Below are 56,310 nucleotides of genomic sequence, written 5' to 3'. Positions count from 1 at the left end.
AGCCATTGAGAGGGAGCTGAAGCTCGGAATCACGGACGACAATGAGCTGAAAGCGGGTCTTGCGCTCCACATCAAGCCGGCGATTAACCGAAACCGGTACGGAATGAACCTGAGAAACCCGATGCTCTCCGCCATAAAGGAAAATTATCCGCTCGCATTTGAAGCGGGAGTGATTGCGGGAATCGTGATCAAGGAGCAAACCGGCATTGATATTCATGAGAATGAGATCGGATATTTGGCGCTTCATTTCGGAGCCGCCATCGAAAGGAGAAAGACGGAACGGCCGCCTAAACGCTGCTTGATTGTCTGTGCGTCCGGCGCCGGCAGCGCACAGCTTTTAAGAGAAAAGCTCCGTTCCCGGTTCGCAAAGCGTCTTGAAATCGTCGGAACGGCTGATTACTGCAGCCTTGACCAGCTTTCCTTTGAGTCGATTGATTTTGTGGTCAGCACAGTGCCGATCAAAAAAGACCTGCCCGTTCCCGTATTAAAGGTTCATACGCTGTTGGGCGGCGGGGATTTTACAAAAATCGACGCCATGCTGGAAGAAAAGCGGGAACAATTGAACTTTCTGAAACCGGAGCTGGTATTTTTGCAGCAGGATCTGGAGACGAAGGAGGACGTCATCCGTTTTCTCGGACAGCAGGTTGCAGAAGCCGGCCTCGCTTCTGATTCTCTGACCGATTCTATTTTTGAAAGGGAAGCGATTTCTCCTACGAGTTTCGGCAATCTTACGGCGATTCCGCACCCGCTCGTTCCGCAGACAGACACGACGTTTTGGGCGGTATGCACGCTGAAGAAGCCGATTGACTGGGCGGATAAGCGTGTCCAATTTGTCTGCCTGCTCTGCGTCGAGAAAGAAAGCAAAGCCGACCTCCAGCATATGTACAAATGGCTCGGCGGCATGTTAGATGATCCGGCCGCGGTAAGCCGTCTCTTAAAATGCACAACCTATCAGGAGGTTTTACGAGTATTCAGAGACAAACGATCAGAGAAAGACCGGGATACACCTTTTTTCCGTTAACAGCGGAAAAAGCCTGAGTAGTTATGAAAGCGATTTCATAATATGATGGTACTAACATCGAGACATACAAAATATCAAACTTTCAGGAGGTCTTTTACATGAATATATTACTCGTTTGTGCAGCAGGGATGTCAACAAGCTTACTCGTCACCAAGATGGAAAAAAGCGCGCAGGAACAAGGAAAAGAATATAAAATCTGGGCGGTGTCAGGCGATTCAGTCAACCAGCATATTGATAAAGCGGACGTATTGCTGCTTGGGCCTCAAGTCCGTTATTTGCTTCCGCAGCTGAAAAAATTGGGTGAATCAAAAGGAGTGCCGGTTGAAGTCATCAATACTGTCCATTACGGCACATGCAACGGAGCGGAGGTTCTGAAATCAGCGGAACAGCTCGGAAACGCATCGTAGAAAGGGGCGGGCCGTGTGAATAAGGTGAACCAGTTTTTAGAAGAGAAAGTCATGCCCATTGCCGGAAAAATTGCCTCCCAGCGGCATCTGCAAGCATTGCGTGACGGGATCATCCTCACCATGCCGCTTATTATCATCGGTTCATTTTTTCTGATCATCGGCAACCTGCCGATTCCGGGATATGCGGATTTCATGGCAAAGACGTTCGGAAGCGCCTGGTCTCAAAAACTGCAATATCCGGTTGATGCGACCTTTGAAATCATGGGTCTTGTCGCCGCTTTCGGAATCGCCTACCGCCTGGCCGAAAAATACGGGGTGGATGCATTATCGGCCGGTGCGATATCTTTGGCGGCGTTTCTCTTGGCAACGCCGTACAAAGTTCCGTTTCTGCCTTCCGGCGCCAAAGAGGAAATCATGGTCGGCGGCGGCATCCCGCTGTCTCTCATGGGAAGCAAAGGGCTGTTTGTCGCGATGATCATCGCCATGCTGTCGACGGAAATTTACCGCCTGATCATCCAGCGGAATTTCGTCTTCAAAATGCCGGACGGCGTGCCTCCTGCGGTCAGCAAATCGTTTATCGCTTTAATTCCCGGTTTTGCCGTCATCTTTCTGATCTGGGGCGCGCGTTTAATTGTCGAAGCGACGCCGTTTGAAAGTCTTCATAACATTGTAAGCGTTGTACTGGGGACACCGCTCTCGATTCTTGGGGGAAGTCTCGGCGGAAGCCTGATAGCCGAAGCGGTTCAAATGCTCTTGTGGGCGTGCGGATTACACGGGGCGAACATAGTCGGCGGCGTCATGGCGCCGATCTGGTTCGGAGCGATGGATGCCAACCGGATTGCGTTTCAGGCGGGCGATGCGCTTCCGAATATTTTCACCCAGCAGTTTTTTGAAATCTGGATCAACATCGGCGGAAGCGGCGCGACACTGGCGCTCGTGGTCACCATGTTTCTCCGTTCGCGAAGCAAGCAGATGAAGCAGCTTGGGAAACTCGCCATCGGGCCGGCCGTCTTTAATATTAATGAGCCGATTATTTTCGGAATGCCGATCGTCATGAACCCGATGCTTCTCATTCCGTTCATTATCACACCGCTTGTCACACTGGTCTTTACCTATATCGGCATGAGCACTGGCCTCGTCGCCAAACCTGCCGGCATTGCCGTCCCATGGACGATGCCGCCGATTTTCTCCGGCTATCTTGCCACGGGCGGAAAAATATCAGGGGCTGTCATGCAGGCGATTAACATCATCACAGCCTTTATCGTGTACTATCCGTTCTTCAGAATGTGGGATTCGCAAAAGCTGAAAGAAGAAAACGAACTTGAACAATCGCAGGCGCCAGCCGTACAGGGAGACGAAAAAGCCGTGCTGTAGAGAAAGGGAGTGAAACACATGAATGAAAAAATGGAACAGACCATTTTTCAGATCATCCTGCATGGCGGCAACGGCAGAAGTGCATCAATGGAAGCCATTGCCGCCGCAAAGCGGGGGGACAGAGCCATGGCGGAAGAAAAGCTTCAGGAAGCCGCAAAGGAACTGACGGAAGCCCATCATTATCAGACAGAACTGATCCAAAATGAAGCCGGCGGAGAAAAAACAGACATGACGCTTTTGATGGTGCATGCGCAAGATCATTTAATGAATGCCATGACCGTGAAAGACTTGGCCGCTGAGTTAGTCGAGATTTACGAAAAAGTGAGTCTGCAAGGGGGAGCAAAAATATGACAAAAGGAATTAAAATTGTAACGATCGGCGGAGGTTCAAGCTATACACCGGAGCTTGTGGAAGGCATCATTAAACGCTATGAGGAACTGCCTGTCAGAGAATTATGGCTCGTCGACATTCCCGAAGGCGAGAAAAAACTCAATATCGTCGGCACGCTTGCAAAACGCATGGTCGAAAAAGCGGGTGTTCCGATAGAGATTCACCTGACGCTTGACCGGAGAGAAGCTTTGAAGGATGCGGATTTCGTAACGACTCAATTCCGCGTCGGCCTTCTTGAGGCCCGCGCCAAAGACGAACGGATTCCGCTAAAATACGGTGTAATCGGCCAGGAGACAAACGGTCCGGGCGGTTTATTCAAAGGGCTGCGCACCATCCCGATTATTCTGGAAATCGCGAAAGACATCGAAGAGCTTTGTCCGAATGCATGGCTCGTGAATTTCACAAACCCTGCCGGCATGGTTACCGAGGCCTTGCTCCGCTACTCGAATCTCACAAAAGTCGTCGGCCTCTGCAATGTGCCGATCGGCATTAAAATGGGCGTCGCAAAAGCATTGGACGTGGATGTCAGCCGGATCGAAGTGCAATTTGCCGGGCTGAATCACATGGTCTTCGGATTAGATGTTTTCTTAGACGGCGTCAGCGTGAAAGATCAAGTCATTGAAGCCATGGGAGACCCGAAAAACGCCATGACGATGAAAAATATTTCAGGGGCGGAATGGGAGCCTGAATTCCTGAAGGCGCTCGATCTGATTCCTTGCGGCTACCACCGCTATTATTTCAAAACGAAAGAAATGCTCGAGCATGAAATAGAAGCGTCACAGACGGAGGGCACACGCGCCGAGGTCGTACAGAAGGTTGAGAAAGAACTGTTCGAACTGTACAAAGATCCGAATCTCGCCATTAAACCGCCGCAGCTTGAAAAACGGGGCGGAGCGTACTACAGTGACGCGGCCTGCAACCTGATCAGCTCCATCTATAACGACAAACATGATATCCAGCCCGTCAATACGATCAACAACGGCGCGATCGCCAGCATTCCGAATGACTCAGCGGTCGAAGTGAACTGTGTCATGACGAAAGACGGCCCGAAACCGATCGCCGTCGGTGATCTGCCGGTGTCTGTCCGCGGACTCGTCCAGCAAATCAAATCATTTGAGCGTGTCGCCGCTGAAGCAGCCGTCACGGGAGATTATCAAACGGCGCTACTTGCGATGACGATCAATCCTCTCGTCCCGTCAGACTCCGTGGCAAAGGCCATTCTGGATGAAATGCTTGAGGCCCACAAAGAACATCTGCCTCATTTCTTTAAGTCGATTGAAGCATAAGAGCAGTAAAAAAACCCGGATTCGCTTCCGGGTTTTTTGCTTATTTTGTTTCGCTTAGTGAGGCGACTTCCGTCGTCCAGCCGAACACGTCGGCTTCCGCGCCTTTTTGAATGCCTGTAATGGTATCGTACAATTTCTTCGAGATCTCTCCGGTTTCACCGCTGCCGATGACAAGACTTTCATCATTCCAGATCAGTTCGCCGACCGGAGAAATGACCGCCGCCGTACCGGTTCCGAATGTTTCTTCCAATCGGCCGTCACGATGCGCCTGAATGATTTCATCGATCGAAATCTTCCGCTCAGACACAGTCAGTCCCCAATGTTTGAGAAGGGTGATGACGGAATTTCTCGTAATTCCTTCAAGAATGCTTCCGTTCAGCTCCGGCGTCACGATTTCGCCGCTGATTTTGAAGAAGATGTTCATGCTGCCGACTTCTTCGATGTATTTTTTCTCAATGCCGTCAAGCCATAAAACCTGGGAAAATCCCTTCTCCTCCGCAACCTGCTGCGCTTTCAGGCTTGATGCGTAGTTGCCGGCGGTTTTCGCGTTTCCGGTGCCGCCTTTGACGGCGCGCACGAATTCGTTTTCCACGGCGATTTTTACCGGTTTAATGCCTTCTTTGTAATAAGAGCCGACCGGGGAAAGAATGATAAACAGCTTGTACGTATGGGATGCCGCTACACCGAGGAAAGGCTCAGTCGCAATGATAAACGGACGGATATAAAGGGAAGTGCCTTCCGCTTTCGGAATCCAGTCTTTGTCGATGGCTACGAGCTGTTTCAGGCCTTCAAGAACAAGCTCTTCATCAATGAGCGGGATGCAAAGGCGGTCATTTGACTGGTTCAGGCGCTCCATATTTTTCTCCGGTCTGAACAGAAGCACTTCCTGATCCTTCGTTACATACGCTTTAAGCCCTTCAAAAACGGTTTGGCCGTAATGATAAACCATGGCCGCAGGATCCATTGAGATGGACTGATAGGGAATAATTCTCGGATCATACCAGCCTTGATCGGCGTCGTAATCCATAACAAACATATGGTCGGTGAAAATTCTGCCGAACGCAAGGTCATGGGGGTCCGGTTTCGGTTTTTTGGCTGAAGTGAATTCAACACGAATGTCTTGTTTCATAATGTTCTGTCTCCCTATTGGTGTTATTGTCAAACTTATTTGAAAATAATTTATATTCTATTGTATACCTTCAACAAATATTCGCAATAGTTTTCCTCAAATTTGTGAAAAAATCAAATCACATAAAAAGCAGGGGAGAGAATGCCCCCTGCGTGTTCGTTTTTACGTATTCTGTCATCACCGTGCTCAGTGAACCGTCACCTTGCCGGTTTTGTAAAACTGCTCCATTGCTTTATCGACGTACACCCAGCCCTTCCAGGCGATATGGATGGTGTCTTTCATAAAGTACGGATCATATTCGTGCCCGGATAAGTCGGCAACCTGAAAGCCCTTCGCTTTAATTTGCTTAGTGACTTTTTTGTAGTAATCAGTCCGGCCTTTTTTCGGGAAGCCGGTGTAGTCATACCATTTTCCGTTGACCGGAATAACCACGAACATCGGTTCAGCGCCGGCATCTTTCAGAATGTCCAGCATATCCTCAAAGTCGTGATATTCGACTGATTTGGCGTATGTTCTTCCTTTGTTGATTCCTTTCACTCTCTTTACTTTCTTCTTAATCTTTTTATAAGAAGCGTCATCGATATAGAAAGGATTGGACTTGGAGCTCCGTTCTCCTAATTGAGCCGCGGCTGTTTTTAACTCTGACCACGATTTCCCTTTCAGGTTTTCAGAGATCGTCCGTTCAGGGCCCTTGTTTTCTCCCATTGAATAATAAAGATCTTTTTTCTCAAGCAGAGAATAATAAGCTTTGGCAGCCGGCATGACCGCTTTCACTTTCCATGATTGTCCGTTGACCATTCCCTTGTACAATTCAGAAAGGACGGCATCATGCTGAACGACTTTAAAACGGAGCATGCGCTTCATCATGTTCTTTTTGACCGCGGGATCAATCTGGTTATTAAATGCTAAATCCAATGCCTGAAGTGATGAAAAATTCGGCGCAAAGTGCTGTTCATCAGAACCTTTTTTGATAAACCATTGCGGAGAAACAATGAATACCAGCTTTTTGCCTTTCAGCTGCTGATAATGCGCCGCAAAGTTCACGGCGTGTATCAAGGATTGGTCCCCGCCTTTTCCGACAAGATAAGGCGTAAAGCCTTGGTTGTTCACTTGGAAATAGTTGGACGGGTGAAACTCATCCAGTCTTGAAAGCTCGGAAGAACCGAAAATCGGCAGATACTTCGAGTCTTCGAACATTTTGTTTTGAAGATAGAGTCCCTGGAACATATTCGGATTTAAGGCTGCCGCCGACTCTTCGACACGTTTTTCAGGAATGAAGCGCGTAAGCCATGAAGCCGGAACTGCGATAGCTCCGACAAACAGGACGAACGCTAAAATAATTGGTCCAAAGAAACGCTTTTTCATTTACTTCAACTCAGTCAGTTTGTTTACAATGTTGTTTGGCGTATTCCACTCGTCACGGTCAAATTCAGTGATCGGCACTGTAATGCCGAAGCGGTTTTCGATGGCGACCAGCAGCTCTACAGTTCCGAAAGAATCAAGCAGTCCTTCTTCAAAGATTTCAATATCAGGATTTTCTTTCACAGCGTCCTCCTGACAAACTTCAGCTAATACGTCTAATACTTCCTGTTTAAATTCCATGTGTTTTCAATCTCCTTTAGTGATGAAATGGTTTTCCTGAGAAAATATAAAATCCGAAACATACGAAATGGAATGTGATGACGATGGCTAAAAAGGCCGTAAAACGATTGGCGGGCAGCCACTTGTATTTCTTATTCCATTTCTCAAAAAAGTTATACCCGGTCATTAATACGGCGTGGTACAGGCCGTATACAATATATTGCAGGGCGAGTCCGTGCCAGACGCCCATCAGCATGAACAGCAGGAAATACCCGATGTTCGAGACGGCCATCCGGTTCTTTATCCATTTTTTCTTTGTCATCCAGAAAACAAAGCGCATAAATACGTAGTCTCTGAACCAGAAGGATAAGGACATGTGCCAGCGGTTCCAGAAGTCTTTAATGTTTTTGCTGATAAACGGCTTATTAAAGTTTTCCGGAGATTTGATACCCATGATATAGCTTACACCGACGGCAAACATCGTGTAACCCGCAAAATCAAAAAACAGGTACAAGCTGTATCCGTACATGTACAGCACATTACCCCACAGTTTGCTGTGGGTGATATGAGACAGATTCATAATGAAATACGTGTTAATCGCATATCCGATAATGAATTTGTATAAGAAACCGATAAAAATTTTATGAATGCCGGTATACAGTAAATCAGCGTATTCTCCCTTTGTCCATACTTTCTGTTCGTCCTTGGCAAATCTGCGGTATCTGTCGATCGGACCGGAAGAAATGGTCGGGAAAAACATAATAAAGTACAAAAGGCGGTGAAGCGGCATTTTTTCTTTAATCAGCCCGTCTCTCGTTTCCATGATCAGCTGGACGCCTTTAAATGTCAAATAAGAAATTCCTAAGAAACTGATCAGGTTATGAACCGGGTGATGAGGCGCCGGCGGAAAGAAAAACGGCCATAATTTAGATAAAAACAGGGGTAAAATGGACGCGATCACGGCCATACTGAAGACAAAGCCGCTGTTGGCTTTCAGTCTGTAAGCGAGATAACCCCTGATTAAAAGCACCTGCCACAGCGTAAAGATACATAGTGCGATCACGCCGTGCAGATCATGCGCGAAAATCAAAGCCAATACGATGATGGATATAAACATGTTGTATCCTTGGAATCTCTTGCCGTTCAGCCCTAAAATAATCGTCGGCAAAAGAAGGATTCCAAGTAAGATAAAGAAGAAAAACGAGCTGTAAGGCGTCATACAAGAACCTCTTCGCCAATGCGTTTACGGTCGATTTTTCCGTTCGCAGTCATTTGAATGTGATCCTGATAAATGAATTTTCTCGGAATCATGTAGGCCGGAAGCGAAGCGGCCAGTTCTTTCTTAATGGCGCTTGTCAGCTGGAATTCTTTTTCAAAATCATGTTTTTCAGGCACGATGGCGGCAATTAAATATTCGACAGGTCCGTTAGGCTGATACGGGATGACAACCGCCGTGCGCACATATTGAGACTGCCTTACATGTACTTCGATTTCCTCCAGCTCCATGCGGTAGCCGTGAAGCTTAATCTGGAAATCAAGGCGTCCTTGGCAGAAAATCTGACCATCCTGAACATAACCGGCATCACCCGTGTGATATGCCCACTGGCCGTCGATCGGGAAAAACGCTTTTTCCGTCAGAGAAGGTTCTCCGAGATAGCCTTTGCTCACGCTCGGGCCCGCGATGATGATTTCCCCTTTTTCTCCGTCCGGAAGCTTATTCCCGTTTTCATCCATGATGAAGATATCCATATCGGGTTTTGCAAAACCGACAGGCAGAGATTCATTTTCATCGATGATCTGCTGCGTAATTTCAACGGAGGTGACGGCAACCGTTGTTTCAGTCGGACCGTATGTATTGAATACGCGGGCCTTCGGAAAACGGTTTAACAGCTCCTGTGCCACGGCAGCCGGAAGCGCTTCTCCGCAAAACATAAATACTTCTGCCTCAGGCAGGAGCTCCTGCGTAAAGCCGGGGTCCATCAGACACATTTGGACGAAAGACGGCGTCGATGTCCAGACGTTCAGTTTGGATTTCTCCAGCTCTTCAAATAGTACTTTCGGTTTATTGATTTTGTCTTTCGTTACGCAGTGCAGCGTACCTCCCGTTTGAAGCGACGGGAAAATGTCCATGACAGATAAATCAAAAGAAAACGGAGCTTGGTTTAAGAATGTCTTACCCTCGCCCACAGGAAAATCCCTGCAGATCCAGTCAGTAAAGCTTTGCAGGTTATCAGCCGATATCTGCACGCCCTTCGGATTTCCCGTGCTGCCGGACGTGTAAATAATGTAAAACGTGTCCAGCTCTTTTACCCAGTTCTCACGGCTGAGGTCTGCATCTCCGTCAGCTGCAAGCTCTTCGGGCGTAACGGTTTTAATCAGATTGCTTCCCGTATCGACTGCATCGCCCGATACGCTGATAAGCAGCTCTGCGCCTGAGCTTTCAATGATTTTGACGATCCGCTCCGCCGGAATGGAAACATCGACAGGGATGTAAGGGCGGCCCGCTTTGACGCTTCCTAAGAAAGAAACGATCATATTCGGCTCCATATGTCCGTAAACCAGGACAGGCGCTTTCGAACCGTCAGCTGTATGTTTTTGAATGCCGGACGCAACCCGCTCCGACAAATCCCATAATTCCCCGTAAGTGAGGGAATGATCTAAGGAACGAAACGCTTCGGCCTGCGGCTTGGCGTCTGCGTATGTTTTTATAGCATCAAGTAGTTTCATAGTTATCCTCCCCGATTAGAAATCGTTGTAAATATAAGTGCCGGTATTCGCTGTATGAAATCCATACATCCAAAAGAGCAATACTAATATCAGAAAATAAAAGCCCGTATGAAACGTCCATTTGATCAATGTATTTTCATAAGCACGTTTTAATTTTTGCATCATATTCAAAATTCCTTCCCCGCGTATTCAATAATTACACCAGTATATGACGATTAGATTAACAAAAAGTTTCAAAATATGTCTAATATCCTAAGCTTAAAATTTCCTTAAAAATGAATGAGAAACAAAAGGATGGAAAACACGCATGTATAAATTGGCAAATGATCATACTAAAAAGGCGCTGTTCAGGCGGGATTTTTAACTTATCGTAAATATAAACGAGGTAAAAAAATTTTGGCGGTTTTTTCTTAAGCAGGCTTGTGCCGAACCCTAATGGAGAAGGGCGAAAAGCCGTTTCCGGCAGGATAGCCGATAAAGCGCCGCATCTTGTGAAATGAGGAAGAAATTATTATGATAGATAAGGTAGCAGAAAACGTGAAAACCCCAATTCAACACTACTGTTATCGGCTGACTGTGAAAGCCTTTTAATAGAAAGGAAGAGGAAAATGAATCAAAACAATATGGGGGGCAGCCAAAAGACGCCCGAGAAAGAAAGCATGGGCCGCATTTTGTGGCAGCTAACCCGCCCTCATACATTGACGGCATCGTTTGTGCCCGTACTTCTCGGCACCGTATTGGCGATGTTTTACGTAAAGGTTGATTTCCTGCTGTTTTTGGCCATGCTGTTTTCCTGCCTTTGGATCCAGATCGCCACGAACTTATTCAATGAATATTACGATTTTAAACGCGGTTTAGATACGGAGGATTCCGTCGGTATCGGCGGAGCGATCGTCCGGCACGGCATGAAGCCGAAAACAATTCTGCAGCTGGCGCTCGGCTCTTATGCGATTGCCCTCGTGCTCGGTGTTTATATCTGCATGAGCAGCAGCTGGTGGCTTGCGGCTATCGGCCTTGCCGGCATGCTGATCGGCTATCTGTATACGGGCGGCCCGCTGCCGATTGCGTATACACCGTTCGGGGAACTGTTCTCCGGCATTTGCATGGGCTCTGTATTTGTCCTTATTTCTTTCTTCATTCAGACAGGCAGAATTAATGAACAGAGCATTTTGATTTCCATCCCGATCGCCATCTTGGTCGGAGCCATTAATCTGTCCAACAATATCCGTGATATTGAGGAAGATAAAAAGGGCGGACGTAAAACCCTGGCCATTTTGATGGGGCATAGAGGGGCCGTCATGATACTGGCCGCATCTTTTGCCATCGCTTACATCTGGATCGTCGGTCTTGTCATCATGGGTTACACAAGCCCGTGGCTGTTCCTGGTCTTCCTGAGCGTGCCGAAACCCGTTCAGGCCGTGAAAGGCTTTGTGAAAAACGAAATGCCGATGAACATGATTATTGCGATGAAATCAACGGCGCAAACCAATACATTTTTCGGATTCCTGCTTTCCATCGGACTCCTGATCAGTTATTTCCGCTGATCAAATGAAAGGGCAAATGCCATAACCGGCATTTGCTTTTTTTTATGACATAATCTTCACGATTTTGTAAAGAACCTGACCGCGGACTGACCCGTCTTATATACGGACAGCAAAGCAAGGAGATGAAAAAAATGGACTTGTCAACAGCCCATATGGATGATTTGAAAACGGTCATGGAAGATTGGAAAAATGAATTATTAGTTTATAAATTCGCTTTAGATGAGCTGGATACGAAGTTTTCTATTATCAGCCAGGAATATAATCTGATTCACGGGCATAACCCGATCGAGCATACAAAATCACGCGTAAAAAGTTTCGAGAGTATCGTCAATAAACTGATGCGCAAAGGCTGCGATGTGACGACGCAGGAAATGAAAGAGCATATTCATGATATTGCGGGTGTCAGGATTATCTGTTCCTTTATTTCCGATATTTATAATGTCGCTGAGGTTTTGAAGCAGCATAAGGACCTGAAGATCGTAAAGGTGAAGGATTATATCAAACATCCGAAGCCGAACGGCTACCGCAGCCTGCATTTGATTATTGAAATTCCCGTTTATTTGACGAATCGTGTGGAATATGTGAAGGCGGAAATTCAAATCCGCACCATTGCCATGGATTTTTGGGCGAGTCTTGAACATAAAATTTATTACAAATTAAATAACGAGGTCCCAAAGCATCTGACCGACGAGCTGAAGGAAGCGGCGGACATTGCCCATTATTTAGACGAAAAGATGCTTGGGATTAAGAAAGAAGTCGATTAAACAATTGACGCATCACAACCAGCCGGACCGCTTTTATGTGCAGTCCGGCTGGTTGTTTTTATGTTTACGTGTTTTCGCTTTCCTGCGCGATATATTCTGACGATGATTCAGGCTGAAATCCTGATTGAATTTGAACAGGGAATGCAAAAGATATCAAATCGCAAACAGCACATTCCCGCAGAAAAAATGTGTAAGATCGAGGTTTACTTTTTTAAAAAAGGGAAAGACATTTGTACAACAAAAAGGGAGATGAATATCAGTGGGAAAGAATGAAACAATGCATATCGTATCATGTGCCGATGATCATTATGCTCGTCATTTGGGTGGGATGTTCGCTTCTTTATTGATGAATATGGATAAAACAAGGGATGCGAAATTATATGTGATCGACGGCGGAATTACTGCCGAAAACAAGGACAAGCTTGAACAGACCGCGATGTCATTCGGGACGCCGCTTGAATTTTTAGAAGTAGACGCTGATCAATACAAGCATGCAGTCGAAAGCAGCCACATTACAAAAGCGGCTTATTACCGCATTTCCATCCCTGATTTAATTAAGGATGAGTCCGTAAAGCGGATGATTTACATTGATTGCGATGCAATTGTGATGGAAGATATTTCGGTTTTATGGGACTTGGATATTTCCCCGGCAATAGTTGCGGCGGTAGAAGACGCCGGACAGCATGAAAGGCTGAAAAAAATGAATATCAGCGACACTGCCAAGTATTTTAATTCCGGCATTATGATTATAGATTTCGAACCTTGGAGAAAACAAAATATTTCCGAAAAGGTGATTGATTTTATTAACGAAAACAGCTCGGAGGATTTTCTCGTGTTTCATGATCAGGACGCGCTTAACGCGATCTTATATGATCAATGGCATGAACTGCATCCGCGCTGGAACGCGCAGACGCATATTATCATGAATGAGAAAACGCCTCCTGAACTGATCGACCGTATACGTTACAGAGAAACACGTGCCGAACCGGCCATCGTCCATTTCTGCGGCAGCGACAAGCCTTGGAATACAGGCACCTCGCACCCGTATCGTGATCATTATTTCCGATATATGTCCTATACGAAATGGAACACGATCGACCGCCCGGCCATGAACCAATAGGCAGGTGTGATGAAACGCTTGTGAAGCCGTTATCCGGCTCATAAGCGTTTTTTTTGCTATTTCACCCGAATCGCACGCACGCGTTTTTGCAGGCTGGTCTTTTCGGCAGACGGCTTCAATCGGCTGACTGCCGTTTGCGCCGCTGATTTTGCTTTTTTCGTCTTGGTTTTTTCAGCCGTTTTTACTTTGTCTCTAGCCTGCTGCCGGTTGAGTTTATCTTTTATCCGGTCAAGCCGTTTTTCCAGAGCGTTTTTTTCTTTTCCCGGCTGGATTTCGCTGACTGCTTTTTGGGCTTTTGCGGTGCTGGCCTCAGAGGTCTTTTTTTCCGCCTGCTTGACGCTGGCCTCAGCTGTTTTCAAAAGGCTTGAGTTGACAGCGTTAAGCCGCTTTTGCAGCCCTTTTTTCTCTGAACCGGCCGGTAATTTGCGAATGGCGCTTTGTGCGGCATTGACGGCGGTTTTTTTCTTTTGTTTTTCGGCAGTCCGGACTTTGTCTCTTGCGTCCGTCACATTTCTTGCCGTCTGAACTTTATTGATCCGGGACTCGAGAGCGGTTTTTCCCTTTGACTTGGACAGCTTGCTGACGGCCGTTTTTGCTTGATTGATATCTGCCTGTTTTTTCGTCTTTTCCGCTTTTATTACGGCCCGTTCAGCAAAGCTCTTTTGCTTTACGTGATATTGCACCAGGCCGTACCCGAATCGGCTGTCACGTCCGGGAGCGCCCAGATCTTTGACGTTTTGCTGCATCTGCTGCCGGAGCTGTGTATTTGTTTCCTCGGGATATTTCTGCCTGAGCAGCGCGAACATGCCGGTGACGTGGGGCGCGGCTTGAGATGTGCCGTCAGCCGTGGCGTACATTTGATTCAGATACGTGCTCGTAATATTGGTGCCGGGTGCGGTAAACTCAATTTGTTTTCCGGTCGTGGAAAAAGCCGCGAGCCCGTTTTTTTCAGTTGACGCTGAGACTGCCGTTACGCTGCTGTAGGCACCCGGATAATTGACGGGTTTTTTGTTGCCGTCGTTTCCTGCGGCGGCTACGATCACGATTCCTTTTTTGTATGCTTTGTCTACGGCGTCGTGAAGAATTTTGCTGTCTGCGTTAGTTCCGAGGCTCATATTGATGATGTCCATTTTATTGGCGATCGACCAGTCGATCGCTTTAAGAAGGCTTTTAAGATCCCCTGCACCCTTTCTGTCTAATGCTTTAACCGCATATAACCGGACATCCGGCGCGATGCCGTCAATGCCGTATCCGTCATGTTTTGCCGCAATGATTCCGGCGACATGCGTCCCGTGTCCGTTGTCATCTTTGTATGAGGAAGTATAGCTGACTGCGGAATAGCCTCCGGCAATGGAAAGGTCATCATGAGGGTAAATGCCGCTGTCAATGACAGCCACTTTCACCTTTTTTCCCGTCAAGCCTTCTTTCCACGCCTGCTTGACCTGAGTCGGTTCTATATCCCATTGCGGCAGTGCGTAACTGCTGCTTTGGGCCGCTGATAACGGGCGGATATCAGAACCGTCTGCTGCCTGAAAGGATACATTGTCTTCTACATATAAGATGTCAGGGTCCTGTTTCAGGTCTTTCACCGTTTGTGAATCGGCTGACACGGCGACTGCCGGGAGATGCTGATAGGTCTGTTCCACATCCGCTCCGCTGTCTATGGCGGATTCCTTGCCGTTTTGATTTTTGTACACCACGATAACGTCCCGGTCGTGCGTCTCGGCGTGCGCGGGCGCCGCGGCGGAGAACAGGCCGACGCACAAGGCTGCGGCCATTATCGGTTTCAGGGTGTGATACATTGTGATTCCCCCTTTTTCTTTATATATCGGCAGTGAGGAATTCTTTTTTTCCTGAGGGATAAGGAAAATTTCTGTATGCAAATGTAAGCGTTTCCAAAATATGATGGAGAAAATGCTTTAAGACATCTGCGCAATGAACTCAAAAAGGGGGTTTTTGATAAATGAGTACGTTCAATCGGGTCATGGAAGAAAAAATCATGCCTGTCGCCGGAAAAGTCGCCGGCCAAAGGCACTTAAGAGCTTTACGGGACGGCATTATTTTGACTATGCCGCTTATCATCATCGGATCGGTTTTTCTGATTCTGACGAGTCTTCCGATTCCCGGTTATGCCGATTTTATGGCTGGTCTTTTCGGTGAAAATTGGGTTGAAAAGCTCGGGTATCCCGTGAATGCGTCCTTTGATATTATGGCGCTTGTCGCCGCCTTTGGGATTGCCTACCGGCTTGCGGAAAGCTATGAGGTGGATGCCCTGTCGTCGGGAGCCATTGCCCTTGCCGCCTTTTTATTGGCGACGCCGTATCAGATTCCGTTTATTCCTGACGGCTCGGCAACAGAGATTATGGTGGGAGGCGGCATTCCGATTTCGCTGCTCGGAAGCAAAGGTCTGTTTGTCGCGATGATCATTGCAATGCTGTCTACGGAAGTGTACCGGTTTATCATACAAAGAAATATCGTCATTAAAATGCCTGACGGAGTGCCGCCTGCGGTCAGCAAATCGTTCGTTGCGCTCATCCCCGGTTTCATTATTATTACGCTTGTATGGCTGGCCCGTCTGTTTATTGAAATAACTCCTTTTAAAAGCCTCCACAATGTCGTAGGCGATCTGCTGGGCACCCCGCTGTCTATTCTGGGCGGGAGTCTCGGCGGAAGTCTTATCGCCGAATTCGTGCAAATGCTGCTTTGGTCGTGCGGCATACACGGCGCGTCCATTATCGGCGGCGTCATGTCGCCGATCTGGTACGGGGCGATGGATGCCAACCGTTTGGCTTTTCAGGCGGGGGAAGCGCTGCCGAGCATTTTTACGACACAGTTCTTTCAAATATGGATTAATGTCGGCGGAAGCGGAGCGACGCTTGCCCTTGTGCTGACCATGCTTGTGCGCTCCAGAAGCAAACAGATGAAACAGCTCGGCCGTCTCGGAATCGGGCCCGCGATTTTTAACATTAACGAACCGATTATTTTCGGGATGCCGCTCGTCATGAATCCGCTGTTAATCGTGCCTTTTATCATTGCGCCGCTCTTGACCATTACGGCGACGTACATCGGGATGAGCACGGGGATGGTGGCAAAACCGGCGGGAATCGCCGTGCCGTGGACGATGCCGCCGCTGATTTCCGGTTATTTAGCGACGGGCGGGAAAATCTCCGGTTCGGTCATGCAGCTGATCAATCTCCTGATTACATTTATCATCTATTATCCGTTTTTCCGAATTTGGGATCTTCAAAAATGGAGAGAGGAACGGGCGGCGGAACAAAACGTCACTGAAGAAACATAAAAAAAACGGGCGCTTTCGCCCGTTTTTTTAACGCTGGAAAAATTCAATCCATTCGCCGTCAGGTCCTTCAATGTAAAAGTAGCGGTACCCGTTCGGAAGCGTCGTGATTTCTTCATCGATAAATACGGCGCCCTGACGCTTCGCATGCGTGAACTCCGCCGCGATATCTTCAGTTAATAAAGCGAAGTGGTGAACTTTTCCTTCTGCGGGAAGCTCGCTGCTGTAGCCCTGGATCAGCTCAATTTCTGTCTCCGGCCCTTCCTGAAAGCCGAGAAAGGCAAGTTCAATAATGCCGTTCGTATGAGTGATACGATCCTTTAACTGCATACCGAGAACGTCTTGATAAAAGGCGATGGATGTTTCAATATCTTTGACCATAATGCCTGTATGGTCGATTCTTTTGGCTGTCATGGTTTTCCCCCTGTTTTGAATTTTTCGGGACAATGCGGTGTTGATCATGTTTTATGGTACGATAAGAGAAAGCAAAACGAAAGAGGAATGCACAATGAAGCTACTTACAGTGAAAGATACATTTGCCGGAAAGCTGAAAAAAGGATTCCCCCTGATTGAAAAAGACGCTCTGTCCGGAAGCTCGGCTCATTTAACAGAGGGCGATCTTTTTGATGTGACATCCGAGAAGGGTGAGTTTATCGGAAAAGGCTATTACGGTTTGCAGAATAAAGGAGTCGGCTGGGTGCTGTCACGCGCGAGAGATGAACGGATCGACGGACGTTTCTTTCTGGACAAGCTGAAAAAAGCGGCTGAAGCGAGAGCCCATCTGTTTAAGGCGCCCGACACGACGGCGTTCCGGCTGTTCAACGGTGAGGGCGACGGCATCGGCGGCGTCACGATTGACTTTTATGATGGTTATCTGCTGATTCAATGGTACAGTAAAGGCATTTACGCTTATAAGGACAGCATGATTGAGGCGATTGACGGACTGGAGCTTTCTTATAAAGCGATCTACGAAAAGAAACGATTCGATACGGCCGGGCAATACGTGGAAGACGACGATTTTGTCAAAGGCGAAAGAGGAGATTTTCCGGTCATTGTTCAAGAAAACGGCATACGGTACGCGGTGGATTTAAACGACGGGGCGATGACGGGCATTTTCTTAGACCAGCGTCATGTGCGCAAAGCGATTCGGGACAAGTATGCAAACGGCAGACGGGTGCTGAATACGTTCTCTTATACGGGGGCATTTTCCGTTGCGGCGGCGCTTGGCGGAGCTGAGAAAACGACCAGCGTCGATGTCGCCAACCGCAGTCTCGCAAAAACGATTGAACAGTTCAGCGCCAACGGAATTGATTATGAGGCGCATGACATTAAAGTCATGGATGTTTTCAAATACTTCGGCTATGCGGAGAAAAAAGGGCTGGAGTTTGACCTCATCATCCTTGATCCGCCTTCTTTCGCCCGCACAAAAAAACGGACGTTCAGCGCGGCGAAAGATTATAAAAATCTGCTGAAGGAAACGATCGCCATCACCGCAAAAAACGGCATCATCGTCGCTTCGACAAACAGCAGCGCCTTCAATATGAAGAAATTTAAAGGCTTTATAGAGACCGCCTTTAAAGAAACAAATGAGCGTTACGACATTTTGGAAGAATACACGCTTCCGGAAGATTTCAAAACGATTCCCGCGTTTAAAGAAGGGAACTATTTGAAGGTTGTTTTCTTGCGGAAAAAATAGGATGATCATTTATAGCGTGGAAAGAGGGGAAAAGAAAACCCTCTTCCATCGCGTTAATACGGGATAAAATAATCTTCATATCTTAAAGAAACAACCCGCTATTACTTAGTATCTCATCTGTGCCAAGTAAAGTGGCCTCACTAATCCCCACATTGTTGGCTTTCATGAAGGATTGCACCGCTTGGTAGCCAACCGCATAACCTGCAAACGGTGATAAGCCGACAGGCTGATAACCTTGTTCGGCTGCAAAGGTGTCACCAAACATGTAACTGCTGACCTCAGCAAACCCTTTCTTATTTAACGAGTCTTTGATGATTTCTTTTGAGTATTCTAAGTCTTCTTTTTCAAAAGAAGTAACCCAAGGACCTAACAGAGCTTCTCCGTAAAGTTCTTTGGCAAACGATTCTGCCAACCCCTCTATAATTAAGTAATCACCAACCGTTACGTTCCCATAGTCCCAATTGAAATAAGAAAAACGAATATTATGATGAAATTCGTGTGCGATTACAGCAGGCAGTCTCGGTATGTTATATGAATTGGGGAATATTGAAACTTGAATAAATCCCGGAATTCCTCCGAATCCACAATACCCTCTATGTAACTCAAGCTTTTTTTGATTGGCCAAATACATCCCAAACCTTATTTCATCAGCATTTATTTTTAAGCGGTTTTGTTGGATAAATTCTACACAATGAGTTAAAGTGCCATATGCAATTTGAAGAGCTTGAATTTCTTTTAGATTCTCTAATGCTTTTCTTCCGGTTTCCGTATCAAATATGCTCAGATAGCCCAGCATATTTGCAGCCATGATTACATCATATCCGTTAGGTTGCTTTGCCTTTAAGGGAACATTCATCTTTTTCCACATATCTTCAAAAGGTTTCATCATTGAATACCGATAATAATCTTCTCTATTTTCAATCATTGAAAATAACGTTTCGTATTGCCCAATTGTATCCTCGATAATGATTTTAATGGGTACCACCCTTTTTTTGATGATCTATATAAATTGTAATGGCATCACTCATGAGCTTCGCCAACCCTTCACCATACTGATCGATGTTCTTAGTGAAGCGTTTATCTTCAATATAGAGTTGACCTAATCCGTAAAAGGCATCAAAAGAATATTCACCAAAATTTTCATTGAGAAAATCAAACCACTCTTTGATAGCTGTTTGTACGTCTGGGGACTTGGGAGATTGGTTAATAAGGAGTGCAAATTTATTGAACATTGCAGTCCACTTATCAGATAAATCTTTTTGCTCACCATCAGTCATGTTTTTCAATCTAATATTTACCTTATCGACAGGTTGATCACCCCACCGTTTGCGAGCTTCTTGTTCATAAAGATTATGATTGAAGTTCATTCCCTCAAACCGCTCTTTGTTCGTCATGCAAATCTCTCCCATCAAATGTTTGATTGATTTATCGATGGTTTCAATCATTTTATCGACTCTATTCCGTTTCTCAATCAACATTTTCTTTTGTAAAATTAATGCCTCCCTTCGGTTAAATGAAGGACTATTAATGATTTCTTTAATCTCTTTTAAGGAGAAATCGAGCTCCTTGAAAAATAGTATCTGCTGCAGCTGTTCAAGATTCTCTTCAGAATAAAGCCGATAACCGGAATCGGTCGTTTCCTGAGGAGTCAATAATCCGATTTGATCGTAATGATGGAGAGTACGTATGCTTACTCCAATCAGTTCAGCTACTTCTTTTACTTTCATACCCATCACGTTTGCCGCCTCCTTAATGGCTACTCTAAAGTATTACGCAACGTAAGAGTCAATAGTTGGTTAAAGATTTTTTGTATATAAAGGGAGAACATATGAGGATTTCATTGCTGAAATTAAAGAAAAAAAGCCGGGCGTGAAGCTCCGGCTTTTTTCTATTCAATAATGTGCTGGACCCGGCCGATTCGTCCGTCTTCAAGGCGGACCTTAATGCCGCGCGGGTGGAAGCTTGAGTTCGTCAAAATATCCTTCACGATTCCTCTTGTCAGCTTTCCTGAACGCTGATCGGCTTTCAGGACGATATCGACTTCAAGTCCTTTTCTGATGCTGCTTCGCTGCTGGCCGTTCATATGACACATCCGTTCTTCAGTCTTTTCACTTCATATCTTATCATATCGTGTTTTCGTCTTTTTATGAAGGACAGACAAATCCATCTGCGTGGCAAATAAAAAAAGACCGCTCTGTAAGGAGCAGTCTTTTATGACATAAACGAAAGCAAAATCGGGGCCGCGCACAGCGTCATAATTGCGGCGAGAATCATGGACACGCTTGAGATCGTTCCTGATACGGAGCTGAGCTCAAATGCTTTAGATGTTCCCGCTCCGTGCGCGCTAGTTCCGAGCAGCACGCCCCGGGCAATTTCGTTATCAATGCGGAAATAGCGGATGACCATCGGCCCGATGATCGTTCCCAATAAAGCCGTTAAAATGACGAAAACCGCTGTAACGGCCGGCATCCCGCCGATCATTTCTGAAACGTTCATGGCAATCGGCGTCGTCACGGATCGCGGCACGAGACTGTCGACTAAGCTGCTGCCGAGATGGAACCATTTCGCGATAAAGGCCGTTGACAGAATGGCGATACATGAACCGACCGCTACGTTCAAAATAATTTCCACGGCGTATTTCTTTAAAATCGGGAAATATTTATAAAGCGGGATGGCGAACGCCACTGTTGCCGGCTGAAGCATATCGGTCAGCAGTCCGCCGCCGAGATTGTATGTCTGATACGGGACATTGACAAGAAGCAGCAGTACGACCAAAACAGCGGGCGTAATCAGAAGCGGCGACGTATACACCCGCGGAAAACGAATGTAGAGTTTTTTCGCGCCCAAATATACTAAGACAGTTAAGAATAAACTTATGATTCCGATGAACACGTTTGTTTTTTCTCCTTTCTTTTTGCTATCAGCTGTGTAAGCGTACCTGTTGAAACCATCACGACAAATGTGCTGATGACGACGACAAGTAAAATGCTTACGCCGAATTTAGACATAATATCTCCGTATTCAATCACTCCGACGGCAGACGGGATGAAAAACAGCAGCAGCTCACCGAGGAGCCATGCTGCGCCAAGCTCAATCCATTCAAGTTTGATAATCTTGAAATGCAATAATGTGAAAAGAATCACAATCCCGATTATACTGCCGGGAATATTTATATGAAGAGCCGCCGTGACCCAATTGATCAGACGCGCAAATATAAACAGCAGAGCGATTTGAATAACGGTAAGCAGCAATTTTTTCATAATGATGCCTCCCTTATATTTATATTGTACAGAAGGTTTTGCTATAGGTAAAATACATATAAAGAATAATGTGTATTCCTTTTGTCTATAGAAAGGATGAAATGTAATGGATATCCGGCACTTAACGTATTTTTTGGAAGTGGCCCGTTTGAAAAGCTTTACGAAGGCTTCGCAGTCGCTGTATGTTTCACAGCCGACAATCTCAAAAATGATTAAAAACCTGGAGACGGAGCTCGGCATTAAGCTGTTTTACCGCAATGGCCGGCAAGTTGAACTGACTGACGCCGGGCAGAGCATGTATGTGCAGGCGCAGGAAATCACAAAGTCATTCCAAAACCTGACGTCAGAGCTGAACGATATTATGGAAGTGAAGAAAGGGCACGTCCGCATCGGTCTTCCGCCGATGATCGGGTCCGGCTTTTTCCCGAGAGTGCTCGGTGACTTCCGCGTCACATATCCCGATGTGACGTTTCAGCTTGTTGAGGACGGCTCTATTAAAGTGCAGCAAGGGGTGGAGGACGGCTCGCTTGATATCGGGGTCGTCGTGCTTCCCGCAAATGAAGAGATTTTTCATACGTTCACAATCGTCAAGGAAACCCTTATGCTCGTCGTCCATCCGTCACATCGGCTCGCTGACGAGAAAGAATGCAGTCTTCACGAATTGAAAGAAGAGCCGTTCATATTTTTCAGGGAGGATTTTGTCCTTCATAATCGAATTATGACGGAATGCGTGAAAGCCGGATTCAGGCCGCACGTCATTTATGAAACGTCACAGTGGGACTTTATCAGCGAAATGGTATCCGCCAATCTCGGTATCGGCCTCTTGCCGGAAAGAATCTGCCGCGGTCTTGATCCTGACAAAGTCAGAACCATTCCGCTCGTTCATCCGGTCATTCCGTGGCATTTAGCCATCATTTGGCGGAAAGACCGCTATATGTCCTTTGCCGCCAGAGCCTGGCTGGAGCATACGAAATCGTATTTATGGAATCCGAAAAAGAGAAAAAAGGATGATTAAGCATGGACGCACAAACCGCAGCTCAACACTTGAGTAAAGTGCGGGATCAAAACCCGCTCGTTCACAGTATCACCAATAATGTCGTCACGAACTTCACCGCTAACGGACTGCTTGCGCTCGGCGCATCGCCCGTTATGGCTTATGCAATTGAGGAGGCAGCCGACATGGCGAAAATCGCAGGAGCGCTCGTCCTGAATATAGGCACCCTCAGTTCGGCGTCGGTTGAAGCTATGATCGCAGCCGGAAAATCGGCCAATGAAAACGGTGTTCCGGTCATTTTTGATCCGGTAGGCGCAGGCGCCACGCCGTTTCGGACGGCATCAGCCAGCAAGATCATACAGGAGGTCCGCTTGTCCGCCATTCGCGGAAATGCCGCGGAAATCGCCAATATAGCCGGCGCCCCTGATTGGAAGATAAAAGGCGTGGATGCGGGGGAAGCCGGAGGAGATGTGGTTCAGCTCGCTAAGACGGCTGCAAGCGGGCTGAAGACGGTCATTGCGATTACCGGAAAAACCGACGTCATCTCCGACGGCGCCGACACATATGCCGTACATAACGGTGATAAACTGCTGACGAAGGTGACGGGGGCGGGATGCCTGCTGACGTCTGTAATCGGAGCCTTCTGCGCAGCGGGGCAGGACGTTCTGCAAGCGGCCGTTTCAGCCGTTTCTGTATACGGAAGCGCCGCTCAGCTTGCCGCTCTGGACACCTCCCATAAGGGGCCGGGCAGCTTCCAGATTGAGCTTTTAAACAAGCTGGCAAGCATCTCAGAACAAGAAGCGGCCGAGCTTGCCGCAATTGAAAGGGTGATAGAAAAATGACGCGTATTTCTCGGGAAATGATGAAGGATATGTTATCGGTTTATTTTATTATGGGATCAAACAATACAAGCGCAGACCCCGTTTCTGTGGTGGAAAAAGCCATTGAGGGCGGCGCTACGCTTTTTCAATTTCGGGAAAAGGGGAGCGGTTCTTTAACAGGGGAGGAACGTCTCCTGTTCGCGAAGCGGGTGCAGGATGTCTGCAGGCAGGCCGGGATTCCTTTCATCATTAATGATGATGTCGAATTGGCCTTGCGCCTTGAGGCGGACGGAGTGCATATCGGGCAGGATGACGCAGACGCCGAAGAAACGAGAGCGGCAATCGGCGATATGATTCTCGGTGTGTCAGCACATAACGTCTCCGAGGTGAAGCGGGCGGAAGCCGCCGGAGCCGATTACGTCGGAATGGGCCCGGTCTATCCGACCGAAACAAAAAAAGATGCTGAAGCCGTGCAGGGCGTTACATTGATTGAAGAGGTGCGGCGTCAGGGCATCACCATTCCGATTGTAGGAATCGGCGGCATTACGGCTGACAACGCGGCGCCCGTCATTGAAGCGGGTGCAGACGGCGTCAGCATGATCAGCGCCATCAGCCAAGCCGAAGATCCAAAAGCGGCGGCGCGGAAGTTTTCAGAGGAAATTCGGCGCTCCAAAGCAGGGCTGTCCCGATAGGGCGGCCCTTTTTCTGTGTGCGCAAAAAGGCAGTGACGGACTTGGAGAATATAAGCCGTATGTCAAGAACAGGGCAATCAGCTTGCAATATCGACCGAAGTGTTTGACGGCTCTATCGCTTCGCTCAAAGTGATGCCTGAACCAATCACCGCCGGCGCCGAAGGCTTAAAAGCCCTCTATGAAACAGTGAAAAGCGCGCAGTGAGAGATCATTTCGAGGTCACGGAAAAACTTGATGCGGAATTCAGCGAATTTGAAGTTTTGATGTCGAAATACAAAACGTGCGATCAATCGTATATGTCTTGTGATACATTAAGTACAGATCAAATCAGAGAGATAAGCACGAAGCTGACGGCCCTTTCTGAAACCATGTCGAAGATTGCCGATGTGCTTTAAAAGGAGTTAAGACACAGCATGAGCGATGAACAAAACAAGGAAAAACAGATCCACAGACGGGATGTCCTGAAGTGGGGCGCCGTCGCGGGCGCCGCCGTCGCTGTCGGAGCGAGCGGCCTCGGAGGACTCGCGCCGCTCTTCAAACCGGCGGCCACCGCTTCAAAGAAGAATGATGAAAAACGTGATCGTGATCAAATCGTTCCTTTTTACGGAAAGCACCAAGCGGGAATCACAACGGCACATCAGACGTATGTGTATTTTGCAGCGCTTGATGTCATGTCAAGCGACAAAGCCGATGTCATCTCCCTTTTCAAACAATGGACAAGCCTGACGCAGCTGCTGACTTCAGGCGCCGTCCCGTCGGGCGAACAGAAAAATAAATATATGCCTCCGCAGGATACCGGGGAGTCGCAAGATCTGGCCCCGGCGAATTTGACCGTTACCTTCGGCTTCGGCCCCGGGTTTTTCGAGAAAGACGGGAAGGACCGATTCGGACTGAAAGATAAAAAACCGAAGCACCTCGCCGATATTCCGCCGATGCCTAACGACAAGCTCGATAAGAATCAAGGCGGCGGTGATATCGTCATACAAGTCTGCGCGGATAATGAACAAACGGCGTTTCACGCGGTGCGCAACCTGATGAAACAGGCAGCAGGCGTGTGCGAAGTCCGTTTTCTCAATAAAGGTTTCTTAAGCGGCGGGAAAAACGGGGAAACGCCGCGCAACCTCTTCGGATTCAAAGACGGCACCGGCAACCAAAGCACAAAGGATGAAAACCTGATGAATTCGATCGTTTGGGTTCAATCAGGAGAGCCGGACTGGATGACGGGCGGCACGTACATGGCGTTTAGGAAAATTAAGATGTTTTTAGATATATGGGATCGTTCATCCTTGAAGGAACAAGAGGACACGTTCGGGCGGGTGAAAAGCTCAGGCGCGCCTTTCGGACAACAAAAGGAAACCGATCCCGTGAAGCTGAATCAAATTCCCGCCGACTCGCATGTCAGCGTGGCAAAATCAACCGGCAGACAGATTCTGCGCCGGGCTTTTTCCTATACGGACGGAATTGATCCAAAAACGGGCTATGTTGACGCAGGCCTGCTGTTTATCTGCTTTCAAAAAGACCCGGACCGCCAATTTGTCCCGATGCTGAAGGCTTTGGCGGCAAAGGATGCGTTGAATGAATACACACAAACGATCGGCTCTTCCTTATTCGCCTGTCCCGGCGGCTGTAAAAAAGGAGAATATATCGCCCAAAGGCTGCTGGAATCGTGACACCTTCCATAAGGAGGGTGTTTTTAAAAAAACACTTGTAACTATATGTGTTACAACTTAAAATGAAAAGGAAAGGAGACTTACAATGACACTGCAGATTAAAGTATATTCTGATTATGTATGTCCGTTTTGCTTTGTCGGCAAAGCGGCGTTTGAAGAAGCAATCAAGGACAAGGACGTACAGGTGGAATGGATGCCGTTTGAATTGCGTCCGAGCCCCTCGCCGAAACTTGATCCGGTGAATGATCCCGCCAAGCGGCAGATGTGGAAAAACTCCATTGAGCCGATGGCGCAGTCTTTAGGCGTTGAAATCACGTTCCCCCGCGTGTCACCGCATCCTTACACGGATTTGGCATTTGAAGGCTTTCATTTCGCAAAGGAACATGGGAAAGGAAGCGAATACCATACACGCGTTTTTCAGGCATTCTTTCAGGAAGAGCAAAATATCGGTGACGTTGGCGTGCTGACAAAGCTTGCGGAAGAAGCCGGACTTGACGGCGCTGCCTTCAAAGAGGCGCTTGAGACAAGAGCGTACAGACACGTACAGCGGGAAGCGCTCCGCCATGCTTATGAGGAAGCCGGCATTACGGCAGTGCCGACGTTTATCATCGGAGATGAGAGAATCCCTGGCGCGGCGGGAAAGGAAACCTTTGAACAAATCATTGAGCGGGAACTGAATAAACGTTAACCCGAAAAAAGCCCTCTCGATCAGCGAGAGGGCTTTGCCATATAGTGTTTGACAAATGTTTGTCTGTCCGCTTCATATGCCGCGGCGTCAAATGAGTCGCCGCAAAAATGAAGGCACCAAGGGTCTTTCTGGCAGGCGACGCCGACTTGATAGCCGTGTTTTTGAAATTCAAGCGACTGTGATGTGTCGTAAAAATGAAAGCCGCGAAACAAATCCTCCCGCCACTCCACGTCATATTGAGCCGCCATTAACAAGCCGTCAATGGCGGCAGCGGGCGTAAACAGGCCGTCTTCATCGCCGTGCTCAAAGTCCAGCGGGTGATAAGCATTCCCCCGGTATTCAATCACTTTTCCCATCCGCTCTCCGCTTTCCCACCAAATACCGTTCGGCGGCAGGGTTTTGCAGCCGGCGACACCGAGAAGGCCGAGCTCCTGATGAGATTGAAAGATATGAAGCATGTCATGAAGGAAATGCTGATGAATGATAAAGGTATCCTGATGCAGATAAATTTTATATTTGGAGGGGTGTCTCAGCGCTTTGTTGTAGGACGAGGCCATGCTTGCTGAATCGTATATCGGCATGATATCAACGGAGTATGATGGGGGGACGGTAAGCTGCATGATATGGCTCTTGCACCGGGAGTAGAGCGGCTCGTCATTCACACAGACGACAAACAGAAATGAATGTGAATCCATTACATGCTCCTCTCGGCCTCAATCACATATTGATACGCCGATGCTTCTGTCATAAAGTCATGCCTTATGCCAAGCTGTACGCATACTTCGTGCAATGCTGCGATGGCTTTGTGATAAGAGGGGTGATCAACGCGGATCGCCTCAATGCGTTTCACCTCATAACCGGCGGCTTTAAATAATGAAAGCGTCTCTTCACGGGTAAAAAAACGCAGGTGGGTCTGATCCATTAATCCGGCGTCACTGTAAGTCCATTTGCCGGCTAAAAGCTCCAGCACCACTGAGATGTGGCCGACATTCGGTATGCATGCAAGCACCGTGCCGTCTTTTTTTACATAAGGACGAAGCTTTTTCAGCACGGACCACGGATCGATCAGATGCTCAAGAACGTCTCCGAACAGCATGCAGTCGAATTGTTCTGATTCGTACGGAAGAATGGCGGATTCAATGTCGCCGCAAAGCACGTGGCTCAATTTGCTTTCCGCCTTTTTTGCGGCTTCGGGATACGCTTCAATGCCGTAAACCGTTATTCCGCGGTCTTCGATCGCCGCTCCTAAATTGCCTGTGCCGCAGCCGACATCAAGCACTGTCCGCCAGTTTTCGTCTATTTTGTTCAATAAATAAGGATTCAGGCCTTCGTAGTAGTTCTGTTGTTTTTCATCATAATAGGGATTCGTATCCATCTGTGTATCACCTCATAAATGGGCATATACACAAGATATGCAGCGGGGGGATCTCATATCACCATGTTTGGCTGTTCAATTGCGGAATACGGACGGGAATGGTTGTCCGGTATACGGTTTGTTCTCTGATTCCCCTCTTATTGCGGATGTTCCTTTGAAAACTCGGGTGCGGGCGGACTATGGCAGGTCATATAGTAAAAGGATCCGCCTGTAATCTTACCGCTGGCGGATGGTGTTTTTCATTGGTGTTTTTTTCTTCACCGCTTTTTCAGTATTTAAGAAGCGCCTCACATCGTCAATGTGCAAACCCATGATTCTAGCCTCTTGAATTAACAATTGCCAATCTTGATCTATATCTTTCATTACATGAGTTTTCATAAGAACCTCCAATTGAAAAATTGATTTGCCCAGCTACAGCAGCCAATGTATAACAAATATCACACATAGTTGGCCGGTAATCCCAAATTGAAGATGAATTCACCTACCTATTCCCTAAGAAAATGACTGAAATAACCAAAATCCTTCAAGAATTCTTACGTATAATAATAAACAAATAAATACTGACTGGATAGTATGCAAATAAAAATAAATCATATGACCTATTAACATTTACCCTCAAAGCGTCGACTAGCATATTCTTTTTGCATAAAAAATACCGCAAAAGAATGATTCGGTGTAAGATAAAGTGAATGATCAAACAGCTGGGGTAAAAAATGAAAAAAAACAAATTTCAAATTAAGAGAGAAGAAACATTTGAAAGTTTTATTGACGCAGGCCTTCATCTCCTGATTGAAAGAGCTTACGATTCAGTCTCAATCGATGACATCAGTAAAGCGGCGGGTTTCAGCAAAGGCGCGTTTTACGTTCATTTTGAAAGCAAGGAAGATTTTCTGAAGCATTTATTAGACAGGCGTCAGATTAAAAAAAGGATCATCACTGGCTATCTCGACGAATTAGAAAAGCAAACAGCGCGGCCGTTGACGCTTTGTGAAGCTGCGGCAAGCGCGGCCAGCCTGCTGATGCGGTTTGTAAACAGCAAGCCTGCCTGGAATGTTGTGTCTTTTGCCGTTCATATGCCTACTTACAAAGTCGTCAGTGAATATGAAGCTTATATCCGTCTTTATAAGTTATGGATAGAAGAAAGCACCATGTACATAAATTGGCTCAAATCGAGAAATTTAATAGAAGACCATATAGATACTGAGCATACCGCTAACATGATGTGCGCGCTCATCGACGGGATGATTAAGCAATCCAATGTGCTGGGAAGGCCGGTTACTTTCCGCAGCATGTTTGACGCGCTCTATGTTTTTGTCAGCGGCAGAAAATCAGGGTAACGTTCTTCTTGATTTGACAAAAGGTTTAGAAAAGTCTTTCAGAAAGCGAGGAACTGCCATGCGCTACAGAGAAATTATGATGTATATCATTATGGGGATATTCACGACCATCGTGAATATCGCCAGTTTTTACTTTCTGACGTCGGCCTTTGAGATGGATTACAAGGCGGCGACCGTCGCTGCTTGGATTCTGTCCGTTCTATTTGCATATGTCACGAATAAACTGTATGTATTTCAGCAAAAGACCGCGGGGATGCGGAGTCTGATGAAAGAATTGACGGCCTTTTTCAGCGTGCGGGTATTGTCTCTCACCATCGATCTCGCCATGATGATTCTTCTGGTCAGTCAATTTCATATGAACGAAACGTTGGCGAAAATCGCCGATAACGTCATTATCGTAGTCGTCAACTATGCGGCCAGCAAGTGGATTGTCTTCAGAAAAGCGAAAGAAGAGGGCGTGTCATAACGGTTTCTTTCCGCGCCCCGGGGGAAAGTGTAATGGTGAAAGGGGATGCGTATGAAGCACAAAATAAAGAAAGCGTTTGCTGATGTATTCGGGGAATCGGAGGACCTGCGCATTTTCTTTGCGCCCGGCAGAGTGAATCTCATCGGAGAGCATACGGATTATAACGGGGGCCACGTCTTTCCTTGCGCGCTGACGATCGGTACATATGCAGCCGTCCGGGAGAGAGGGGACAGGCTCGTCAGAATGTACTCTCATCATTTTAAAGATGCGGGCATAAAGGAATGCAGTCTCGATAATATCCGCTATCAAAAAGAGGACGGGTGGGCCAACTATCCGAAAGGGGTCATGGCGGAATGTCTCGGCAGCGGTTTTTCCCTTCCGCACGGCTTCGATATTGTGTTCTGGGGAAACATCCCGAACGGCGCGGGGCTGTCATCTTCGGCTTCGATTGAACTTGTTACGGCGGTCATTCTCAAGGAATGCCATGAGCTTGAGGCGGATATGCTCGACTTGGTGAAGCTCGCTCAGACGGCGGAAAATTCCTTTATCGGCGTCAGCTGCGGAATAATGGATCAATTCGCCATCGGAATGGGAAAGAAACATCATGCGATTCTGCTGAATTGCGGGACGCTCAGCTTTGAATATACAAAACTCGGACTGTCGGGGCTGTCGATCGTTATTGCAAATACCAATAAAAAACGAACGCTTGCAGACTCAGGTTATAATACGAGGCTCAAGGAGTGCGGGGAAGCGCTTTGTGATCTTCAGAAGCATCTTTCCGTTCAATCACTGGGAGAGCTGACCCCTTCCGCTTTTGACGCCCATGCGGAGCTGATTCAGAATGAAGTGAACAGACGCCGGGCGAAACACGCCGTCTATGAAAATCACCGCACAATAGAGGCCGCCGACATGTTCAGTAACAATCAGCTTCATCATATCGGTGAATTAATGAGGGATTCGCATCTCTCTTTACGCGATGACTACGAGGTGACGAGTCATGAGCTGGATACACTGGCTGAAGCGGCCTGGCGCCACGGCGGGGTGATCGGATCAAGGATGACGGGAGCCGGTTTCGGCGGCTGTACGGTCAGTATCGTTAAGGACGATGCGGTTTCGGATTTTATTGAAACGGCAGGGGCCCGCTATGAGGAAAAGACAGGGAGAAAAGCTGACTTTTACACGGCGGATGTCGGAGCCGGAGCGAGAGAACTAAAGGGGGATGACGATGGCAATTGAGCGGCACGTGGAACGTTTAATCCGGTACGGATTGCAAAAAGAGCTGATTTCCTATCTTGATATTGAATATACGAGAAACCGTTTGTATGAAGCTTTGCATATCACCCATCCGGAGGTTTCAGAACAGAAAGAAAATGTATCGGCGGCATCATTGTCGGACTTATTGGCCCCGATTTATGAATGGGCGGCAGAAACGGGCCGGATTGCAGCCGATACAGACACCTATCGCGACCTGCTGAGCGCGAAGATCATGGGCTGCTTTGCCCCGCAGCCGTCCGAGATTGTCCGTCGTTTTGAAGAAACAAAGGCGGTGCACGGACCGGAGCAGGCGACAAAGGCGTTTTACCGATTTTCAGAGGATGTGTATTATATCCGTTCGGACAGAATAAAGCGGAATGTCGGGTGGACGGCTGAGACGGCTTACGGAAAGCTGGACATCACGATCAACCTTTCAAAACCGGAAAAAGATCCGAAAGCAATTGCCGCTGCCAAAGAGCAGCCTCAATCCGATTATCCGAGATGTGTTCTTTGTAAAGAAAATGTCGGGTACGAGGGGAGACCGGATCACCCGGCGCGTCAAAACCTTCGTGTCATTCCGGTAATTCTCGGCGATGAGCAGTGGTTTCTGCAATTTTCTCCGTATGTGTATTACCGGGAGCATTGCATCGTTTTGAAAGACCGGCACGAACCGATGAAGATCAGTAAAAAAACGTTTGACCGGCTGCTGTCGTTCGTCAGCCAGTATCCTCATTATTTTCTCGGTTCCAATGCTGATCTGCCGATTGTCGGCGGCAGTATTTTAAGCCACGACCATTTTCAGGGGGGCAATTATGAATTCCCGATGGCGCGGGCGGAGACAGAAAGCCGGTACAGGCTGCCTGACTATCCGAAAACGGTGTTGGGAATTGTGAAGTGGCCGATGTCGGTCATCCGCCTGCAAAGCGAGAGTGCGTCTGAGCTTTCCGGCGCGGCGGATGCCATCCTGCGGGCATGGCGCGGTTATTCCGATGAGGCGGCTGATCTCCTCGCGTGTTCAGGAGAAACACCGCACAATACAATTACGCCGATTGCCCGGCGGAGAAACGGTTTATTCGAATTAGATCTCGTCCTCAGAAATAACCGCGCCTCTGATGAGCATCCGCTGGGAATTTTTCATCCCCATCAGGAAGTTCATCACCTGAAAAAAGAAAATATCGGACTGATTGAGGTAATGGGGCTTGCGATTCTGCCGGGCCGCCTTGAACAAGAAATGAAATACACGGCTGAAGCGCTGTGCTCACCGGACCCGGAAGCGGTCTTAACGGCAGACCTTTCTGCGTCAAAGCATAAAGATTGGGCGCTCAGTGTGCTGCATAAGCGGAAGGTAACGAAAGAAAACGCGGAACAGATTCTGAAAGAGGAAATCGGCCATGCCTTTGCGCGGATACTGGAGCATGCCGGCGTCTTTAAACAAACAGAAGAAGGCAGAGCGGCTTTCCGGCGGTTTATCCGCCATTTGGGCGCTCTACCGGAAAAAAGCCCCATCCCATAAGGGACGAGGCTTTTTTTTATCCTCTGCTTCTGGCGATCAGGCTGAATAAGAACACCACGATCGCAGCTCCGATGATTGCCGGAATGATGGCAAAGCCGGCAAGGTGAGGACCCCATGTGCCGAGCAGTCCGTGCCCGATCCATGCGCCGATCAGACCGGCGATCATTGACCCGATGATTCCCCCGGGCATACTGCCTTTTACAAATAAACTTCCGATCCAGCCGATAATAATAGCGACAATCAGAGATACGATAAAACCCATAAATATCACTTCCTATTTTTTATTATTTATGCCTATATGTTTCCTTCGTTTTGTCCATATTAAACATATGAATGTGTTTTTTATAATGAACATATCAAGGCGCGTTCCGGTCTTTTTTTTCACAATGCGTTGCGTTAAAATGGAAACCGTGTGAAAAGGTGTGAGCAAAGGAAAAAATATTTCTTTTGTAGAATGTTTAACAAAATGAAACTTTTTGTTGACCAGCGTTTTTTATTATGGTAAACCTTTATTTGGTATTATTCGTTCTCACTATCTTTTTTCTCTATATATGCTAAATGATCTAAAACTTTTTATGTTTGGTTTGCGCAAGTGGAAAAAGTTCATGCATTTTTTGACGATTTTGTGACATTAGGTCGAAAAAAAGATGAACTTTAGAAAAAAATAAAGCTAATAAGGGCAGATTTTGATAGCATAACAAGGTAGATAGAGAAAAGATTTTGAGAAAGTACATTTCAGATTCACTACATCAATAGGAAGGATGGTGATCTTCTTGTTCAGAGCATTTAAACCGTTACTTTTATTAGCGATGTTGGCTGTTGTTTTCGTACTGGGCGGATGCAGCGACATTTCCGTTTTAGATCCGAAAGGACCTGTAGCAGACCAGCAGAAAGATCTGATTCTCTTGTCAATCGGATTTATGCTGTTCATTGTCGGCGTCGTTTTCGTACTATTTACAATCATTTTAGTGAAGTACCGCGACCGCAAAGGCAAAGACAGCGGAAATTACAAGCCCGAGATGCACGGCAACACGTTCTTAGAAGTAGTCTGGACAGTGATCCCAATTTTAATTGTTATTGCACTTTCTGTGCCTACCGTACAGACGATATATTCGTTAGAAAAAGCGCCTGAAGCGACAAAGGATAAAGAGCCTCTTGTTGTTTATGCTACTTCGGTAGACTGGAAATGGGTATTCAGCTACCCAGAGCAGGATATTGAGACGGTTAACTACCTGAACATTCCTGTAGACCGTCCGGTTTTATTTAAAATTTCTTCAGCCGATTCAATGGCATCGCTATGGATTCCTCAGCTTGGGGGACAAAAATACGCGATGGCGGGAATGCTGATGGATCAATACTTACAGGCTGACAAAGTGGGAACATATGAAGGCCGCAACGCGAACTTCACCGGCGAACACTTTGCCGACCAGAAATTCAACGTAAAAGCTGTTACGCAAAAAGACTTTAACAGCTGGGTGAAAAAAGCCCAAAGCGATTCTCCAAAGCTGACGAAAGAGAAGTATGACGAACTGATGCTTCCGGAGAATGTCGGTAAATTAACGTTCTCTTCTACACACTTAAAATACGTTGACCACGGCCAAGATGCCGAATATGCGATGGAGGCGCGCAAACGCCTTGGCTACAAAGCCGTATCACCGCACTCTAAAACAGATCCGTGGGAAAATGTAAAGAAAAACGAATTTAAAGTATCCGACGATAAACAAGATTGAAATTGAACAAGAAAGGAGGAAGCCCGAATGAAATTGAGATGGGATGAATTTTTTGTAACAGGTGACCCATTAATTCTGGGCGCACAAGTTTCCATTGCGCTTTCCACTATCGCTATCATCGTTGTACTCACATACTTCAAAAAGTGGAAATGGCTCTGGTCTGAATGGCTGACGTCTGTAGACCATAAGAAACTTGGAATCATGTACATTATCTCTGCTGTTATCATGCTGTTCCGCGGCGGGGTCGACGGCTTGATGATGCGCGCCCAGTTAGCGCTTCCTAATAACAGTTTTTTAGACTCAAACCACTATAATGAGATCTTTACGACTCACGGTACGATCATGATTATCTTCATGGCGATGCCGTTTTTAATCGGTCTGATCAACGTTGTCGTACCTTTGCAGATCGGTGCGCGCGACGTAGCATTCCCTTACTTGAACAACCTGAGTTTCTGGACGTTCTTCGTAGGTGCGATGCTTTTCAATATTTCTTTCGTTATCGGAGGTTCTCCGAACGCAGGCTGGACGAGTTACATGCCGCTGGCAAGCAACGACATGAGTCCCGGGCCTGGTGAGAACTTCTACCTGCTCGGTCTTCAGATTGCCGGTATCGGTACGCTGATGACGGGTATCAACTTTATGGTGACGATCCTGAAAATGCGTACGAAAGGCATGACGCTGATGCGTATGCCGATGTTCACATGGACGACGCTGATTACAATGGTTATTATCGTATTCGCCTTCCCTGTTTTGACAGTGGCATTGGCGCTGTTATCATTTGACCGTTTGTTCGGCGCTCACTTTTTCACGCTGGAAGCCGGCGGTATGCCGATGCTTTGGGCTAACTTGTTCTGGATTTGGGGACACCCTGAAGTATATATCGTTATCTTACCGGCATTCGGTATTTTCTCTGAAATTATTTCAGCGTTTGCAAGAAAGCAGTTATTCGGTTACAAAGCGATGGTCGGCTCAATTATCGCCATTTCCGTCCTGAGTTTCCTTGTATGGACTCACCACTTCTTCACAATGGGGAACAGTGCGTCTGTTAACTCTTTCTTCTCGATAACAACGATGGCGATTTCGGTTCCGACCGGGGTTAAAATCTTTAACTGGCTCTTTACGATGTATAAAGGCCGAATCAGTTTTACAACACCGATGCTGTGGGCGCTTGCGTTCATCCCGAACTTCGTTGTCGGCGGGGTAACAGGGGTTATGCTTGCGATGGCTGCAGCCGATTATCAATACCATAATACGTACTTCCTCGTATCTCACTTCCACTATGTGCTGATCGCGGGTACAGTATTTGCATGTTTCGCAGGATTTATTTTCTGGTATCCGAAAATGTTCGGTCACAAGCTGAACGAAAGAATCGGAAAATGGTTCTTCTGGATCTTTATGATCGGATTTAATGTATGTTTCTTCCCTCAATACTTCTTGGGGCTGCAAGGTATGCCTCGCCGTATTTACACTTACGGACCGAATGACGGATGGACTGCATTAAACTTTATTTCAACTGTCGGAGCCTTCATGATGGGTGTCGGATTCTTAATCCTTTGCTACAACATCTACTACAGCTTCCGCTACTCTACTCGCGAGATCAGCGGAGATTCATGGGGCGTGGGACGTACGCTTGAGTGGGCGACTTCATCTGCGATTCCGCCGCATTACAACTTTGCGGTGCTTCCTGAAGTGAAATCTCAAGATGCGTACCTGCAATTGAAAGAAGACAAAACGGATATTCATCCGGAAAGCAAGTTCAAGAAAATCCATATGCCGCACAACTCCGGAAGACCGCTTATTATGTCAGTGGCGTTCGGTATTGCAGGCTTCGGACTTGTATTTGAATGGTTCTGGATGGGCATTGTCGGCTTGATCGGCATTCTGCTTTGCATGGTGCTTCGTTCATTTGAATATGACAATGGCTACTATATACCTGTTGAAGAAATAAAAGAGACGGAAAGAAAGATTTCCGAATAAAGGAGGCGTGATTTATGGAACATGCAGAACACGGCAATTCTAACGCGCCTATGGAATATCAATCTGAAACCGGCAGACTCAATATTCTCGGGTTTTGGATCTTTTTAGGGGCAGAGATTGTGTTGTTCTCAACACTATTTGCAACCTTCTTCGTTCTTCAAAGAAGAACAGCAGGAGGAGTCTTACCGGCTGAATTATTTGAAGTGAAGCTTGTCATGATCATGACATTCCTGCTTCTGATCAGCAGTTTCACCTGCGGGATCGCTGTTCATGAAATGCGTCGCGGAAGTTTAAAAGGCGTCGTCATTTGGACGATCATTACGCTTCTTCTCGGCGCCGGCTTCGTCGGATGTGAGCTTAACGAGTTCATCCACTATGTACATGAAGGAGCATCTCTCGGTACAAGTGCTTTCTGGTCTGGATTCTTCGTCCTTCTGGGAACGCACGGAACGCACGTAACGATCGGTATCTTCTGGATTGCCGGCATCTTACTGCAATTGAAGAAACGCGGATTAACGCCGCAGACGTCTTCAAAAATCTTTATCTCAAGTTTATACTGGCACTTCTTAGACGTTGTTTGGATCTTCATCTTTACAGGCGTCTATCTCATCGGATTGGGGGGACTATAATATGGCAAACAAATCTGCTGAACACAGCCACTTTCCGTGGAAGCATATCGTAGGTTTTGCGTTGTCTATTATTCTGACCCTGCTGGCCCTTTGGGTTGCAGTATATACGGAATTAAGCCCATCAGCAAAACTCTGGATCATTTTCGGCTTCGCATTTATCCAAGCCGGTCTTCAGCTTCTCATGTTCATGCACATGACAGAAAGCGAAAACGGCGGAATTCAAGTCGGAAACACGCTCTTCGGATTTTTCGGAGCGATTGTTATCATCCTTGGTTCCATCTGGATCTTTGCGGCGCACTACCATCACGGTGACCATATGGATGGAAACCCTCCTGGCGGTGCGAAGCATCATTCCGAACATCAGGAATAAAAAGAAACCCTCTTCGTTTATGCGAAGAGGGTTTTTTGTGCCTTTATTGGCTTCTTCTCCGGCGCAGGCGCGGAAGGCCGTAAATGATAAAGGCGGCGATATGGGCAACGATGACGTTGACGGCAAACAGGATGATCATAAGTGTGTGGCCGAGAGGGGATAGGCTGCTGGTTGCGTAAAAGTAGAAGAAAACCCACATGAGAATAATTGGCGGTATGGCCGAAAGAGCGACTTTTTTGTTATCCAGCCAGATAAAGAGGGGTGTTGCGCTTGCGACCAGTAAATAAGCAAAAAACATGTCCATCTTACGTGTCTCCTTTCATTTTATGGGAGCGTTTCCAAAATGAAATACAGAGATTAAAATGTGTCTGTTTTGTGGTCGTTTTTTGAACATTTTGTTACAATTATTATACCATGTTTTCCAATTTTTGATACCGCTTTTTTGAGAAATGTATTGCAACTATTGCCTCATTTTTGGATAGGTACAAGAAACCGGAAAGGCCAAATACCCTGTCACATTTCCGGACAATGGAATGGCGCAGGCTGTGAACCTTTGCTATGGTCAAAGAAAATATGCACAGCAAGGGTGGTTTGAAGTGGACGTAAGGAAAGAAGATGTCACAGCGCAGGACGTCATTGTGCTTTTACAGGATCATCTGAAGAGCATGACCATGCATTCTCCTCCGGAAAGTATACATGCGCTCAATGCGGACCGGCTGCGTCAGCCTGACGTTACGTTTTGGAGTGCGAGGGAAAACGGCATCCTGCTCGGCTGCGGTGCCTTAAAGGAGCTAAACAGCCGGCACGGTGAGATCAAATCAATGAAAACCTCTCCGCATCATGTCAGAAAAGGCGTTGCCAACCGGATCCTCCGCCATATGCTTGAAGAAGCAAGGCAGCGGGGCTATCAGCGGATCAGCTTAGAAACCGGTTCTATGGAGGCTTTTCTCCCCGCCAGACGCCTGTATGAAAAAGCCGGGTTTCAATATTGTGATCCGTTTGCACATTATAAAGAGGACCCGAACAGCTTGTTTATGACGTTAAACATAGGCTGAAACCCCTTTTCTGACGAGAAGGGGTTTTTTATCGGAAAAGTTTCATCATGACCGAAACATTTCCTTTTCTGACACGTCATATGTCGTGTAGTCCCCAAACCGTAAAAAATAAAAAGGAAGCAACCTCATCATGTTTTCTTGAACGGTGTTCATGTATAATAAACAATAGTGACTTCCGATGAAAATGTAAGGCGGGATAGAATGAGTCGATATAAGAAACAGCAAAATCCCTATTATCAGGGGGATTTGATTTTTATATTTGGTGTGTTTTTAATAATTAGTGTTGCGGCGATTTATGCGGCCGGACAGTTCGGGCAGTACGGAAGTGATGCCTGGATGAGACAGATCGTCTTTTATGTCATCGGAGCCGGTCTCATGGTCAGTATCATGTATTTTGATTTAGAGCAGCTTGAAAAACTGAGTCTGTACGTGTTAATTGCCGGCGTGCTGTCGCTGCTCCTTTTACGTGTGGCGCCGGAATCCATCGCGCCGATTAAAAACGGAGCGAAGAGCTGGTTTAAAATCGGCAGCTTTACCCTCCAGCCCTCTGAGTTCACGAAAATAGGAATTATGATGATGGTCGCGTCCATTATATCGAAGGCGGGCCCGAAGGATCAAAGGTCACTTAGGGAAGATGTGAATCTGCTTTTGAAAATTGCGGCATGGACGGTTATTCCGATCGGGATGATCGTTTTGCAGGATGCCGGAACGGGTGCGATCTGTCTGTTTATCGTTATGGTGATGGTGTTTATGTCGGGTGTAAACTGGAAGCTGATCACCATCATCGGCGGTTCGGCAGCACTTGTGCTTGGCCTTTTCTTAGTGCTGGTGATTGAATTTCCCCATGTGGCGAATTCAATCGGCATTGCGGATTATCAAATTAACCGGATTACATCGTGGATGTCTGACTCCAGTGCGGCAACGACTCAGGCAGAGAGCGATAAAAGCTGGCAGGTGGATCAGGCCGTTATGGCGATCGGATCGGGCGGCATTACCGGAAACGGCGTTCATAATCTGAAGGTGTACGTACCTGAGGGACAGACCGACTTTATCTTTGCGATTTTGGGTGAAAGTTTTGGATTTTTAGGCTGCGCCATTGCGGTTGTCATGTTTTTCTTTTTAATTTACAGACTTGTGGTGCTGATTGACCGCTTGCATGCGTTTAACCGATTTGGCGCGTTTTTTTGCGTAGGATTTACTGCACTTATCGTGATTCACACCTTCCAGAACATCGGGATGAATATCGGCATTATGCCGGTTACCGGTATTCCGCTGCTGTTTGTCAGCTATGGGGGGAGCTCGGTGCTTTCTACATTAATCAGCTTCGGGATCGTATATAACGCAAGTGTGCAGCTGACGAAATATAAAAGCTACCTGTTCAATTCTTAATGTGAGACGGCTCGTTTTTCGGGCTGTCTTTTTTTGTTTAGAGCATTTCGCTTTTGACATGATTCCCTTTCGGATATGATATAGAGAGAAGGAGGCTTTTATATGAACAATACCATCGAAACCATACTTAATCATCGGTCGATCCGATCATTTACTGACGAGCTTCTGACAGCAGAAGAGATAGATACATTAGTGAAAAGCGCCCAGGCGGCGTCAACGTCCAGTTACGTGCAGGCTTACTCCATCATCGGCGTAACTGATAAGGAGAAAAAGCGGAAGCTGGCGGCACTGGCCGGAAACCAGCCTTACGTCGAGAATAACGGGCACTTGTTTGTATTTTGCGCTGATTTGTACCGCCATAAAAAACTTGCTGAGGAAAAAGGCGAAAACATTACCGAGCTTCTTGAGAATACGGAAATGTTTATGGTCAGCGTCATTGATGCCGCACTTGCCGCACAAAACGTAAGTGTTGCCGCGGAATCAATGGGACTTGGCATTTGTTATATCGGAGGCATTCGAAATGAACTTGATCAGGTGACGGAAGTGCTTGGAACGCCTGACCATGTGCTGCCGCTGTTCGGCTTGGTAGTCGGTCATCCCGCTCATCCGTCCGGTCAAAAGCCGCGCCTGCCGAAACAAGCCGTATATCATGAAAACACGTACGATACGAATGAAGAACACTTCCGCAGTTATATGAAGGAATATGATGAAACCATTTCCGCTTATTATGATAAACGGACAAACGGCAAGCGGGTTGAAACGTGGTCTGATCAAATCCTGCAGTTCATGAAACAAAAACCGAGAACCTATTTAAATCAATATGTAAAAGATAAAGGTTTTCAAAAGAATTAAGAAAAAACCTCTCCTGACCGGGGACTGACCCCCGTTTTTGAGACAGGGGTCAAAACACCTTTTAAACAGCCAATTGCCGATAGTTTATCGGTGATTGGTTGTTTAGTTTGGTTTGAATACGAATATTGTTATAATAATATTCGTATTCTATGACAGTGCGTTCTACGATGGCAGTCGTAGTTCGATCAATGCTGTTAAGATAGAACGTTTCAGACTTTAGCGAGGAATGAAACGATTCGATGGAGGCATTATCAGCGGGCGTCCCTTTGCGGGACATGCTCATGGTAATGCCTTTTGTTTTAACAGCTTTTTGATACTCGTAAGATGTATACACAGAACCTTGGTCACTATGTAACACGCAGTTCTCAGGCAGCATTGGTAGCTGATCAAGTGTGTCTAAGACAAAGGCTGTGTCCTGCTTATCCCCAATAGTAAAAGCAATCACTTCTCCATTGTATAAATCTAATATACTGGAAAGGTACAATTGTTTCTGTCCATAAGGCAAATATGTGATGTCCGTTACTAGTTTTTCAAGAGGACGATCAGACTGAAAGTTCCGATCCAATATATTATCGACCACGGCATATGGCTGCCCATCCTTCTTGCGCTTTTTCACCTTAACCCGACACTGCCATTGATTCTTCTGCATAATACGTTGAACCGTTTTATGGTTAATACACATTCTCTTTTTTAGTATGGCTGTGATTTTTCGATATCCATATCGATACTTGTGCTCTCGGCACAACGTGCCGATTTGTTTTTCCAAATGGCGCTTGGGATGATCCTTCATCAGATTCTTCTTCCAACGATAATAAGACGCTCGAGAGATACCTAAATGAATACAGATATCCTGTACGGTCATTGTGCTGTGCAATATTTCTACAAGTTCGACTGACGTTTCGCTATCAACTTCCTTTCCAATTCGTTGTACTTTTTTAAAACTTCATTCTGTTGTCTCAGGTAACGAATCTCTGCCTGCAGTTTCTCTAAATCGGAAGAATACTCCGGACCTTTTCCGTAAGTGTATTGCTTTCCAACAGGCTGTTCGAATCGATGTGTATCACCAGCCTTATACCATCTAACCCATGTCTGAACCTGTGTCTTATTCTTAATATTCAACTCCTGCAGGATCTCTTTCATAGGTACGCCTGCCAATCTCATTTCTACAGCCTTCTGTTTCACTTCAACCGGATAACTCACTCTTGTCCCCATAGAAAAAACACCTCCAAGTCTAATTTCGGATAACAATCATCCGTATTCAAACTTGAAGGTGTTTTTATTTGTCTCATCTTATGGGGTCAGTCCCACCGGGAGAGGTTTTTATGTTTCACGTGTAACATATTTCGACAAAATGGAACAAGGTATATAAATGTTTATCATCAGGGATGCTTATAAGCATACAGAAAGAAAAAACGGCTTAGCAGTGGTACGATGTTGATGAGGTGACAGTGATGATTTCATTAAGCATATTAGATCAATCTCCTGTATCAGAAGGGAGGTCCGCGGAAAGTGCTCTGCGGAATACAGTAAGACTGGCGCAGGAGGCGGAAAAGCTCGGATATAAGAGGTTTTGGGTGTCAGAGCATCATTTTTCAGAGCGGTTGGCGGGTTCAAGCCCTGAAGTGCTGATCAGCCATATTGCGGCGAAAACGAATGAGATTCGTGTAGGCTCGGGCGGTGTCATGCTTCCGCATTACAGCGCATATAAGGTGGCGGAGAATTTCCGCGTGCTTGAAGGGTTGACGCCGGGCAGAATCGATCTCGGATTAGGGAGAGCGCCGGGCGGAATGCCGATCGCATCATGGGCGCTGAATGACGGCGGGAAGCGTAACGCTGATCAATATCCGCAGCAGCTTCGTGAGCTGGCGATGTATTTGCATGATGCAGCCGACGACAATCACCGTTTTCCGAATCTGACCGCATCACCCCTTATTAAGACGGCGCCGGAAGTCTGGCTTCTCGGTTCTTCGGGGGAAAGCGCGCTTCTGAGCGCAGAAATGGGAGCAGGCTATATGTTTGCTCACTTTATTAATGGAGAAGGCGGAGAAAGCACGACAGCACAATATAAGCGCAGATTTAAACCTTCTGTATTAGGAAAAGAACCAAAAACAGCCGTGGCGGTGTTTTTGCTGTGCGCGGACACGGAGGAGAAAGCGGAGGAACTCGCGGCCGTCATGGATTATACGCTGCTTGCGGGTGAACAGGGGATTCCGCTTCACGGCGTACCGTCTTACGAAACCGTCCGCGGCAATACGTACACACCGTATGAACAAAGACGAATTGCCGATAATCGGAATCGAATGATCATCGGAACGAAGAAACAAGTGAAAGAACAGATTCTGGCTCTCAGTAAAGCATACGGAACGGAAGAAGTGATGGCTGTGACCATTACTCATCACTTTGAAGATAAACTTCAGTCATACCGGCTGCTTCGTGAAGCTTTTGCCGAATGATCAGAAAGAAACCCTGCTGATGCTCCAGCAGGGTTGTTCGGTTATTCAATGATAAAAGGTTTTTCAGTCAGCACCTGGCTTGATTTCCCTTTGTTCGCGGCATAGGCCAGCATATAATATTCTCCTGCCGGCAGTGCGGTGTCACCATTGACTTTGCCGTTCCAGTCGAAATATTGATAGCCTTTATCCTGCTTTTTGTAGATGCCGGCTTGGCCGACAAAGTCAAGATTGCTGTCATATACAAGGAAGGCAAGCTCTTCGGCTCCCGCCGGAAGATAGGTTTCAATTTGGTAGGTTCCCTGCGTTGTGCCGTCCTGCACGTCGATTGACGTCACGCGCGGATAGTCCGGCTCTTTTACAATCAGCAGCGTCGGCACTTTTGCGACTGTTTTTCCGCCTTCTCGCACTGTGACGGTTCCCTCATAGGTGCCTGCCTTTACTTTTTTGGCATTGACCTTTACTTTCGCATTGACCTTTCCGGTTTGATGAGCGGGGATCACGACCCGGTCTGTGCCCGAAACGGTAATGCCCGTGCCGTTGAAAGAGTACTCGAGCTGATATGATTTTCTGATGGACGATTGATTTTCAATCGTAAAGGTTTCTTTTTTCGTTTCATTGCCTTTGTCTTTCATAAACGTTCCGTAAGAATAACTTCCCGGGGCGACAAGGGAGTCTGCTTTGATCGCCTTCATGATTCTGATGCTTCCGGCGCCTTGCGCATTATGCGGGTATACGTCACCGTCCGCGTCCGTTAAGGTTTCCGCGGTGTTCATGAGAGCGGCTTTTATTTGTTCCGGGCTCCATTTCGGTTTGGCCTGCTTGATGACGGCAGCTGCGCCGGCTACATGCGGGGAAGCCATGCTCGTTCCCTGCTTCGATCCGTAGCCGTACGGGTCGGCCGGATCATGGGTCGGAATGGTGCTGACGATGTTTACGCCGGGAGCGGAGACGTCAGGTTTAATCATCCACGTGTCCATAACCGGACCGCGTGACGAAAAGTCTGCCATTTGTTCAGTGAGCGATTTAGCCACGGATAAATTGAAAGTCGCTTTTGTGCCGCCTGCTTTTAATTGGCTGACGAGTTTTTCGCCGTCTTCTGATGAAAGCTTAATCGTCGGTACGGACAAGCCCGGTACGTTGGCTTCAATTTCTCCCGGGGCATTGTTATACACAACCATACCGATCGCGCCCGCTTTTTTGGCGTTGTCTGCTTTATCCACAAAGGCGATGCTGCCCCGTTTGACGACCGCGACTTTTCCTTTCAGATCTTTGCCTTCAAAATCCTTTTGCTCGCCGATACCCGCCTCTATGAGGTCTGTTTCTTTTTTATTCAGTGCTTTTATGTCATCTTCTTTGTTGTAGCCCATTACTTTCGCTGAGGAATAGGAACCGAAGGAGACGGCGTACTCGTTCAGCGGCAGCTGTGTCGCTCCGACGGAGATGGCTTCTCTGGACGTTCCCGGAGAACCGACGGTCCAATTGTTCGGTCCGCTGTTTCCGTTTGATGTAACGGCCGTGACGCCTTCTGACATCGCCCAGTCAAGCGCCGTGCTTGTCGCCCAGTCTGGGTTATTCACAGAATTGCCGAGAGAAAGGTTCATGACATCCGCTCCGTCCTGTACGGCGCGTTCGATGCCGGCGATGACGTTCTCCGTTGTTCCGCTTCCGCCCGGACCGAGCACACGGTAGGCAAGGAGTGTAGCATCCGGCGCGACGCCTTTGATCGTTCCGTTTGCCGCTACCGTGCCCGCGACATGGGTTCCGTGGTCAGTCGACGCGCCTCTCGGATCACCGGACGGCGTTTCTTCAGGATCGTAATCGTTATCCACAAAATCGTATCCTTTATATTGTCCGAAATTTTTCTTTAAGTCAGGGTGTTTATATTCGACACCGGTGTCAATAATGGCAACCTTGACGCCTTTACCCGTATAGCCGAGCTTCCACGCGTCATTTGCCCCTATATAAGGCGCGCTGTCATCCATCTGCGGAGACACGGCATCCTTAGATAGGGTGATGTCTTTATCTTTGAGCTGATCGGTATGATAGGTGACATTCGGATAAACCGCTTTGACATCCTGATCACTCAGCAGTTTGGGGATTTCATTTGCCGGGAGTTTCATGGAGAAGCCGGAAAACACTTGCTCATATTCCCTGTTGATTTTTCCGTGTTTAATGGTTTTGAGCGCTTTCTTTTTCACTTTTGCGCGTTCGCTTTTCAGCTTGCTTTTTGTCTGTGCTTTGCCGAGTTCCTTTGCTTCCGCCAGTGACTTTTCCTTCAGCTCCACGATGACTGTCGTTTGTTTGCCGGTGGTCATATCAATGTCACCGAACACCTCAGCCTTCTCAAGATCAGGAGTTTGCGGTTTTGAAGCCGGCGCAGCCTGTGAACTTGTGGATAAGGTAAAGGATAAGACAAAAGCCGGAAGCAGATAACGGATGATTCCTTTTTTCAATCGTGTTTCCCCCTTTTTCTTTATCTAAATTAGAAATCTAGTATATATTTCTTGAAAATTCAAAATAATCCTTGTGACATATGACTCATTTATGGAAATTGGTCTGTGAATAAGGAGGGAGTTATACACAGAATCCTGTGTATAACTGAATAAATTTGTGTATATATATTGTTGGGAACGAGTGTTCCTATACAAAATATAGATCGAGTTTGTGGATATGTGGATATACCCTGTGTTTAAGCTGTGCTTAACCAAGGGATAAGGTGTGTATAACTTTTTTTATCGGCTTTTCCATTTTTCAGGTCATTTCCATCAGCTTTCAACAAAACTTCTGAAAACTAGTTTGTTTTTTCACTCATATTGTGACAAACAATTCGCCCGGACGCGTCTATCATAGAGTCATAGGGTTGCTAGACCCGCTAGTTTTTAGCGGAGAAGGATCGGCCGCCTTTTCCGTTAAAGCGGAGAGAAAAACAGGCCTGCGAACAAGCTGTCTGTCAAAAAGAAGCGGAGGGATGATTTGCAATGAAACGTTTGCTAGTATCTTTACGGGTGTGGATGGTCTTTCTGATGAACTGGATGGCGCCGGGTAACGGAAGATATCCATTAGCTGCCGTGTACGGAAACCAAGCGGCTTATCATAAGAAAGCGAAGCGGACGGCTGGGGCTTTTTCGTTTGTGAGCCATGTCCGATCGGCGGATTTGACCGATGAAACGAAATCGGCCCGCGGCAGGCTGGATAAAAACCGATGGATGCCTGTTCGCAAAGAATTGCCGAAACGGGAGCGCGCGGGTCCGGCAACTTTACATCATATGAAAAAGAGGGTACAATCCCACTAAACATATGAACGGGAGCGAACCTCTTGAGAATAGACAAAGTATTAAATAACAATGCGGCGTTAATAAAAGAAGACGGACGGGAAAAGATCGTAATGGGTCCCGGAATCGCTTTTCAAAAGAGAAAAAATGATGTGATTCAAAAACATAAAATTGAAAAAATATTTGTCGTGCACGACGAAAATGAAAAGTTCAAACAAGTGTTAGAAACGCTTCCCGAAGAGCATATAGAGGCGGCTGAAGATATCATCAGCCATGCGGAGGGAGAGCTTGCGGCACCTTTGAGCGATCACATCCACATTGCGCTGGCGGACCATTTATCCTTTGCGATCGAAAGGATTCAAAACGGCCTTCAGGTGCATAACCGATTGCTTCATGAAATTAAGGCGCTTTATAAAAAAGAATATGAGATCGGCCGCTGGGCGGTTGAACACGTGAAACAAACCCTCGGTATATCATTGCCTGATGATGAGGCGGGGTATATCGCGCTTCATATCCACACTGCCAAGGCGGATGCCAAAAGCATGTATTCGGCGATGAAGCATACAACCATGATCAAAGAAATGATCGAAAAGATCGAATCTTTTTTCGAACAGAAGGTGGATGAAGACAGTATTTCCTATCAGCGCCTCGTCACGCACTTACGGTATGCGGTCAGCCGGTTGGACTCAAATGAAGCACTCCATTCCATGGACGAGGAGATGCTTTATTTCATCCAAAAAAAGTATCCGTTTGCTTATCGGTGTGCGCTTGAACTGGCGGCGTTTTTAAAAAATGAATATGATTTGGAACTGCCGGAATCCGAGGCCGGCTATATTACGCTGCATGTCCAGCGTCTGCAAAAAAACCCGGAATAACGCGTCTGTTTCGAGAAACAGACTTTTTTTTTTGAAAACATATTGACGAAAGCGCTATCATGAAATAGAATGAAAGCGCATTAAAAAAACTGAATCCGGCGGGATTGTGACTGGTAATGCAGGCAAGACCTAAAATTTGCGTACATGAAAAAGGGATCATGCTGACCTTTTTCGTTGGCGAATTTTAGGTCTTTTTTGATTTTAGAAAGGGGGATACATCATGAATTATCAAGAAACGGCAAAACAGCTTATCAAGCATATCGGAGGGGAATCAAATATTATCAGCGCGACACATTGCGCGACGCGGCTCAGGCTCGTCATTCAAGATGAACAGAAGATCAGCCAGGCCGGCATTGAAGAAATAGAAGGCGTAAAAGGGGCTTTCAGCAGCTCGGGGCAATATCAGATTATATTCGGCACCGGCCTTGTGAATAAAGTGTATGACGCTTTTTCAAAAGAAGCCGATTTGGGGCGGGAGGATCGTGAGACACATCAGGACGCAGCGAAAAAAAAGCTGAATCCGGCCGCAAGATTTGCGAAGACACTGTCTAACATATTCGTTCCCATCATTCCGGCTATCGTGGCAAGCGGACTTTTAATGGGGCTGCTCGGCATGATGAAGGCTTTTCACTGGGTGTCTGAACAATCGTCGCTGTTTAAGCTTTTAGACATGTTTTCAAGCGCGGCGTTTATCTTCCTGCCCGTATTCATCGGGTTCAGCGCGGCGAAGGAATTTGGCGGTAATGCCTATCTCGGTGCCGTGCTCGGGGGAATTATGATCCATCCGGCGCTTTTGAATCCGTGGGGGCTTGCGGATGCATCGCCTGATTTTATGCAGCTTTTCGGCTTCGACATTGCGCTGCTCGGCTATCAAGGGACGGTCATCCCCGTACTGTTAGCCGTTTACATTATGAGCAAAGTGGAAAAGGGCACGAGAAAAATTGTGCCTCACGCATTCGATTTATTGGTCACGCCGTTTGTCACGGTGATTGTCACGGGATTTATCACCTTTATCGCAATCGGTCCGCTTGGCAGGGCGATCGGATCAGGCATTACCGTCTCGCTGACATATGTGTATGATCATGCGGGCATTGTTGCCGGACTGCTTTTCGGCGGTCTTTATCCGCTTATTGTGCTTACCGGTGTGCATCACAGCTTTCATGCGATTGAGGCCGGCCTCATCGCTGATTTGGGCAGAAACTATATCCTTCCTATCTGGTCGATGGCGAATGTCGCTCAGGGCGCGGCGGGACTGGCTGTATTTTTTCTGACGAAAAAAGCGAAAATGAAAGAAATCGCTCTGCCGGCCGCATTTTCCGCTTTTCTCGGTGTAACCGAACCAGTCATTTTCGGTGTGAACCTAAGATACCGCAAGCCGTTTATCGCGGGAATGATCGGCGGAGCGCTGGGCGGAGCCTATGTCGTGGTGACCGGTGTCGCCGCCAATGCCTACGGTCTGACCGGAATTCCGATGATTGCCATCACGGCTCCGCTCGGTTTAGGAAATCTTATAAACTATCTGATCGGAATGGGCATCGCCTCTGTCTCGGCGTTTATTGCCGCTTACATTATGGGAGCTAAAGAAAAGGAGGCCGTCAAATGAGGACACCGGATCAAGAGCTGCGCCTGCAGGCTGAGGAAGCGAAAAAGAAGCGGGGAGAAACAGCCGCGTCAGATCCATACCGCCAGAACTATCATATTATGCCGCCGGTCGGGCTTTTAAATGATCCGAACGGCGTGATCCAATGGAACGGCGTATATCACTTGTTTTTTCAATGGCAGCCATTTCATACGGGGCACGGCGCGAAATTTTGGGCGCATGTGACGACGAAGGATTTCGTTGAGTGGAAAGAGGAAGAAATCGCGCTTGCGCCGGGTGAGTGGTATGACAAAAACGGCTGTTATTCCGGAAGCGCCATCGAAAAAGACGGGCGGCTCTGCCTGATGTACACAGGCAATGTCCGTGACGGAGAAGGCAATCGGGAAACATATCAATGCCTCGCCGTATCCGAAGACGGGATCGTATTTGAAAAAAAAGGAGTCGTCGCGCGTCTCCCGGAAGGCTATACCGCTCATTTCCGTGATCCGAAGGTTTGGAAGAAAGACGGAGCGTATTACATGGTGCTCGGCGCGCAGACAGAAAAGCTCACCGGAAGCGCTGTGTTGTTCACATCAGAGAACTTGACGGATTGGACGTTTCTCGGTTCGATTGCGGGAGCGGACTCCGGCGGTCTCGGGTCATTCGGTTATATGTGGGAATGTCCCGACCTGTTTTCCCTTGACGGAACCGACGTGCTGCTCGTATGTCCGCAGGGGCTTGAAGCCGACGGGATAGAATATCATAACAGCCACCAGGCGGGCTATTTCCTCGGCAGGCTGCATACAGAGCCGCCAGAATTTAAGCACGGTGAATTTACGGAGCTTGACAGAGGATTTGACTTTTACGCGGCGCAGACGCTGGAAGATGATAAGGGACGGAGAATTCTGTTCGCGTGGATGGGCGTTCCGGATCAGCATGAGGACAAACATCCGACCCATGCGTATCACTGGATTCACTGCTTAACAATGCCGAGACAGCTGTCACTGTCCAACGGCAGAATCATACAGCGCCCGCTTTCGGAAATGAAATCACGCCGCAAGGATGAACAAAAGCACCGTCTTCAATTGAATTGCTCGTCTGTAAGCCTCCCGGTGAAAGATGCGTCCCGGGCTGAAGTGCTGCTGGAGGACATCACTTGCGAATCCGGTTTTGAAATCTCAATTCGGGGCGCAGCCCGGTTTATATTTCATCAGGAAGAGGGGCTGGCTGTGCTGGAGCGCACCGCTTTCAGCGGAGAAGAAAAAGAAAAGAGAAGCTGCGCCATCAGCGAGGTGCATTCCGTGCAGCTCTTTCTGGATGCATCCTCGATTGAATTGTTTTTGAATGATGGAGAAGAGGTATTCAGTGCCAGATATTTTCCTTTCCCGGGAAATGATGACGTAACCGTCACTTCGGCAGGAAAAACGGAAATAAATGGATCAATTTGGGCACTTTTGTAGAAAATCGTTCTTTTTTCTTATGTGAAACCTATGCCATCTGTGCTATTCTTCAAACGAAAGCCTATGATTCCAGGAATAAAAGGAGTTGTTTTCTCAGTTTTGAAAAATCAGAAGATGACGCCGAAATGTTTACTTGTCAAAGCCGCAGAGCAAGTGGAAGATAAGCGGGAAGAATATAAAGAAGTATTGCTTCAGCTGAATCGCATGCTCAAGAGAGCTGAGCCTCACAATGAATGGAGTGATCGGCTGATGCATACATATGAACAGATGAAGGAATATGCGCTGTTTGTGCAGTCTATTGAGATGTTTTTGCGGTCATCCGCGAAAAAAATGAAATAATCCCCCTCGGGTAATGAGGGGGATATTTATTTTATTTTCCGCTAAGACGCATCGCCGAATGTTTAGTCGGTCCGATGTATTGGTTCAGCGGGAAGGATTCTTTGATTGCCGCGGTGATAAATTCTTTTGCCGCATAGATGGCTTCCTTCACTTCAGCGCCTTTGGCCAGTTCTGCCGTCACGGCGGCGGAGAATGTGCATCCGGCTCCGTGCGTGTAAGGTGTATCAATCATTTCGCTTTCTAATACTTCCGCGGTTTCTCCGTCATACAGCACGTCGATCGCTTTTTCATGTTTCAATTTGCCTCCGCCTGTAATCAATACATATTTCGCGCCGAGTTCGTGAATTTTCTTGGCCGCTTCTTTCATGTCTTCCACCGTTTTTAATTCATCCATACCGCTCAACTGGCTTGCTTCAAACAGGTTTGGCGTGATGACGGTTGCCAGAGGCGCCAATTGGGTGCGAAGCGCTTCGGCATGCTCCGGATACAGCACTTCGTTCGCTCCTTTGCAGACCATGACAGGATCGATAACGACATTCTTCAGCTGTTTTTCTTTAATCGTTTTCGCCGCAAGCTCTATGATCTCCACGGTAGGGAGCATTCCCGTTTTCATGGCGTCTACGCCGATTCCGTCAACAATCGTCGCCAGCTGTGCGCGAATCGTATCGGCATCGATCGGAAATACTTGATGATCCCAGCTGTTCTCCGGGTCCATCGCTACGATCACGGTCAAAGCCGTCATTCCGTATACGTTTTTTTCTTGAAATGTTTTTAAATCGGCCTGAATTCCTGCGCCGCCGCTGGAATCAGAACCGGCAATAGTAAGTGCTTTGTGCATTGACATATCAATGGCCTCCATCAGTGTTTTATATCTCATTATAGTTAGATTTTCTTCCGATCACAATACGGAAGGCTTGGAGGAATGATTTGACAGCCGCGGGGGATGTGCGTACAATACCTACATAAGATTACTAGGTAAGGGTGAGAAAATAAATGCTCAACAGGGAGCTTGTAAAGGGGAGCACGGTCATTCTGGTGCTGACGCTGCTGAATGAACGGCCCATGTACGGGTATGAACTTGTGAAAGAAATGGAGAAAAGAAGCGGGAATGAACTGCAAATGAAGGAAGGCACGCTGTACCCATCGCTTCATAAGCTTGAACGCCAAAGCTATATTTCTTCTTACTGGGAAAAGCAGACCAAAGGGCCGGACCGAAAATATTACCGGATCACCGATGAAGGAAAAAACATTCTAGCCGAACGGACGAAGGAATGGAATCTGTTCTCTGCTCTGATGGACCGGATGCTGAAGCGGGGCGGGCAGAATGGATAAAGACCTTTATGTGCAGGAAATCAGAAAAGGGCTGGAAGGCAAGTCCGGAAGCCGTGAATTATTAAAAGAAATCGAAAGCCATATTCATCATGCCATTTGTGATCATCTGGAAAAAGGCAAAACCGAAAGCGAAGCGATGGAGCTTATTCTGCGGGAAGTAGGGACTCCGTCTGAGATTATCTCTGCTTTTCAAAAAGCTTCGGCGGTGCCCGCGCGGACTTTTATGCTCTTTTATCTGTTCTGCAACTGCGGTCTTTTTGTGATGGGGGCGATGATTACGATGATGCACGCGTGGAGGATTCATCCCGCTGTTGACGCGCTGTGGAAAGGGATTTCCGTGTCAGTATGGCTGATTATGATCGGTTATGTGCTGTATTGGTTCCAAATCGGCTATCAAGCTGGCAAAGAGTTCGGGGCTGGCGGCAAAAAGCTTGCTGAGCGGACGGTATGGGCTTCAATGGTGCCGAATCTATGTTTTATGTTTGTCTTTTTGTTCAATCTGGTTCCGGCTGGGCTGTTTCCTTCGGCGGTCACACCGAGTTTTGCGGCAGTATGCGCCGTTGTGACGGTATGTTTTCCGTTTTGCGGCAAAATAGGTTTTTACGCAGGCAGGCAGAGGCTTGCCTGATCTTTTTCACTATATACATAGGGAATCTATATAGGGGTGTTAAAATGAGATTAGGTTCGTGGATGTACGGCGCGTGCGCCCAAATAGCCGTTACCGTATTTACCGTCTGCGGCTTGGTTCTTGCATTGCCCGTTGTAAGTCTTTTTATTATGGTTCTGAATGGGATGCAAGACGCTATTTTTGTTGTTTTCAGTATTTTGCTTCTTCTATTGTTTTATGCGCTGGGATGGATTTGGGCCGTTTCGTTTGCGCGTGAGTGGAAGGTGAAACTTTTCGAGCTGCAGATCAGTTCGCTCGTTCCGCTGGCGGGTATATTATACTTGTACATTGACAGCGGGGTGAGTATACCGGAACTGATTCATGATTGGCATGAGGATGGATGTGCGCTTGTCCCGCCGGCTTTTGTCTGCTTGTGCACATGCTATGCGATGGTGTTGGTGCCTGTTTATCAATCAAAACTTTGGAACGCCATGGAGGCGGGCAGACTTAATGCCAAGGCGGTATGCACTGTTTGGGGAGACCTTCTGATCATTCTCGTTTTGCTGGCGGGCATGACCTGGATTTGTTTCTGAATGGGCCGAAATCAAAAATCCCCCCTGATCTCTCCGCCGCTTTATGTTTTAATAGAACATGAGAAAAAGCAGAAGGAGCGGGTCATGAATATATCAATTGTCATAGTCACGTATAACCGGATTCCGGCTTTGTGTGAACTGCTGGAGTCGATTTCCATGCAGACCATAAAGCCTTATGAAGTGATCATTGTAAATGATGCCGGGGAATCGGTCGAACAAGCGAAGCAGCTGTACAGCGATCTGCCGATTCAGATTATTGATTTAGAACAGAATGCCGGACATGTGGAGGCGCGGAACGCAGGTGTGAAAAAAGCGTCGGGTGATTGTATCATGCTGTGCGATGATGATGATTTCATTACGCCGGGCCATTTGGAAAGAATGGCGGCTGCACTTGCTGATGCGGATTTTGTCCATTCTGACGCGGAAATTGTGTCATTTGAAGAACGGGGCGGCACGAGATACCCGGTGTCACGAAAGCCTTTCGCCTATACGGCGGATTATGCGGATATGCGGGTATTTTCCACGTACGTTCCGTCAGGCAGCATGTACAGGTGTTCTCTGCATGACACGTTAGGGTATTTTGATCCGGATGTCCATAATTATTGGGACTGGGACTTTTATTTGCGCGCCGCAAAACAGCACCGTGTGAAGCGTGTTCCTTGCGCGAGCGTCATATATGCGTTTTTTGAGGGAGGCGGCAATCAGTCCGCGGATCTCGGCGGCAAACGGAAGCGGTACTTAGACCGGTTAAGCGAAAAGCACAGGCTTGGGGAGCTCCCGACGAAAAACTTCGCGGTTCTTCTTGAAGAGCCGGACATGAAGAGGCGGGAGGCGCCGACTGACATTGTGTGGGACGGAAAGCCCGTCCATTCAAGACTGCACAGTTCATAAGGGGGACGGACAGTTTGAAACAGCTTTTAAAAGACAGCTGGTGGAATCAGCTGAAAGATGAATTTGACAAACCGTATTATCAAGAGCTGAGAGAAATGCTGAAACAAGAATACAGCAGCCAAACGATTTATCCTGACAGCCATGATATTTTTAACGCCTTGCATTATACGCCCTATGAGGATGTAAAAGCGGTCATTCTCGGACAGGACCCGTATCACGGGCCAGGACAGGCGCACGGGCTTAGTTTTTCCGTTCAGCCCGGGGTCAGGCAGCCGCCGTCTTTGAAAAATATTTTCATAGAGCTTCAGGACGATATCGGCTGCTCCGTACCAAACCACGGATCGCTCGTCAGCTGGGCGAAGCAGGGAGTGCTTTTGTTAAACACAGTGCTTACGGTTCGCCGCGGTCAGGCCAATTCCCACAAAGGCAAGGGATGGGAGCGGCTCACTGACCGCATCATTGATGTGGTGAATGAAAGAGAGAAGCCGATTGTCTTTATCCTATGGGGGCGTCACGCGCAGATGAAAAAAGAGCGCATTGACACATCGAAACACATTATTATTGAATCGACTCATCCGAGCCCGTTTTCGGCAAGGAACGGTTTTTTCGGGAGCAGACCGTTTTCCCGTACAAACGCCGCCCTTGAAAAAATGGGGGAGCAGCCGATCGATTGGTGCATCCCCGACCTGCCGCAATAAACGGTTTTTTTGAGGCGCTTCCGCCCGGCGGAAGCGTCTTTTTTGACGTTCAGGGCGGTATGCCGTCAGAAAAAATAACAAACTCAATTCTGCGATTCGCTCAGAAATTTGATAAAATGCAGGAAGAAGACAAATTACTGCTGGAGGATTTACTCATGAACATACATATCTCTGCTTTGATTCAGAAGATGGAAGAAGAACTGAGGCAGGCGAAAACGGCGACCCGCACCGAGGAGGTCAAAATGCACGCGGCCGCCATCCGCTCTCTGTGTGATGTCGTGCTCGGCACTCAGACGCACACCGCTCCGGCGCCTGTGCAGAATCCGATTCCGAAAGCGGCGCCGAAACCTTCCGCGTCTCCTTCGACAGACCCGCTGCTGCTTGAAAAAATGATGGGCAGCGCCGGGCTGAACCAATATCAGAAAAAAGCGAAAGACGAACGTGAGGAAGACGGAAACGGGGATTCCATTTTCGATTTTTAACAGGAGAGGTTGATTGACTTGAAACTGATACTCGGGGGTTTGCAATGGACGGCATTTATGATTGCGGCTGCGATTGTGGTTCCTGTCGCCATCGCACAATCATTTCACTTGAACCATGCCGATTCTGCCGCATTGATTCAGAGCACATTTTTTGTGCTTGGCGTCGCCGCGGTCATCCAATGTCTCCAGGGACATCGTCTGCCGATTAATGAAAGCCCGGCAGGCTTATGGTGGGGCGTATACACGATTTACGGCGGACTGACTGGCACGGTGTTCGCGACATTCGGCGAGACGCTGCGGGCGCTGCAGGGGGCGCTGTTATTAAGCGCTGTCTTTTTCTTTTTGTTCAGCCTTTTTAAAGTGATTGAACGGCTGGCCGTGCTGTTTACGCCGGTTGTGACCGGTGTGTATCTGCTGCTGTTGGTCATGCAGCTGAGTCAGCCGATTGTGAAAGGCCTTTTGGGCATCGGCTATTTAAAAAACAGCGTCGACGGCCTTGTATTCGGGCTCGCCATGGTTGTGACGGCGGCGATGTTCATCATGTCCCGATCGAATGTTACGTTCTTAAGACAGTATGCGATTCTCCTTTCGCTTGCCGGCGGATGGATCTTATTCGCCGTCTTCGGCGCTGCCAAACCGATTCAAATACCGGACCGCGTGATTCAGCTGCCGGCTCTTTTTCCGTTTGGAAAACCCGTGTTTGACAGCGGCCTGATCATTACGTCACTTTTCATTACCGTGCTTTTGATTGTCAATATGCTCGCGAGCATCCGGGTTGTAGAAGCGGCGGTGAAAAAATTCGGCGGCACCGTCGGGAAGCGGCGTGAGCGTCCGGCTGGGTTTGCGGCTTCGATCAGCCACCTTTTGAGCGGACTGTCAGGGGGCATTGCGCCTGTACCGATTTCAGGGGCGGCCGGTTTTATTGAGACGACAAAGCTTCCTTCGAAAAAGCCGTTTCTTTTGGGAAGTGTATTTGTCGTGATCATCAGTATGATCCCGCTATTTATGAATGCGTTTGCGAGTCTGCCCTCACCGGTCGGCTTTGCGGTAAACTTCGTCGTTTTCTCCACGATGGCCGGTCTCGCCTTTACGGAGTTTGACTCTTATGAGAGAGAGGAGCAAAAACGAATCCGTTCCATTATCGGTCTGGCGCTCCTGACGGGAGTCGGTGTGATGTTTGTGCCAGAGAGCGCGTTATCGGGAATGCATCCGATACTGATTTCGCTCTTAAGCAACGGTCTTGTGCTCGGGACGCTGCTGGCGATAGCGATTGACCGAATCCAGCTTATCAAAAAGAAAAAATCCGACAATCTCGTGTCATCG

General features: G+C 47.4%; 60 protein-coding genes and 1 pseudogene (2 of these 61 cut by a window edge). 40 read left to right on the top strand and 21 right to left on the bottom strand.

Translation table 11 applies throughout. The features are described 5' to 3' along the window. From licR to licH, 5 genes are all read left to right on the top strand, one after another. Positions 1-1,021: the 3' portion of a transcriptional regulator LicR gene (gene licR / locus ACKTRM_RS18220; RefSeq protein WP_012118766.1), read on the top strand. 935 nt of this gene lie to the left of the window's left edge; only the last 1,021 of its 1,956 coding nucleotides appear in the window; its start codon lies beyond the left edge, outside the window; it ends in the stop codon at positions 1,019-1,021. A 98-nt stretch (positions 1,022-1,119) separates the two neighbouring features. Next, positions 1,120-1,428, top strand: a complete 309-nt coding sequence (gene licB / locus ACKTRM_RS18215; RefSeq protein WP_003150863.1) for a PTS lichenan transporter subunit IIB — start codon at positions 1,120-1,122, stop codon at positions 1,426-1,428. A 15-nt stretch (positions 1,429-1,443) separates the two neighbouring features. Continuing rightward, complete coding sequence (gene celB, locus ACKTRM_RS18210; protein ID WP_012118765.1) at positions 1,444-2,802, top strand: PTS cellobiose transporter subunit IIC; 1,359 nt, start codon at positions 1,444-1,446, stop codon at positions 2,800-2,802. A gap of 18 nt (positions 2,803-2,820) precedes the next feature. Continuing rightward, entirely contained in the window at positions 2,821-3,153 is a 333-nt protein-coding gene (licA, locus tag ACKTRM_RS18205; RefSeq protein ID WP_007407739.1) for a PTS lichenan transporter subunit IIA, read from the top strand. Then, the gene (gene licH / locus ACKTRM_RS18200) at positions 3,150-4,478 is read left to right on the top strand and encodes a 6-phospho-beta-glucosidase LicH (RefSeq protein ID WP_007407738.1); all 1,329 of its coding nucleotides are present in this window, start codon (positions 3,150-3,152) and stop codon (positions 4,476-4,478) included. The genes licA and licH overlap by 4 nt, the downstream gene beginning before the upstream one ends. A gap of 40 nt (positions 4,479-4,518) precedes the next feature. Here licH and ACKTRM_RS18195 read toward each other — a convergent pair whose 3' ends face one another. From ACKTRM_RS18195 to ACKTRM_RS18170, 6 genes are all read right to left on the bottom strand, one after another. Beyond that, a complete protein-coding gene (locus ACKTRM_RS18195; RefSeq protein WP_041482277.1) occupies positions 4,519-5,610 on the bottom strand; it encodes a branched-chain amino acid aminotransferase in 1,092 nt (363 codons plus the stop codon). A gap of 183 nt (positions 5,611-5,793) precedes the next feature. Beyond that, positions 5,794-6,972, bottom strand: coding sequence for a D-alanyl-lipoteichoic acid biosynthesis protein DltD (gene dltD, locus ACKTRM_RS18190; RefSeq protein ID WP_012118763.1), 1,179 nt, complete (start codon positions 6,970-6,972; stop codon positions 5,794-5,796). Beyond that, positions 6,973-7,209: a D-alanine--poly(phosphoribitol) ligase subunit 2 gene (dltC, locus tag ACKTRM_RS18185; RefSeq protein WP_003150875.1), complete on the bottom strand. Its 237-nt coding sequence runs from the start codon at positions 7,207-7,209 to the stop codon at positions 6,973-6,975. Positions 7,210-7,225: 16 nt separating this feature from the next. Further along, positions 7,226-8,407, bottom strand: a complete 1,182-nt coding sequence (dltB, locus tag ACKTRM_RS18180; RefSeq protein ID WP_012118762.1) for a D-alanyl-lipoteichoic acid biosynthesis protein DltB — start codon at positions 8,405-8,407, stop codon at positions 7,226-7,228. Next, positions 8,404-9,915, bottom strand: a complete 1,512-nt coding sequence (gene dltA, locus ACKTRM_RS18175; RefSeq protein WP_012118761.1) for a D-alanine--poly(phosphoribitol) ligase subunit DltA — start codon at positions 9,913-9,915, stop codon at positions 8,404-8,406. Before dltA ends, dltB begins: the two co-directional genes overlap by 4 nt. A 15-nt stretch (positions 9,916-9,930) precedes the next feature. After that, positions 9,931-10,080: a teichoic acid D-Ala incorporation-associated protein DltX gene (locus tag ACKTRM_RS18170; RefSeq protein ID WP_003150882.1), complete on the bottom strand. Its 150-nt coding sequence runs from the start codon at positions 10,078-10,080 to the stop codon at positions 9,931-9,933. 443 nt (positions 10,081-10,523) lie between these two features. Here ACKTRM_RS18170 and ACKTRM_RS18165 point away from each other — a divergent pair, with 443 nt between their 5' ends. The 3 genes from ACKTRM_RS18165 to ACKTRM_RS18155 all read left to right on the top strand — a co-directional run bounded on the left by ACKTRM_RS18165 (position 10,524) and on the right by ACKTRM_RS18155 (position 13,343). Continuing rightward, positions 10,524-11,459 carry a 1,4-dihydroxy-2-naphthoate polyprenyltransferase gene (locus ACKTRM_RS18165; RefSeq protein ID WP_003150884.1) on the top strand — a complete coding sequence of 312 codons (936 nt, stop codon included), beginning with the start codon at positions 10,524-10,526 and terminating at the stop codon, positions 11,457-11,459. A gap of 131 nt (positions 11,460-11,590) precedes the next feature. Then, a complete protein-coding gene (locus ACKTRM_RS18160; protein WP_007407732.1) occupies positions 11,591-12,223 on the top strand; it encodes a GTP pyrophosphokinase in 633 nt (210 codons plus the stop codon). Positions 12,224-12,482: 259 nt separating this feature from the next. After that, positions 12,483-13,343, top strand: a complete 861-nt coding sequence (locus tag ACKTRM_RS18155; protein ID WP_041482227.1) for a glycosyltransferase family 8 protein — start codon at positions 12,483-12,485, stop codon at positions 13,341-13,343. Positions 13,344-13,399: 56 nt separating this feature from the next. On the opposite strand, the gene ACKTRM_RS18150 is transcribed toward ACKTRM_RS18155, so the two are convergent. Next, a complete protein-coding gene (locus ACKTRM_RS18150) occupies positions 13,400-15,145 on the bottom strand; it encodes a S8 family peptidase (protein ID WP_012118758.1) in 1,746 nt (581 codons plus the stop codon). Positions 15,146-15,306: 161 nt separating this feature from the next. Between ACKTRM_RS18150 and celB (ACKTRM_RS18145) the strand changes: the two genes are divergently transcribed. Next, the gene (gene celB / locus ACKTRM_RS18145) at positions 15,307-16,641 is read left to right on the top strand and encodes a PTS cellobiose transporter subunit IIC (protein ID WP_007407728.1); all 1,335 of its coding nucleotides are present in this window, start codon (positions 15,307-15,309) and stop codon (positions 16,639-16,641) included. Between the two features lie 27 nt (positions 16,642-16,668). On the opposite strand, the gene ACKTRM_RS18140 is transcribed toward celB (ACKTRM_RS18145), so the two are convergent. Continuing rightward, the gene (locus ACKTRM_RS18140) at positions 16,669-17,052 is read right to left on the bottom strand and encodes a VOC family protein (protein ID WP_012118757.1); all 384 of its coding nucleotides are present in this window, start codon (positions 17,050-17,052) and stop codon (positions 16,669-16,671) included. Positions 17,053-17,146: 94 nt separating this feature from the next. On the opposite strand from ACKTRM_RS18140, the gene ACKTRM_RS18135 reads away from it, so the two are divergent. Then, complete coding sequence (locus tag ACKTRM_RS18135; RefSeq protein ID WP_007407727.1) at positions 17,147-18,334, top strand: class I SAM-dependent rRNA methyltransferase; 1,188 nt, start codon at positions 17,147-17,149, stop codon at positions 18,332-18,334. An 82-nt stretch (positions 18,335-18,416) separates the two neighbouring features. On the opposite strand, the gene ACKTRM_RS18130 is transcribed toward ACKTRM_RS18135, so the two are convergent. The 5 genes from ACKTRM_RS18130 to ACKTRM_RS18110 all read right to left on the bottom strand — a co-directional run bounded on the left by ACKTRM_RS18130 (position 18,417) and on the right by ACKTRM_RS18110 (position 21,594). Continuing rightward, positions 18,417-19,319, bottom strand: coding sequence for a DUF2268 domain-containing protein (locus ACKTRM_RS18130; protein WP_012118756.1), 903 nt, complete (start codon positions 19,317-19,319; stop codon positions 18,417-18,419). Then, positions 19,306-20,067, bottom strand: coding sequence for a MerR family transcriptional regulator (locus ACKTRM_RS18125; protein WP_012118755.1), 762 nt, complete (start codon positions 20,065-20,067; stop codon positions 19,306-19,308). The genes ACKTRM_RS18130 and ACKTRM_RS18125 overlap by 14 nt, the downstream gene beginning before the upstream one ends. Positions 20,068-20,222: 155 nt before the next feature. Then, on the bottom strand, positions 20,223-20,417 hold the full coding sequence (locus ACKTRM_RS18120; protein WP_003150901.1) for a YwbE family protein: 195 nt from the start codon (positions 20,415-20,417) through the stop codon (positions 20,223-20,225). Between the two features lie 128 nt (positions 20,418-20,545). Further along, complete coding sequence (locus tag ACKTRM_RS18115; RefSeq protein WP_012118753.1) at positions 20,546-21,226, bottom strand: CidB/LrgB family autolysis modulator; 681 nt, start codon at positions 21,224-21,226, stop codon at positions 20,546-20,548. Beyond that, positions 21,208-21,594 carry a CidA/LrgA family holin-like protein gene (locus ACKTRM_RS18110; protein ID WP_007407725.1) on the bottom strand — a complete coding sequence of 129 codons (387 nt, stop codon included), beginning with the start codon at positions 21,592-21,594 and terminating at the stop codon, positions 21,208-21,210. Before ACKTRM_RS18110 ends, ACKTRM_RS18115 begins: the two co-directional genes overlap by 19 nt. Positions 21,595-21,700: 106 nt before the next feature. On the opposite strand from ACKTRM_RS18110, the gene cidR reads away from it, so the two are divergent. The 6 genes and pseudogenes from cidR to ACKTRM_RS18080 all read left to right on the top strand — a co-directional run bounded on the left by cidR (position 21,701) and on the right by ACKTRM_RS18080 (position 26,459). After that, positions 21,701-22,609, top strand: coding sequence for a cidABC operon transcriptional activator CidR (gene cidR / locus ACKTRM_RS18105; protein WP_003150908.1), 909 nt, complete (start codon positions 21,701-21,703; stop codon positions 22,607-22,609). 2 nt (positions 22,610-22,611) lie between these two features. Then, on the top strand, positions 22,612-23,430 hold the full coding sequence (gene thiM, locus ACKTRM_RS18100; protein WP_012118752.1) for a hydroxyethylthiazole kinase: 819 nt from the start codon (positions 22,612-22,614) through the stop codon (positions 23,428-23,430). Next, positions 23,427-24,101 (top strand): thiamine phosphate synthase, encoded by a 675-nt coding sequence (gene thiE / locus ACKTRM_RS18095; protein WP_012118751.1) that lies wholly within the window; start codon positions 23,427-23,429, stop codon positions 24,099-24,101. Before thiM ends, thiE begins: the two co-directional genes overlap by 4 nt. Before the next feature lie 75 nt (positions 24,102-24,176). Further along, positions 24,177-24,496: pseudogene (locus ACKTRM_RS18090) on the top strand (Efem/EfeO family lipoprotein); the annotation flags it as partial. A gap of 18 nt (positions 24,497-24,514) precedes the next feature. After that, positions 24,515-25,771: an iron uptake transporter deferrochelatase/peroxidase subunit gene (efeB, locus tag ACKTRM_RS18085; RefSeq protein WP_012118749.1), complete on the top strand. Its 1,257-nt coding sequence runs from the start codon at positions 24,515-24,517 to the stop codon at positions 25,769-25,771. Positions 25,772-25,856: 85 nt separating this feature from the next. Further along, complete coding sequence (locus ACKTRM_RS18080) at positions 25,857-26,459, top strand: DsbA family oxidoreductase (protein WP_012118748.1); 603 nt, start codon at positions 25,857-25,859, stop codon at positions 26,457-26,459. A 20-nt stretch (positions 26,460-26,479) separates the two neighbouring features. Here the strand turns inward: ACKTRM_RS18080 and ACKTRM_RS18075 are convergent, their stop codons facing one another. The 3 genes from ACKTRM_RS18075 to ACKTRM_RS18065 form a co-directional block, all read right to left on the bottom strand. Further along, entirely contained in the window at positions 26,480-27,154 is a 675-nt protein-coding gene (locus tag ACKTRM_RS18075) for a glycosyltransferase family protein (RefSeq protein ID WP_012118747.1), read from the bottom strand. Beyond that, positions 27,154-27,834: a class I SAM-dependent methyltransferase gene (locus ACKTRM_RS18070; protein ID WP_007407718.1), complete on the bottom strand. Its 681-nt coding sequence runs from the start codon at positions 27,832-27,834 to the stop codon at positions 27,154-27,156. Before ACKTRM_RS18070 ends, ACKTRM_RS18075 begins: the two co-directional genes overlap by 1 nt. Positions 27,835-28,050: 216 nt before the next feature. Then, positions 28,051-28,212: an anti-repressor SinI family protein gene (locus tag ACKTRM_RS18065; RefSeq protein WP_003150917.1), complete on the bottom strand. Its 162-nt coding sequence runs from the start codon at positions 28,210-28,212 to the stop codon at positions 28,051-28,053. A 335-nt stretch (positions 28,213-28,547) separates the two neighbouring features. On the opposite strand from ACKTRM_RS18065, the gene ACKTRM_RS18060 reads away from it, so the two are divergent. The 4 genes from ACKTRM_RS18060 (at position 28,548) to galT (ending at position 32,404) form a co-directional block, all read left to right on the top strand. Continuing rightward, positions 28,548-29,171 (top strand): TetR/AcrR family transcriptional regulator, encoded by a 624-nt coding sequence (locus ACKTRM_RS18060; protein WP_007614590.1) that lies wholly within the window; start codon positions 28,548-28,550, stop codon positions 29,169-29,171. A gap of 79 nt (positions 29,172-29,250) precedes the next feature. Next, positions 29,251-29,637 carry a GtrA family protein gene (locus tag ACKTRM_RS18055; RefSeq protein WP_041482275.1) on the top strand — a complete coding sequence of 129 codons (387 nt, stop codon included), beginning with the start codon at positions 29,251-29,253 and terminating at the stop codon, positions 29,635-29,637. Between the two features lie 51 nt (positions 29,638-29,688). Beyond that, positions 29,689-30,873, top strand: coding sequence for a galactokinase (locus ACKTRM_RS18050; RefSeq protein ID WP_007407714.1), 1,185 nt, complete (start codon positions 29,689-29,691; stop codon positions 30,871-30,873). Then, on the top strand, positions 30,863-32,404 hold the full coding sequence (gene galT, locus ACKTRM_RS18045) for a UDP-glucose--hexose-1-phosphate uridylyltransferase (RefSeq protein ID WP_012118745.1): 1,542 nt from the start codon (positions 30,863-30,865) through the stop codon (positions 32,402-32,404). Before ACKTRM_RS18050 ends, galT begins: the two co-directional genes overlap by 11 nt. 16 nt (positions 32,405-32,420) lie before the next feature. Here the strand turns inward: galT and ACKTRM_RS18040 are convergent, their stop codons facing one another. Then, complete coding sequence (locus ACKTRM_RS18040; protein WP_003150926.1) at positions 32,421-32,666, bottom strand: GlsB/YeaQ/YmgE family stress response membrane protein; 246 nt, start codon at positions 32,664-32,666, stop codon at positions 32,421-32,423. Positions 32,667-33,168: 502 nt separating this feature from the next. Here ACKTRM_RS18040 and qoxA point away from each other — a divergent pair. The 4 genes from qoxA to qoxD are packed head-to-tail and all read left to right on the top strand — an operon-like array spanning position 33,169 to position 37,110. Continuing rightward, entirely contained in the window at positions 33,169-34,134 is a 966-nt protein-coding gene (qoxA, locus tag ACKTRM_RS18035; protein ID WP_012118744.1) for a cytochrome aa3 quinol oxidase subunit II, read from the top strand. Positions 34,135-34,161: 27 nt separating this feature from the next. Beyond that, positions 34,162-36,111: a cytochrome aa3 quinol oxidase subunit I gene (gene qoxB, locus ACKTRM_RS18030; protein ID WP_012118743.1), complete on the top strand. Its 1,950-nt coding sequence runs from the start codon at positions 34,162-34,164 to the stop codon at positions 36,109-36,111. 14 nt (positions 36,112-36,125) lie between these two features. Then, a complete protein-coding gene (gene qoxC / locus ACKTRM_RS18025; RefSeq protein ID WP_003150930.1) occupies positions 36,126-36,740 on the top strand; it encodes a cytochrome aa3 quinol oxidase subunit III in 615 nt (204 codons plus the stop codon). Between the two features lies 1 nt (position 36,741). After that, positions 36,742-37,110, top strand: a complete 369-nt coding sequence (gene qoxD, locus ACKTRM_RS18020) for a cytochrome aa3 quinol oxidase subunit IV (protein ID WP_007407711.1) — start codon at positions 36,742-36,744, stop codon at positions 37,108-37,110. Positions 37,111-37,153: 43 nt separating this feature from the next. Here the strand turns inward: qoxD and ywcE are convergent, their stop codons facing one another. Further along, complete coding sequence (gene ywcE / locus ACKTRM_RS18015) at positions 37,154-37,414, bottom strand: spore morphogenesis/germination protein YwcE (RefSeq protein WP_003150937.1); 261 nt, start codon at positions 37,412-37,414, stop codon at positions 37,154-37,156. Positions 37,415-37,706: 292 nt separating this feature from the next. Here ywcE and ACKTRM_RS18010 point away from each other — a divergent pair, with 292 nt between their 5' ends. The 3 genes from ACKTRM_RS18010 to nfsA all read left to right on the top strand — a co-directional run bounded on the left by ACKTRM_RS18010 (position 37,707) and on the right by nfsA (position 40,406). Next, positions 37,707-38,165 (top strand): GNAT family N-acetyltransferase, encoded by a 459-nt coding sequence (locus ACKTRM_RS18010; RefSeq protein WP_012118742.1) that lies wholly within the window; start codon positions 37,707-37,709, stop codon positions 38,163-38,165. Positions 38,166-38,366: 201 nt separating this feature from the next. Beyond that, positions 38,367-39,554: an FtsW/RodA/SpoVE family cell cycle protein gene (locus ACKTRM_RS18005; RefSeq protein ID WP_007614568.1), complete on the top strand. Its 1,188-nt coding sequence runs from the start codon at positions 38,367-38,369 to the stop codon at positions 39,552-39,554. A 102-nt stretch (positions 39,555-39,656) separates the two neighbouring features. After that, positions 39,657-40,406 carry an oxygen-insensitive NADPH nitroreductase gene (gene nfsA, locus ACKTRM_RS18000; RefSeq protein WP_007407708.1) on the top strand — a complete coding sequence of 250 codons (750 nt, stop codon included), beginning with the start codon at positions 39,657-39,659 and terminating at the stop codon, positions 40,404-40,406. Positions 40,407-40,467: 61 nt separating this feature from the next. On the opposite strand, the gene ACKTRM_RS17995 is transcribed toward nfsA, so the two are convergent. After that, a protein-coding gene (locus ACKTRM_RS17995) for an IS3 family transposase (RefSeq protein WP_123912818.1) occupies positions 40,468-41,618 on the bottom strand; the annotation gives its coding sequence in 2 pieces (ribosomal slippage) (positions 40,468-41,345 and positions 41,345-41,618; 1,152 coding nt in all). Between the two features lie 239 nt (positions 41,619-41,857). On the opposite strand from ACKTRM_RS17995, the gene ACKTRM_RS17990 reads away from it, so the two are divergent. Then, complete coding sequence (locus tag ACKTRM_RS17990; RefSeq protein WP_012118740.1) at positions 41,858-42,859, top strand: LLM class flavin-dependent oxidoreductase; 1,002 nt, start codon at positions 41,858-41,860, stop codon at positions 42,857-42,859. A gap of 41 nt (positions 42,860-42,900) precedes the next feature. Here ACKTRM_RS17990 and ACKTRM_RS17985 read toward each other — a convergent pair whose 3' ends face one another. Beyond that, a complete protein-coding gene (locus ACKTRM_RS17985) occupies positions 42,901-45,312 on the bottom strand; it encodes a S8 family peptidase (RefSeq protein WP_012118739.1) in 2,412 nt (803 codons plus the stop codon). A 525-nt stretch (positions 45,313-45,837) separates the two neighbouring features. On the opposite strand from ACKTRM_RS17985, the gene ACKTRM_RS17980 reads away from it, so the two are divergent. The 5 genes from ACKTRM_RS17980 to ACKTRM_RS17960 all read left to right on the top strand — a co-directional run bounded on the left by ACKTRM_RS17980 (position 45,838) and on the right by ACKTRM_RS17960 (position 50,384). Further along, positions 45,838-46,152, top strand: coding sequence for a hypothetical protein (locus ACKTRM_RS17980; protein ID WP_012118738.1), 315 nt, complete (start codon positions 45,838-45,840; stop codon positions 46,150-46,152). Positions 46,153-46,175: 23 nt separating this feature from the next. Beyond that, on the top strand, positions 46,176-47,006 hold the full coding sequence (locus ACKTRM_RS17975; protein ID WP_012118737.1) for a PRD domain-containing protein: 831 nt from the start codon (positions 46,176-46,178) through the stop codon (positions 47,004-47,006). A gap of 220 nt (positions 47,007-47,226) precedes the next feature. Next, positions 47,227-48,609, top strand: a complete 1,383-nt coding sequence (locus ACKTRM_RS17970) for a sucrose-specific PTS transporter subunit IIBC (RefSeq protein WP_007614557.1) — start codon at positions 47,227-47,229, stop codon at positions 48,607-48,609. Then, positions 48,606-50,045 carry a sucrose-6-phosphate hydrolase gene (locus tag ACKTRM_RS17965; RefSeq protein WP_012118736.1) on the top strand — a complete coding sequence of 480 codons (1,440 nt, stop codon included), beginning with the start codon at positions 48,606-48,608 and terminating at the stop codon, positions 50,043-50,045. The genes ACKTRM_RS17970 and ACKTRM_RS17965 overlap by 4 nt, the downstream gene beginning before the upstream one ends. Before the next feature lie 63 nt (positions 50,046-50,108). Continuing rightward, complete coding sequence (locus tag ACKTRM_RS17960) at positions 50,109-50,384, top strand: hypothetical protein (protein WP_042635591.1); 276 nt, start codon at positions 50,109-50,111, stop codon at positions 50,382-50,384. 31 nt (positions 50,385-50,415) lie between these two features. Here ACKTRM_RS17960 and ACKTRM_RS17955 read toward each other — a convergent pair whose 3' ends face one another. Then, the gene (locus ACKTRM_RS17955) at positions 50,416-51,228 is read right to left on the bottom strand and encodes a bifunctional hydroxymethylpyrimidine kinase/phosphomethylpyrimidine kinase (protein WP_003150959.1); all 813 of its coding nucleotides are present in this window, start codon (positions 51,226-51,228) and stop codon (positions 50,416-50,418) included. A 149-nt stretch (positions 51,229-51,377) separates the two neighbouring features. On the opposite strand from ACKTRM_RS17955, the gene ACKTRM_RS17950 reads away from it, so the two are divergent. The 7 genes from ACKTRM_RS17950 to ACKTRM_RS17920 all read left to right on the top strand — a co-directional run. Next, the gene (locus ACKTRM_RS17950; RefSeq protein ID WP_003150960.1) at positions 51,378-51,716 is read left to right on the top strand and encodes a PadR family transcriptional regulator; all 339 of its coding nucleotides are present in this window, start codon (positions 51,378-51,380) and stop codon (positions 51,714-51,716) included. Beyond that, entirely contained in the window at positions 51,709-52,344 is a 636-nt protein-coding gene (locus ACKTRM_RS17945) for a permease prefix domain 1-containing protein (RefSeq protein ID WP_023357186.1), read from the top strand. Before ACKTRM_RS17950 ends, ACKTRM_RS17945 begins: the two co-directional genes overlap by 8 nt. 44 nt (positions 52,345-52,388) lie before the next feature. Continuing rightward, positions 52,389-52,916 (top strand): hypothetical protein, encoded by a 528-nt coding sequence (locus ACKTRM_RS17940; RefSeq protein WP_012118734.1) that lies wholly within the window; start codon positions 52,389-52,391, stop codon positions 52,914-52,916. 84 nt (positions 52,917-53,000) lie between these two features. Continuing rightward, entirely contained in the window at positions 53,001-53,807 is an 807-nt protein-coding gene (locus ACKTRM_RS17935) for a glycosyltransferase family 2 protein (protein ID WP_012118733.1), read from the top strand. A gap of 14 nt (positions 53,808-53,821) precedes the next feature. After that, on the top strand, positions 53,822-54,505 hold the full coding sequence (locus ACKTRM_RS17930) for a uracil-DNA glycosylase (protein ID WP_012118732.1): 684 nt from the start codon (positions 53,822-53,824) through the stop codon (positions 54,503-54,505). Positions 54,506-54,564: 59 nt separating this feature from the next. Further along, the gene (locus tag ACKTRM_RS17925) at positions 54,565-54,987 is read left to right on the top strand and encodes a YwdI family protein (protein WP_015387535.1); all 423 of its coding nucleotides are present in this window, start codon (positions 54,565-54,567) and stop codon (positions 54,985-54,987) included. Positions 54,988-55,005: 18 nt separating this feature from the next. Next, a protein-coding gene (locus tag ACKTRM_RS17920) for a purine/pyrimidine permease (protein WP_012118730.1) crosses the window boundary here: on the top strand, positions 55,006-56,310 show its 5' portion. 15 nt of this gene lie beyond the right edge of the window; only the first 1,305 of its 1,320 coding nucleotides appear in the window; it begins with the start codon at positions 55,006-55,008; its stop codon lies beyond the right edge, outside the window.

Origin of the sequence: Bacillus sp. D7-8 (assembly GCF_052055895.1) — a bacterium.
GTDB lineage: Bacteria > Bacillota > Bacilli > Bacillales > Bacillaceae > Bacillus > Bacillus velezensis.
This window is presented reverse-complemented; position numbering and strand designations above follow the sequence as displayed.

What these genes read in the sequence shown, in the direction of transcription:
- licB (WP_003150863.1), top strand. Translation starts at nt 1,120, where the DNA reads ATGAATATATTACTCGTTTGTGCAGCAGGGATGTCAACAAGCTTACTC.
- licA (WP_007407739.1), top strand. Translation starts at nt 2,821, where the DNA reads ATGAATGAAAAAATGGAACAGACCATTTTTCAGATCATCCTGCATGGC.
- licH (WP_007407738.1), top strand. Translation starts at nt 3,150, where the DNA reads ATGACAAAAGGAATTAAAATTGTAACGATCGGCGGAGGTTCAAGCTAT.
- dltD (WP_012118763.1), bottom strand. Translation starts at nt 6,972, where the DNA reads ATGAAAAAGCGTTTCTTTGGACCAATTATTTTAGCGTTCGTCCTGTTT.
- dltC (WP_003150875.1), bottom strand. Translation starts at nt 7,209, where the DNA reads ATGGAATTTAAACAGGAAGTATTAGACGTATTAGCTGAAGTTTGTCAG.
- dltB (WP_012118762.1), bottom strand. Translation starts at nt 8,407, where the DNA reads ATGACGCCTTACAGCTCGTTTTTCTTCTTTATCTTACTTGGAATCCTT.
- dltA (WP_012118761.1), bottom strand. Translation starts at nt 9,915, where the DNA reads ATGAAACTACTTGATGCTATAAAAACATACGCAGACGCCAAGCCGCAG.
- ACKTRM_RS18170 (WP_003150882.1), bottom strand. Translation starts at nt 10,080, where the DNA reads ATGATGCAAAAATTAAAACGTGCTTATGAAAATACATTGATCAAATGG.
- ACKTRM_RS18165 (WP_003150884.1), top strand. Translation starts at nt 10,524, where the DNA reads ATGAATCAAAACAATATGGGGGGCAGCCAAAAGACGCCCGAGAAAGAA.
- ACKTRM_RS18160 (WP_007407732.1), top strand. Translation starts at nt 11,591, where the DNA reads ATGGACTTGTCAACAGCCCATATGGATGATTTGAAAACGGTCATGGAA.
- ACKTRM_RS18150 (WP_012118758.1), bottom strand. Translation starts at nt 15,145, where the DNA reads ATGTATCACACCCTGAAACCGATAATGGCCGCAGCCTTGTGCGTCGGC.
- celB (WP_007407728.1), top strand. Translation starts at nt 15,307, where the DNA reads ATGAGTACGTTCAATCGGGTCATGGAAGAAAAAATCATGCCTGTCGCC.
- ACKTRM_RS18140 (WP_012118757.1), bottom strand. Translation starts at nt 17,052, where the DNA reads ATGACAGCCAAAAGAATCGACCATACAGGCATTATGGTCAAAGATATT.
- ACKTRM_RS18135 (WP_007407727.1), top strand. Translation starts at nt 17,147, where the DNA reads ATGAAGCTACTTACAGTGAAAGATACATTTGCCGGAAAGCTGAAAAAA.
- ACKTRM_RS18125 (WP_012118755.1), bottom strand. Translation starts at nt 20,067, where the DNA reads ATGGGTATGAAAGTAAAAGAAGTAGCTGAACTGATTGGAGTAAGCATA.
- ACKTRM_RS18120 (WP_003150901.1), bottom strand. Translation starts at nt 20,417, where the DNA reads ATGAACGGCCAGCAGCGAAGCAGCATCAGAAAAGGACTTGAAGTCGAT.
- ACKTRM_RS18110 (WP_007407725.1), bottom strand. Translation starts at nt 21,594, where the DNA reads ATGAAAAAATTGCTGCTTACCGTTATTCAAATCGCTCTGCTGTTTATA.
- cidR (WP_003150908.1), top strand. Translation starts at nt 21,701, where the DNA reads ATGGATATCCGGCACTTAACGTATTTTTTGGAAGTGGCCCGTTTGAAA.
- thiM (WP_012118752.1), top strand. Translation starts at nt 22,612, where the DNA reads ATGGACGCACAAACCGCAGCTCAACACTTGAGTAAAGTGCGGGATCAA.
- thiE (WP_012118751.1), top strand. Translation starts at nt 23,427, where the DNA reads ATGACGCGTATTTCTCGGGAAATGATGAAGGATATGTTATCGGTTTAT.
- efeB (WP_012118749.1), top strand. Translation starts at nt 24,515, where the DNA reads ATGAGCGATGAACAAAACAAGGAAAAACAGATCCACAGACGGGATGTC.
- ACKTRM_RS18080 (WP_012118748.1), top strand. Translation starts at nt 25,857, where the DNA reads ATGACACTGCAGATTAAAGTATATTCTGATTATGTATGTCCGTTTTGC.
- ACKTRM_RS18075 (WP_012118747.1), bottom strand. Translation starts at nt 27,154, where the DNA reads ATGGATTCACATTCATTTCTGTTTGTCGTCTGTGTGAATGACGAGCCG.
- ACKTRM_RS18070 (WP_007407718.1), bottom strand. Translation starts at nt 27,834, where the DNA reads ATGGATACGAATCCCTATTATGATGAAAAACAACAGAACTACTACGAA.
- ACKTRM_RS18065 (WP_003150917.1), bottom strand. Translation starts at nt 28,212, where the DNA reads ATGAAAACTCATGTAATGAAAGATATAGATCAAGATTGGCAATTGTTA.
- ACKTRM_RS18060 (WP_007614590.1), top strand. Translation starts at nt 28,548, where the DNA reads ATGAAAAAAAACAAATTTCAAATTAAGAGAGAAGAAACATTTGAAAGT.
- ACKTRM_RS18055 (WP_041482275.1), top strand. Translation starts at nt 29,251, where the DNA reads ATGTATATCATTATGGGGATATTCACGACCATCGTGAATATCGCCAGT.
- ACKTRM_RS18050 (WP_007407714.1), top strand. Translation starts at nt 29,689, where the DNA reads ATGAAGCACAAAATAAAGAAAGCGTTTGCTGATGTATTCGGGGAATCG.
- galT (WP_012118745.1), top strand. Translation starts at nt 30,863, where the DNA reads ATGGCAATTGAGCGGCACGTGGAACGTTTAATCCGGTACGGATTGCAA.
- ACKTRM_RS18040 (WP_003150926.1), bottom strand. Translation starts at nt 32,666, where the DNA reads ATGGGTTTTATCGTATCTCTGATTGTCGCTATTATTATCGGCTGGATC.
- qoxB (WP_012118743.1), top strand. Translation starts at nt 34,162, where the DNA reads ATGAAATTGAGATGGGATGAATTTTTTGTAACAGGTGACCCATTAATT.
- qoxC (WP_003150930.1), top strand. Translation starts at nt 36,126, where the DNA reads ATGGAACATGCAGAACACGGCAATTCTAACGCGCCTATGGAATATCAA.
- qoxD (WP_007407711.1), top strand. Translation starts at nt 36,742, where the DNA reads ATGGCAAACAAATCTGCTGAACACAGCCACTTTCCGTGGAAGCATATC.
- ywcE (WP_003150937.1), bottom strand. Translation starts at nt 37,414, where the DNA reads ATGGACATGTTTTTTGCTTATTTACTGGTCGCAAGCGCAACACCCCTC.
- ACKTRM_RS18005 (WP_007614568.1), top strand. Translation starts at nt 38,367, where the DNA reads ATGAGTCGATATAAGAAACAGCAAAATCCCTATTATCAGGGGGATTTG.
- nfsA (WP_007407708.1), top strand. Translation starts at nt 39,657, where the DNA reads ATGAACAATACCATCGAAACCATACTTAATCATCGGTCGATCCGATCA.
- ACKTRM_RS17990 (WP_012118740.1), top strand. Translation starts at nt 41,858, where the DNA reads ATGATTTCATTAAGCATATTAGATCAATCTCCTGTATCAGAAGGGAGG.
- ACKTRM_RS17980 (WP_012118738.1), top strand. Translation starts at nt 45,838, where the DNA reads ATGAAACGTTTGCTAGTATCTTTACGGGTGTGGATGGTCTTTCTGATG.
- ACKTRM_RS17970 (WP_007614557.1), top strand. Translation starts at nt 47,227, where the DNA reads ATGAATTATCAAGAAACGGCAAAACAGCTTATCAAGCATATCGGAGGG.
- ACKTRM_RS17965 (WP_012118736.1), top strand. Translation starts at nt 48,606, where the DNA reads ATGAGGACACCGGATCAAGAGCTGCGCCTGCAGGCTGAGGAAGCGAAA.
- ACKTRM_RS17960 (WP_042635591.1), top strand. Translation starts at nt 50,109, where the DNA reads ATGATTCCAGGAATAAAAGGAGTTGTTTTCTCAGTTTTGAAAAATCAG.
- ACKTRM_RS17955 (WP_003150959.1), bottom strand. Translation starts at nt 51,228, where the DNA reads ATGTCAATGCACAAAGCACTTACTATTGCCGGTTCTGATTCCAGCGGC.
- ACKTRM_RS17950 (WP_003150960.1), top strand. Translation starts at nt 51,378, where the DNA reads ATGCTCAACAGGGAGCTTGTAAAGGGGAGCACGGTCATTCTGGTGCTG.
- ACKTRM_RS17945 (WP_023357186.1), top strand. Translation starts at nt 51,709, where the DNA reads ATGGATAAAGACCTTTATGTGCAGGAAATCAGAAAAGGGCTGGAAGGC.
- ACKTRM_RS17940 (WP_012118734.1), top strand. Translation starts at nt 52,389, where the DNA reads ATGAGATTAGGTTCGTGGATGTACGGCGCGTGCGCCCAAATAGCCGTT.
- ACKTRM_RS17935 (WP_012118733.1), top strand. Translation starts at nt 53,001, where the DNA reads ATGAATATATCAATTGTCATAGTCACGTATAACCGGATTCCGGCTTTG.
- ACKTRM_RS17925 (WP_015387535.1), top strand. Translation starts at nt 54,565, where the DNA reads ATGCCGTCAGAAAAAATAACAAACTCAATTCTGCGATTCGCTCAGAAA.